We start from the raw sequence: 56,579 nt of genomic DNA on the forward strand, positions 1-56,579 counted from the left end.
CCCGGAACTGAATGCTTTCCCGCACGAATACGCCGCTTGACCAGGTGATCATCCGCATCTTCTGCTTCGACGATCAGATCTTCAAGGGTGGATGCGGAAATATCAAGCGCTGCAAAACGTGAGCTCGCAGCAAGAATTCTCGCCTGTGCATCAATCAGCGCGACATGCGTTGTGTCGTCGGCGAGGCCGGAAATAATATCGCCGGGCTTAACATCCTGCCGGTCGACAGACATCAGCAAGGCTTCAATGCCATCGGGCAGGACAATATTCGAAATCTTCAGGCGGGTCAGTTCGGCCCGCATTCCTCCGCCCAGACGAACGGCAACAATCCTGGGCGCGATGTCGGTCTCATCGGTGGAAGCTGTAATCTGTCGGCGCGTCGCGACCGGCAAATCAAGGGCGCCACCGATCAGGTCCTCGATACGATCATGGCCAAAGAGGCTTGCGCCAGCGCCATTTGCCCAAAGCACTGTCGATAAGTCGCGCGTCAGCACGAGCTGCGCGTCGCCCTTGGCAAAGCCTTCGCGGATTTGATCCAGCGCGGCAATATCGATGAAGGGGTATGATCCTGACATACCGGTCCTTTACCTGTTCTTCCGTCCACCCAAAAAACCTCTTAACGACCTGTTAATAAGCCTCTTGCGGGTTTGGGTCCATATTTGCATTCGATATGGACCTTACTTTCTGTTCCATTAGTTAATGCAGGTAAAGCAATTTTATGTGTCGGTGGATAATCCGCGTTTATGCACAACCATGCATAAAACATGGTAACCGGATTGCGTCGAATTTTAACGATTGCGGCTTTCGAGCTAACAAACGGGGAAATCTTCAAAAAAGATCATTATAATCACTTGCAATGTGGTTCGATTCTCCGTATGTGACCCCCTGTCGACGGACACCGAAGCGAGTTCGTTGAGATTTAGGTACGCGGTCGTAGCTCAGTTGGTTAGAGCGCAGGATTGTGGCTCCTGAGGTCGGTGGTTCGAATCCACCCGTCCGTACCATCTAATTTCCAACATATACTGTAGACAGTGCCTGAAACAGAGCAGCATGTTGTGTGACATGCTGAAGTCTCTGTATTTGAGCGGAACGTCGGCATCTTTTTGCAATTTAAAAGAAGCTTCCAGCAAGCCATTGAAATTTCGTGATTCTGGATATCGTTCTTCATGGAATCCCTTAATATTGCCGGGCAATTTTGGCTAGCTTCTTCCCTATGGAACAAAACCACTACCCAATCATTGGGCTATTGTAAGAGCGTCCAGAAAGGGAGGTGTTGTTTCATGAAACAGGTCAGCCCGCGTGAAGCGCGACAGGGTCGTGAGGGCAAACCCGTTCTTGTAATTTTGCTGGTTAGCATAGCTGCAGCTGCAGTTGTCTGGCTGCTTGTTGAGCTTTTCGGTAGCGCAATTGCACCTGAAGTGCCTTCCAATAGTGAAGGCTCGATGCCTCCCGCAAGCACCGAAAGTGTTCCGCCCGCGTCCGGCAACTAATCTTTCAAAACCAATATGAATTGCGGATACATATTGCGTTTCAAGCCGCCGGAACAAAAGCCGAGAATTTCCGTTGAAGGGCATGGATCAATTCTGGGCTGAATTCACACACGATAATATTCTGAGCCTGCCAGTCGTATTGGCAAGAATGCTGCTCGCAACTCTTCTTGGCGCGGTTATCGGTCTTGAAAGAGAATGGCGAAAGCGACCGGCAGGGTTGAAGACCCACATGATGGTCTGTCTCGCATCAGCAACCTTCACAATCGTATCGCTTGAGCTGGTGAATGTGCCGGTTTTCGACGATCAGAACATCCGCATGGACCCTTCGCGTCTTGTAGAAGCGATCACCAGCGGTGTGGCATTTCTTGCGGCTGGCTTTATCATCTTTGCCAAAGGACAGATTACCGGCATTACAACGGGTGCGGGCATGTGGCTTGCTGCAGCTATCGGTCTCGCAAGCGGCCTCGGATTGTGGCACATCGCGATTATGGCAACGGCCATCGCCGTTATCATGCTGATCGCGGTTGGAAAGATGGAAAGATCGGTAAGGCCAGACAGAGGCGACTAGAGCGCATCCCGAAAAATGTATGGCGGTTTTCGGACAAAGATACGCGTTAGAAATTATTCAGAGCGCCGCCGCTGCCGTGGCCAGCTCAGTTGTTATTGGGCTAATGCTTGCTCAATGGTGTCTTTCAGTGCAAGCCGCTGCTTGCGCAGGTTGGTTTCCTCTTCCTGACTGACAGGTGCTATCTTGCTTTCGGCCCGATGAATACGGTCATTGACCGAGTCATATTCCTCCAGAATGCGAGCGAAACGCGGGTCAGCGGCCTTCAGGGCATGAATGGCAACCAACTGACCGGGAAACTCTTCACCAAGCGTGTGAGGGGTGTTTGACATGGTTTTCTCCTTCCTTTGATAAGGGCAGATTGGCAGGTGAAAACCGAAGCCTCATTGATCCCAATCAATAGGGATAAATATCGTTATATGCAGTTTCTGCATAGCTCTTATGCAAAGGCAGCACTTCAAACAGAAGTTGTGAAACACCATCTCAAGGCTGCGGACCAATAAGGTGTCCGTGATGGAGATGAAAATGTTTGTCCGCTTTAATAATCGTTTCGGTCGTGCCTTTGCGCAATTCGGTAGTGCCGTTCGCGCATCTGCTGCCCTGCGTGTTGGCCATCAGCCAATGGCAAAAGACCTTGAGACGCTCGGCATCGACGTGGCTCAGTTCCGTAAGATCCACGACTAAGCTTGTAGTTGTTTATTGAAGTAAAGCCCCGGTTTCCCGGGGCTTTTTGTTTTTTGAGTACATTTCACTCTGGTCGGACTATGCTCTAGTCTTCGTCAGTTGCCATTTGTTTGAGCAATTCGCCCTTGCCGCGCTGGCGCATAATCATTGGCACGACGACTGCCGCGATTGCCAGTGCAATCAGCGTTATCGATACCCATGAATGAACCAGTGTCATCGGGTTTCCCTGGCTGATCTGCAGTGCCTGACGCAGACTTTTCTCTGCCATCGGTCCGAGGATCAGACCCACAACAACCGGTGCAATCGGGTATGAGAAGCGGCGCAGCACATAGCCAAGCAAACCGAAAGCCAGAAGCAGACCCAGTTCAAACGATACCGGAAGACCAAACAGCATTGATGTCGATGCGTTGGCACCAATAGTACCAAGTGTAGCGAAGACCAGAATGCCCGCATAAAGCCAGTGGCGAGGGATGGTGAGCATCTTCACCCAGAGGCCGATCAGCGGCAGGTTTAGCACCAGCAGCATCAGATTGGCGACCAGAAGGCTTGCAACCAGCCCCCAAACCAGCGGTGCATTGGTGACAAAGAGCAATGGTCCCGGCTGCAAGCCGAATTGCTGGAAACCAGCCAGCATGATTGCCGCCGTTGCAGTGGTTGGCAGACCGAGCGTCAGCAGTGGCACGAGAGTACCCGCAGCCGATGCATTGTTGGCGGCTTCCGGACCTGCAACGCCTTCAATGGCGCCTTTACCGAACTCTTCCGGATGTTTGGAGAATTGGCGTTCTGCCGAATAGGACAGAAAGCTTGAAACGTCCGCGCCGCCCGCTGGCATAGCGCCAATCGGAAAGCCGATTGCCGTTCCACGCAGCCATGGCATCCACGAGCGCTTCCAGTCATTCTTGGTCATCCAGACTGAGCCTTTGACGGCGATGACTTCATCGTCGGGGCTAAGCTTTTTGGAAACCACCGCCAAAGTCTCACCAATAGCAAACAGCGCCACCGCAAGTGTGGTAACATTGATGCCATCGAGCAGGTTCGGCGTACCCATGACCAGACGGGCCTGTCCGGTCAGCTGATCAATGCCGATAAGGCCAAGCGTCAGACCGATGAACAGCGAGGTTAGGCCGCGCAATGTGGAATCGCCAAATGCCGCCGAGACGGTCATGAAGGCAAGCAGCATGAGCGCGAAATATTCCGAAGGTCCGAAGGAGAGGGCGAATTTCACCACCCATGGGGCCACGAATGCCAAAGCCAGCGTTGCAATCAGGCCTGCAATGAACGAGCCGATTGCAGCGGTTGCAAGGGCTGGTCCGCCGCGCCCCGCTCGGGCCATTTTATTGCCCTCCAATGCCGTGACGATGGAGGCGCTTTCTCCGGGGGTATTCAGCAAGATCGAGGTGGTCGATCCGCCATACATGCCGCCGTAATAAATACCGGCAAACATGATGAGAGAACCGGCGGGGTCGAGTTTATAGGTAACGGGCAGGAGCAATGCCACTGTAAGTGCTGGGCCGATGCCCGGTAGCACGCCAACAGCCGTACCAAGTGTGACGCCAATCAGCGCGTAAATAAGGTTTGATGGCTCAAGGGCCACCAGTAGTCCGTTGGCGAGCAGAGTGATTGTATCCATGTTCTTTCGCCTTAAACGAATTGTTCAAGCCAGCCTGATGGCAGCGATAGCTGCAGGCCGCGTGCAAAAATGAACCAGATGACGAATGAGAAGACGATGCCGACCGGCACGCTTATCCAGAATTTGCGATAGCCAAATCCGCGCGCCGTTGCTGCAAACAGCAAGCCCGTTGCGATGGAAAAGCCCATGGTTTTCATGGTCAGCATCTGGACAACCAGACCGCCGACAATCCACGCCATAGGTGCAATTTCCTGATGTTCACGTTCGGGAAACTCGCCCTTCAATGCGCTGATTACGGTCCAGATAGACAGGATGAATAGCCCAGCTGCAATGATATAGGGCACGGTTTTAGGCCCAACGGGCGAGTAAGACAGCACATTGTTGCCATAGGCCGTTGACCAGGCAATTGCGATAGCAATTGCAGCAAGGATTAGGGCTATGACAAGAGCTGCGTAGTCTGGCGCCGTTCCAACGGAACGGCGCTCTCCATGCTGTTCAGATCCTGTCATTTGACGAGGCCGATTTCCTTGAGGATGGTTTCAGTGGACGCCACATCTTTCTTGAGCTGCTCTTTAAAAGCATCGCCTGCAAGATAGGTATCGGCCCAGCCCTTGTCGGCCAGTGCCTTCTGCCAGGATTCAGACTTCACCATCTTTTCGATATCCGCATTGACGGCCGCTTCCTGTTCGGCGGTGATGCCCGGAGCGGCGCCGACCATGCGCCAGTTCTGGATCGAAACGTCGACGCCACCTTCCTTGAAGGTTGGAGCGTCGATGCCTTCAACGCGTTCATCGCTGGAAATACCGATAATGCGAAGCGTACCAGCCTTGATCTGTGGGTCGAATTCGCCATAGCCGGAAATGCCGACTGTTACCTGATTGCCAAGAATTGCAGCGAGCGCTTCACCACCACCGGAAAAGGCAATGTAGTTGACTTTTGTTGGGTCAACGCCTGCGGCCTTGGCAAAAAGACCAGCTGTAATGTGGTCCGTACCACCTGCCGAGCCGCCGCCCCAGGAAACGGAGCCCGGATCGGCCTTGAGCTTGGCAACAAGATCGCCGAGGTTCTGAATGTCGGACGATGCCGGAACGACGATGGCTTCATATTCGCCGGTGAGACGGGCGATTGGCGTGATCGCGTCGAGATTGACGGGCGAATTGTTGGTCAGGATCGCACCGACCATGACATAGCCGCCAACGATGAGCTGGCTCGGGTCGCCCTTGTTCTGGTTGACGAACTGAGCCAGGCCAATCGTGCCACCTGCGCCCGGAACGTTAATGACCTGAACGCTGCCGGAAATCTTTTCATCCTGAAGCACGTTCTGCATGGTGCGTGCTGTCTGGTCCCAGCCGCCGCCCGGTGCTGCTGGCGCCAATACCTTGTAATCTTCTGCCGAAGCCGCGCCCGCCATTGCAAGTGCTGCCACCGACGAAATGGCCAGAATCCATTTACGCATAAATCCTCCCTGAATGCACTTTGCGTGCATTTTGTTGCTGTCTTTGCGACAGCCCTCCTCAAAAACCCCTGCTTCCCAAGCAGAGACTCCTGATCTGGAGACTACAGGAGAGAATTACAATATACCAGCAAGCAGCATCGCTTGTTTTTACTTGCAATATCGTATTAGCAAAAAGTCTTATATGGCGATTTTATAAGGCTGAATAAGCGACCCGGCTCGCTTGACGCTTATATCGGCGCGATGTAATACAGTTACGACGGTTCCCCGACCGAGAGTGAAGGGGATTAATAGGGAACACGGTGAGGACGACCCAAAAGGGACCGAGACCGTGGCTGCCCCCGCAACTGTAAGCGGATTGCCGTTCATCCTTGTGATGCCTCAAAGCGTCATGTCACTGAGACTGTTCCAAACAGCTCGGGAAGGCAGATGAACAGCGAATATCTGTGAGCCAGGAGACCTGCCGTCTAACGTAGTCCATTGTCACGGGCGGGGATGCCCGGTGCAGGAGAGTTGGTTATGACAGCTTTAAGCGTCGCAGGACGTTGCCTCCCATCGTCATTCATATCCCCGGATATGTCCGTCTTCTTTACGCGCCGGATCGCTTCCGCCGTTTGATGCGGCTTTTTCTCTTATCATTTCGGGGTTTTAAATGAACTTTATCGGCAAGACGTCGTTTCGCGTTGCCTTCTCAGCAGTTGCTATTCTTACGAGTGGCTTCGCTGCACAAGCTGCTGAAACTCAGTATCCGCTGACGCTGAAAAATTGCGGTCGCGATGTTACGTTCAAACAGGCACCAACCCGCGCTGTGGCCGTTGGTCAGAGCAGTACAGAAATTCTTTACAGCCTCGGTCTTGGCGACAAAGTTGTCGGTACTGCTGTCTGGTTTGGCCCTGTTCTGAAGGGTTTTGAAGAAGTTAATGCAAAGGTCAAGCGCCTTGCGGACAATGACCCAAGCTTTGAAAGTGTGCTGGCGGAAAAGCCTGAAATCGTCACTGCTGATTTTCAGTGGCACGTTGGCCCGATGGGCATCGTCGGCAAGCCTGAACAATTTGAAGAACTGGGTATTCCAACCTACACCTCACCCTCCGATTGTATAGGCAAGGATAATTCCGGCGGCGGCGATGGCGTCCGCACGGCACCTTTCAAGATGGAAATTGTCTATCAGGAAATCACTGAACTTGCCGAGATCTTCAACGTACAGGATCGCGGTGAAAAGCTCGTTGCGGACTTGAAGGCTCGTGAAGCTGCTGCGCGTGAGAAAATTGGCTCTACCAATGGCAAACTTTCTGCGATGGTCTGGTTCTCCAGCACGCAGATCGATGCCGATCCCTATGCTGCCGGTAAATTTGGTGCTCCTGCCTATATCCTTTCCGCGCTTGGCATCAAGAATGTGATCGAGAGCGAAGAAGAGTGGCCAACTGTTGGTTGGGAAACAATCGCGAAATCCAACCCGTCGATGATCGTTGCAGCGAAGCTTGATCGCCGTCGTTATCCTGCCGACGACATTGCTGTGAAGCACCAGTTCCTTGAAAGTGATGCTGTTACCAAGCTGATGCCAGCCGTCTCAGGCGGCCATGTCTTCGATATGGATGCGCAGTCGATGAGCACTTCGCTCCGCGTGATCGAAGGTATTGAAACGCTTGCTGCGGATATTGCCGCTTCGGATCTCAACAAGTGATAGCAAACGCAGCCACTTCTGGCATTCAACTTGGCAAGGGCATGAGCGGCAGATTGCTTTTCGTAGCGCTGGCGCTTGTCCTGCTTCTCGGTGCCTTGTGGCTGGGCGCTGCAATTGGTGAAACTGCGATACCTCTGGACGTGGTGGCGAAAACAATCGCCAACCGCGTCTGGAATGCGGGCTATCCGCTTGAGCCGATAGATGAAGGTATTGTCTGGAGTTATCGTCTCAGTCGTGCGGTGGTTGCCGCATGTTGTGGTGCAGCTCTTGCCCTTTCCGGTGTGGTGCTGCAATCGCTTCTACGTAACTCATTGGCTGACCCTTATATTCTGGGCATTTCCGCAGGTGCGTCCACAGGTGCGGTCAGCGTTGCCATTCTAGGCATTGGCGCTGGTGTTCTGTCGCTTTCGCTGGGTGCGTTCATAGGTGCGATCATAGCATTTCTTCTGGTCTCGCTGCTGGCGCTAAGAGCAGGGCGAGGAAACAGTGCAATCATTCTGGCAGGTATCGCGGGGTCTCAGCTCTTCAACGCATTGACTTCGTTTATCGTGACGAAGGCGGCAAATGCCGAGCAAGCTCGCGGCATCATGTTCTGGCTTCTCGGCAATCTGTCGGGTGTCCGCTGGCCTGACGCGGCACTTGCCTTTCCTGCATGTATCATTGGCCTTGCAATTTGCCTTTGGCACGCACGGGCGCTTGATGCCTTCACCTTCGGCTCTGAATCTGCCGCCTCGCTGGGTATTCCAGTGCGTCGCGTTTACGCGGTTCTGATTGGTGTCAGTGCAATGATGACTGCGGTCATGGTTTCCATTGTTGGCTCAATCGGATTTATCGGTCTGGTTATTCCGCATGCAGCCCGAATGGTCGTCGGTGTTCGCCATGGGCGATTGTTGCCAGCAGCCGCACTGATTGGTGCAATCTTCATGATCCTCGCCGATATCCTGTCACGAATAATCATTCCGGGTCAGGTTCTACCCATCGGGGTAATTACGGCTCTGGTCGGCGCACCGGCCTTTGCGCTCTTGCTCGGGCAGAGGAGGGATCAATCATGATGCTTTCGACGAAAAATGTTGGCTGGTCGGCAGGTGGCGCAGAAATTCTGCGGGATGTTTCGCTTGATGTGAAAGAAGGGGAATTCCTCGGCATTATTGGACCGAATGGGTCCGGTAAAACGAGTTTGCTTTCACTGCTTTCCGGTGTGCGTCGTAGTCGCGCTGGCGAAGTAAAATTGTGCGGAACGCCGATCCATAAGCTTAACCGTCGCGAGATCGCGCGCAAACTTGCGCTTGTCGAGCAGCAGGCAGGCACAACTGATCGCATCACTGCACGGCAAGCCGTTGAACTGGGGCGGACACCCTATCTGGGTGCTTTATCGCCATGGTCTGATGCGGATGATGTCATTGTCGAACGGGCTTTAGCCAATGTGGATATGGCGCATCTGGCCAATCGATATTGGCATACGCTTTCAGGTGGTGAACGTCAGCGCGTGCATATTGCGCGTGCGCTTGCGCAGGAGCCTCAGATTCTGCTTCTGGATGAGCCGACCAATCATCTCGATATTGGCCACCAGATTGGTTTGCTCGATCTTGTCAGGCGTCAAGAGCTAACAGTTGTTGCGGCACTTCATGACCTCAACCATGCGGCGATGTTCTGTGATCGTATCGCGGTGATGAACAAGGGGCAGATTGTGGCGCTGGGTACTCCGCGCGAGGTACTACGGGCCGAATGTATTCGCAGTGTTTTCGGTGTTGAAGTCGACGTCGAATACTATGGAGTACGCGGTTGCCATATTCGCTATCGCGCACCAGGTCATGAACAGCTGCATCTAAAGCAATCAGCATAAGCTAAATTAGAATATTTCCAGCAAAAATGGGAACCGGTTTTGCGTCGGATAATGCGATAAAACAAAGAGACAGAGCGGTTTCAATGATTCAGCGCTAGCAGAAACAACTCTTAATAAAAGTTGTTATTAAAGTAGAGTTACCTAATTTATATAATTTGTTGATGCTTATAAAACGATAATATGTTTCACTTTTTACTTAAGTTTGTCACGCTATTGTGACCCATTTTGTTGACAAACTGTTTCCGTTTCATTGACGGTTTGTTTATATGGGGCATCTCGTGTTTGGATAAGTGCCGTTTCAACCGCTTGAGTTGGGCAGCATCACCTGAATGTACGATGCAGTCATATTGCGAATGTATTGTTATTTCTGGTTCCAGATATGCGGGCCGAATTCGATTCGCATAAGCTATTCGTGAAGAGAAGACGGTTCAGTTTGAATAAAGAAAGAATATTTGCATTCCGCTCTGCTTAGGCAGTTTTAAAGATGGAATGTGAAAAAGGCTGTTTTAATATCAATTATTGTGAGCATTATTCAGCGGCGACTTGGCTTTTTGACAGGTCGCCGCTTTTTTAACTACGGATACTGCGCACCCGTGACGGTCAAGTAGACCGCGTAGAGCGATTTCGTTGCCGCAATGAAAAGCCGGTTGCGACGTGGGCCGCCAAAAGTGACATTTGCAACAGTTTGTGGCGTCTTGATCTTGCCGAGAAGCTGGCCTTCTGGCGAGAAACAATGAACGCCGTCGCCTGCGCTTGTCCAAAGATTGCCGTCCGTGTCGAAGCGAAAGCCATCTGGCAGGCCGTTATCAATCGTGCAGAAAATATTACCACCTGTGACACGCTTGCCGTCATCAACGACATCGAAAACCCGGATATGACGGGGCGCTTTTTCGTCGTGGCTATAGGCGCTGTCGGCAACAAACAGCTTTGTTTCATCGGGCGAAAATGCGAGGCCGTTTGGCTGCACAAAGTCTGTGATGACGGCAGTAAGCTCGCCGCTTTTAGGATCAAGTCGATAGACATTGCGTGTTGGCTGTTCGGGATCAGCTTTATAGCCTTCATAATCTGCCAAAATGCCGTAGGTCGGATCGGTAAACCAAATGGTGCCGTCAGAGCGTACGATAACATCATTTGGTGCGTTGAGCTTCTTGCCCTGATAGCTGTCCGCAAGCACGGTGATGCTACCGTCAACTTCCGTGCGGGTAACACGACGCCCGCCATGCTCACAGGAAACGAGCCGTCCTTCACGGTCGCGCGTATTGCCATTGGCAAAATTCGAAGGCTGGCGGAACACAGAAACACCGCCTTCCGGCACCCAACGCAAAATACGCTGGTTGGGAATGTCGCTCCATAGCAGGCAGTTCAGATCACTAAACCAGACCGGGCCTTCAGCCCAGCGACAATCGCTATAAAGTTCATCAAGACCAGCGCTCGAAACAAACATCTGTCTGAATCGTTCGTCGTGAATTTCGTAAATCGAATGATTTTGGGACAAGGAAATAGCTCCGGGGAATGTTGTTTAACGCTCAGGTCTGCGGCTGCTGGCAAGGAAAATCACCGCAATGATGGTGAGCCCTGTCAGGACCAGACGAACACCGGCACCAAAGCCGTAGGTGTTGAGCATTGAGACTATGAGGAACATGAAGAGTGCGGCACCCCAAATACCAGGGATGTTGGAATCGCCACCTGCTACGGCCGTGCCACCAATGATGACGACTGCAATCGACATCAGCAGATATTCAGCGCCCATATTGAGTGCTGCGCCACCAGAAAAACAGGCAAGCAGGAAGCCGCAGAGCGAAGCCAGAACTGCGCAGAGCAGATAGGTCACGAAGCGTGTGCCATCGACTGGAACACCTGCCATACGTGCTGCAAACGGATTTTGCCCGATGGCTGAAATCCAGCGGCCATAAATGCTTTTCTTGAGAAGCACCCAGCCTAAAACCGACAGGAGCAGGGCCACGATTGCAACATTGGGAATGCCAAAGACAGAGGAGGTGGTGAACTGTGCCAGAACTTCAGGCGGCTTTACGCGCAGACCGCGATTGCTCCAGATGGCGGTCGACTGGATAAGAAAGCTCATCGACAGGGTTGCGATGATTGGCGGGATGCGCAGCAGCTTGATCAGCGCATAATTGCAGATGCCAATACCAAGGCCGATCAGAAGTGCAACCGCAAGCCCTGCCAGCACCATGCTGTCTTGCGAGTCCATCAGCTTCAATGCCAATGTTGCGGCAAGCGTCATGGTTGCAGGAACCGAGAGGTCGATATTGCCGGGACCAAGCGTGATGACGAACATCTGCCCGAGGCCGACAATCACCGAGAACGATGCGAAGGTGAAAGCCGCGTGAGAAAGCCCTGCGGCACCCGCGCCACCCGTAAACAATACGGTGATAATCCAGACCGCAATGGTTGCGATGAACGACCATATCCATGGACGACTTGTGAGAACGGAGACAGCGCTCATTGCTTTTTCTCCCGGCGGTCGAGGCGATTGAGGAAGAGGCGAAGCGCAAGCACGACGATGAGGATTCCTCCCTGCGCGCCAATCTGCCAGTCAGGTGAGATACGCATGAAGGAGAGGAATGAACCCGCAAGGGTTAGTGTCAGCGCTCCGATGACTGCGCCAACGGGAGAAATGCGGCCGCCAACAAATTCACCACCACCAAGTATGACACCGGCAATGGAGAGCAGCGTATAACGCAGCGCGATATTGGCATCTGCCGAGGTGGTCAGCCCCACAAGCGCGATACCGGCAAGCACCGCAAAAAAGGCAGCAAGGGCATAGGTTCCGGCGCGGATTGCGGTGATTGACCAGCCCGCACGCTCAATGGAACGCCCATTGCCACCTGCACCACGCATCAGCACACCGAATGTTGTGCGCATGACGATGAAATGCGTGACAATAGCAATCAGAATGCTTGCAACGATTGCCATCGGCACAAATGGCGGCTTGGTTGTCATAATCCAGCGTGCCCAGTCAGGTGCCTGACCGCCGGGTGAGGGCAGGAGCAGAACTGCCAAGCCACCCCACACGAACGACATTCCGAGTGTGACGACGATAGATGGCAGATTGCGCAGATGGATGATGGCACCCAGTGCTGCATAGGCTGCAATCGCTGCTGCAAGGATCAGAACACCGATCAGGGGCGCCGTGTTGAGATAGGTCGCGGCTACACAGACCACGAAGCTCACGAAGGTTCCCATCGAGAGATCAAGGTCATTGACCGCCATGATAAGCATCTGCGCGATTGTTGCGAGTGCAATCGGTACTGCGAGATTGAACAGCAGGTTAAGGCCGGTATAGCTCATGGCACGCGGCTGCATATAGAAAACAGCGGCCAGCAGTAAAGCGAGCGAGAAAACCGGCGTAAGCAGGCGGAGGGATGAAGCGGAGAGACGCATTATTCGTGTCCTCCCTCAAAGGATGCAGCAAGCACGTTCTTTTCCGTGATTTCGTCGCCGACCAGTTCTGTCACGATTGCACCGTCACGGAAGACATAGACACGATCACATAGTTCGATCTCGTCCATTTCGGTGGAATACCAGACAAAGGTACGGCCATTTTCTGCTTCATGGCGCAGGATTTCATAGACTTCCTGCTTGGTGCCAACATCCACGCCGCGCATGGGATCGTCCATCAGGATGGCGTCGGCAGTGGTGGCAAGGGCGCGGGCAAAAAGAACTTTTTGCTGATTGCCGCCGGAAAGCGAAAGGATGCGATTGTCCATATCGGGTGTGCGGATCTGGATCTTGTCTTTCCATTGTGAGCCGAGCTGATCTTCGCGTGACTGATCGACAAGCTTCAACGATGAAAGGCGATCAAGCGAACCTATGGTGAGATTGTGCAGGATGCTCCAGAGCGGAAACGTGCCGTTAAGGCTGCGATCACCTGCCACGAAGGCGATTTCGCAATTGCGTGCAGGCAACCAGTTTGGCCGACGTGCATAATAAAGATCGAGCAGCATCTTGGTTTGACCGTGACCGGCAAGTCCAGCGAGGCCGATAACTTCGCCCTTGAAAGCCTGAAACGGCTTGCTGTCATGGGGGCGTTTTTTTGCAGAGAGAACAGCTGTGCCCGTTGTGTCGGTTTTTGCTGCGCGGCGTGCCGCTTTTTCACGTTCGACACTGCCCATGGCTTCGACAAGGCTGCGGTTTGTGAAATCGCCTGCTGTGCGATTGGCGACAACCTTACCGTCTTTCATCACGACGATGCGGTCGGATGTTGAGAGGATTTCACCAAGCATATGCGAAATGAGGATCACCGAACCACCTGTGCCGACAAAGCGACGCACATAGGCCATCAGCTGTGCAGCAATGCCTGCATCGAGCGATGAGGTCGGCTCATCGAGAATAACGAGCTTTGGCGGTGTGCCGGGAGCGGTGAAATTGATGGCGATTTCAACCATCTGCCGTTCAGCAATAGACAACTCATCAACGGTTGCCGCGCAATCGATCTTGTGACCGGGGAAAATCTCACTGAGCTTTTTTGCAATGAGATCAACAGCCTTGCCGCGCCAGTTCGCGCCCGTAAGGTCGCGCTGCATGATGCGGACATTTTCGGCAATTGTCAGATTGGGGAAAAGCGACAGCTCCTGAAAGACGCAGCGGATGCCGTGCTTGCGGGCAGTCGCCACGCCATGGCCTGCCTCACCGTGATAGGAGAGGCTGCCTTCATGCGGGGTGAGGCCGCCATTGATGACATTGACGATAGTGGATTTGCCCGCGCCATTATGGCCGACAAGTCCGACACATTCGCCTTCATGGATAACAAGTTCAGCGCCATCCAGTGCCTTAACCGCACCGAACTGCACGCGAATATTGCGTGCGGCGACGACCTCGCCTTTGTCGATTGAATGAGACATGCATCCGAACTGTATTGGAGATAAGGGAGGGGCAGGCATGAGACACGCCCACCCCCTGGGAGAAAAGGTTTACTTCGCTTCTGCGATGACCTTCTGTGCGTCTTCCAGCGAATATTCGACATTCGCAACGCCACCCTTCTGGGTATTGCCGAGATCCTTATCGAGCGATTCCTGGCTGACGCTCAGAAACGGAACAACGAGGTCTTTCTTGACTTCTTTGCCATCAAGAATTTGCTGTGCGACCCAGAAAGCGAGTGTTGAAACGCCCGGCGCGATGGAAACCGACATGGTTTCATAGCCGTTCGCATCTTTCTGCTGCTTCCACCACTGCAGTTCGTCTTCACGGTTGCCCATGATGATGATCGGCGTTTCGCGCTTTGCAGCAGCAAAGGCCTGTGCAGCACCATAACCGTCGCCGCCCTGCGTTACCACGGCGTCAATCTTCGGCAGACTTGGCAGAACACCTGCGACTGCGCGCTGTGCAACATCTGCAGCCCAGTCACCATGCACAGAGCCTACGATTTTGAAGTTCGGATGCTTCTTCACGCCTTCCTGAATACCTGCGTGCATTTCGTCATCAACGGAAACGCCTGCAAGGCCGCGAATTTCAAGCAGATTTCCGCCTTCTGGCAGACGCTTTGCGAGATATTCAACCTGGCCTTCGCCCATGGCCTTGAAGTCAACCGCAATACGCCATGCGCAAGGCTCGGTGACAATGCCGTCGAACGAAACGACTGTGATGCCCGCATCGCAGGCTTCTTTCACTGCGCCGTTAAGAGCGGTTGGCGATGCGGCATTGATAACGATGGCATCATAGCCTTGCAAAATCATGTTCTGGATTTGCGCTGCCTGTTCGGTGGCCTGATTTTCAGCGGTTGTGAAAGCATCTGCTGCAGAAACTGCACCTGCGCTGACGGCTTCCTTCGTCACCTTGTCCCAACTCTGTAGCATGGCCTGACGCCATGAGTTACCGGCGTAATTGTTGGAGAAGGCGATCTTTTTCGATGATGTGTCGGCAAATGCGCTACCGCTTGCCATCAATGTGGCGAGTGCGGCGGATGCCAAAAGAATTTTCCCAAGCTTCATATCATTCCTCCCAGTTACAAATATCCGCCCCGCAGTGCGCAATAACACTTCGGATTGTTCGAATTTGAATGTGGCGCGAAACCTCCCGCACCGCCGCTCCTCAACGGCACCAACTTGCCCGTGACATTTCCTGTTGTCTTGCGGGCAATTTTCTGGTGAAGCGAGGATGAAATAAATGCGTTGCGCTGTGAAGGCTGATCGAAGCAACCATGCTGCGGGTTTGCGCAGCAAAATTGCGGGAACCCGCAAGACGCGCCAGTAGAGAAGCGGCGTATTATAAGAGCAAAGCAATCTGTCTTTGGGAGGAGAGTCGCTTGCTGGAACTAGCACCTGCGCGCCTGCTTGACCGCTATCTGAATATTTCCAGATTGCTGGCAGGCCAGCTCGATTTCGATTCCATCATTCAGGCCGTTGCTGCCGAGATCAATCATATTCTGCCCTATGACCATCTCGATGTCTGTATCAAGATGATCGATGGCAAGTTTCACATTGCCTATGAAAGCGGGATTGAGACAGCATGGAGCCGCAACCCGCCCGCGCTTTTGTCAGGAAGTCCAATCCGCACGCTACTGTCTGGCGAGGTCGCCTATTTGCTGACGGACGACGCGCGCACCGATCCGCGCTTTCATTTTGAGGGTGCGTTTTCGACACCGATCATCGAACATGATCTAAAAGCTCGCCTGCATGTACCGCTGAAAGCGCAGGGAAATATCATTGGCGCGTTGAGCTGTTCGAGTTTGCAAACGGGCAGTTATTCGACGCGTGACGTGGAAAATGCGCAATCGATTGCCGATCTTCTGGCGCCATATTTCTTTGCCATCCGTGCTGCTGAGCAGGCCAAGCGCTCGGCGATTGTGGAGACGGAAGCCCGGGCGCGAGAAGAAGGTTTGCGCTTTGGCGCGCTCAAACTCACCGAGGCTTTGGAGATAGAACGCCATCGTATCGGCATGGATTTGCACGATCAAACCTTGGCCGATCTCACGCGTCTCGCCCGTCATGTGGAGCGGCTGACGCGCGCGCCTGACCTTTCCGGCGAACAGCTTGAGCCGCTGTTCCGCGGTTTGCAGCACTGTATGCAGGATCTTCGTCAAATCATTGAAGAAGCAAAACCTTCCGTGCTTCAGCTGTTTGGCTTTGCGCAGGCAACGGAGAACCATCTTGACCGCTCGATCCGCGAAAGCGGCGCTGCGATTGAATGGTTTCTGGAAGACCAGAGCGACGGCATGACCGACAGGCTTGAAGAGACGGTCGCGACTTCGCTTTTCCGCATTGTGCAGGAAGCAATCAACAATGCGATCCGTCATGCTCTGGCTGGAGAAATCCGCGTTCGTCTCCGCGATAAGGGTGGTCGGCTTCTCGTTGAAGTTATGGATGACGGCATTGGTATGGATCGTCAGGCGCAGCGTATTGGTCATGGCATCGATAATATGCGCACAAGAGCACGGCTCATTTCTGCGAGCTTTGCCATCAGGAAGAACACGGACGGCAGTGGCACATGCGTAACGATCCACCTGCCGCCGGAAATGTATGAACCAATTGGAGGGTAAGATGCAGGTTCTGATCGTGGAGGATGATCCGTTGCATCGCACCTATCTGGGCGAAGCGATCCGCGCAGCACTGCCCGAATGCAGTGATGTGCTGGAAGCGGATAATGGCTCGACCGGTGAAAAGCTGGCCCGAATGCATCGTTCAGCGCATATTGTGATGGACCTGCAGATGAGTGGGCGTAACGGTATTGAAGCCGCACGTACCATCTGGAAGGAAAATCCGGAAACCCGCATTCTGTTCTGGTCGAATTATGCCGATGAAGCCTATGTGCGAGGTGTCTCGCGTATCGTGCCGGAAGGTGCGGCCTATGGCTATGTGCTGAAATCGGCTTCCGACGACAAGCTGCGCTTGGCACTCCGCAGCATTTTTGTCGAAGCACAATGCGTGATCGACCGTGAAGTGCGCGGCTTACAGCAAAAAAGCCTCGGTCACGCCAGCGGGTTCAGTGAAAGCGAATATGAAATTCTGATCGATATAGCACTTGGGCTGACGGATCGTGTCATCGCGCGTCGGCGTAACCTGTCGCTCAGAAGCGTTCAGAACAGATTACAGCAACTCTATGAAAAGCTTGGTGTCTATCAGGAAAAAGGTGAGCCGGAGGAGGGGCGTTTCAACCTCCGTGCTCGTGCTGTGACGGTTGCGCTTTTGCGTAAGCTGTTAAATTACAGCGCGTTGGAGCGCGCCGAAATTGAGCTGAATGACTGGATTAGCCGACAGCCGCCTTCAGGCGACGCTGCTCCAGATCGAGGCCGAGTTCCTTCGCGCGAGCAATGATGGGTAAAAAGCGGCGCTGTTTCTTTTCTGCGTGATTTGAAGCGATGTCTGCAATGCGGTGCTTGAGGAACGGGTTGAGGAAGCGCTCGCGAACGGTAATAACATAGACTTCAGCCTGTTCGCCCAGACCATCAGCGGCAAAAACCGGCAGAACTTCTTCACGCCAAAGCGATTCAAGTTCATTGCGAATCGTTTGATCGTTCATTGCTTCCAGCACGATTTCGTCCTTCGGACGATTACCGTTCAGCCATTGCTCCGCAATGAAAGTGTGACCGAGATTAAGCAGATAGAGCTTTAGACGCTCATAAAGCGCAAGATTGTCCGTCACGACGATGTCGGGATGCGTGCAGGGAAGCGTGAGTCCGTCTGTCTGTTCAATGGCCCAGATCGCATAGGGTTCGGCAATTGCACCGACCGGATCGATCGGTTCTGATACGATGCGATCAACGAGGCTGTTGGCAAAAACACAATTGCTTTCAATCCATTGGGCGAAAGCTTTCGGCAGGCTCCAGCTTTCTGCGAGACCAAGCACGATCGAGCGCAGCTTGTCGCCATTGCGCGAGATCAGCTCGCACGGGAAAATCGACAGCGGCGCATCTGGATTGATCTGCCAGCGATGATGCAGCAGCACAAGCAGTTTGGCGGGAAAGCTTTTAGGAAGGCGGTCGGTTTCGCTCAGCAGGGAAACATCGTCAGCAGCATCCAGCTCAAAACCTTTGTCGCCAGTATTGGACAGTATCACCTGAACCTGTGCGCTCAGGGCGCGTATGACTTGCCAGTCGGTGTGAGCGGAATAGGCGGCACTCACGCTTTTTGCCTGATGTTTTTCATCAACGGGCTTGCCGTCACGCAATCCGCGAATAATGACCGGATAGCCTTCTCCACTGTTCAACGCTGCGATGCGGCGTGCGCTTTCAGGGTTGGATGTGGTCTGAACAATGGCAATTGTGCCGATCGCGTCACCTTTATTCAGTGCTTCCGAAATGAAGAAATCCGCATGTCCGAGCAGAAAACGGCTCGTTCCAAACTGTAGAATCGATGGCTGCGCGGTCATGTATTCCTCCCTTGAATTGTTCTGAAATAGCTATGCCAGTGGGTAAAATTGGTCAAGCCACTCTTTAAAAGTCATCTAAAACAAGGTGCGACAAAACTGACGAATTAGCCAATATGTAATAATAACAATAGAATAGGCCGTATTGCACTTTTTGCGGCTTCAAAATATGGTAAGGCCAATTTGGGAGAGAGCATGAGCGAGCATATTGGCTCCGTGGAACCACGGAGGCTTTACCAACAGATTGCCGACCGGGTCAGACTGCTGATCCGCGAAGGCCATTTTCCGGCCGGAAGCAGGCTTCCCGCCGAGCGCGAACTTGCGCATCAGCTGGGCGTGTCGCGCCCTTCCTTACGTGAAGCACTGATTGCGCTTGAAATTGCAGGCAATGTCGAAATCCGCATGGGATCTGGCATTTATGTTGCAGCTGAGGAAACACGGCTCCCAGCACAAGGCGGTTCGATTGGCGAAAGCCCGCTCGAAATCATGCAGGCGCGCTCGCTGATCGAAGGCAGTGCCGTCATCATGGCTTGCAGCCAGATCAACACGGAAGCGCTGGAACGCCTGCGCGGCAATCTCGATGCGATGCGGCTGCAGATTGAAGCGGAACGCAAGCCGATTGAACTGGATCGCCAGTTTCATCTGATCATTGCCGAGCAATCGGGCAATTCGGTTGTTGCCCGTATCGTGCGTGATTTGTTTGACGAGCGGCATAGCCCGCTGACCGCGCAAATGCGTACCCGATATGAAAATGCCGAAACATGGACATATGCTTTGGCAGAGCATGAGAAGATTTATGCTGCACTGGAGGCGAGGGATCCGCTTCTGGCGCAGGCAGCGATGCGAACGCATCTGGATACATCAAAGCAGCGATGGATGGAGAACGAGCCCAGATAGTTGGGCTCATATTTAACGCTGTTGCGATCTTGGGAGTGAGGTCAGAAAAATGAACGATAAGGCTGTTTCGGCTGTGACGCCGGTAATCCTTTTGCATCCGTCCGATGACGTGGCGGTTGCGCGTATTTCGGTTCGCGCAGGCGATCCTATCGGACTTGGTGACATTATCGCGCGAGATCTGATCGGGCGCGGTCACAAGGTGGCTCTGCGCGATATCGCGGCCGGTAAAGAAGTCCATAAATATGGGCAGGTGATTGGTGTTGCCATTCAGGATATTGCGGTGGGTGAGCATGTGCATCTGCACAATCTCGCAATGCTGCCATCCGAGCATGAACATCAGTTTTCGGTCGATATTGAAGAACGCGGTATGCTGCCGGAAGCGGAGCGCCGCCAGTTCATGGGCTATGATCGCGGTTTCGGTGGCGTCGGTACACGCAACTATATCGGTGTCATTTCATCGGTAAACTGCTCTGCTACCGTGTCTCGCTACATTGCGGATTACTTCAACCGCATGGGTGGTCTGGATGGTTTTGAAAACGTCGATGGCGTGGTGGCACTCACGCATGGCAGCGGCTGTGCGCTGAACACCAAGTCGGAAGGTTATCGTCTGCTGACCCGCACCATTCAAGGCTATGCTAAGCACCCGAATTTCGGTGGCATTCTGCTGATCGGCCTTGGCTGCGAAACCAACCAGATCGCGCCGATCATGGAACATTATCGCATGGAAGAGGGTTCACGCCTGCGCACCATGACGATCCAGCAGCATGGCGGTACGCGCAAGACAATCGATCATGCGATTGCCGAGATCAAGGAAATGCTGCCGCTGGTGAATTCCGCCAAGCGCACACCACAGCCTTTGTCGAAGCTCAAGGTGGCACTCGAATGCGGTGGTTCTGACGGCTATTCCGGTATTTCAGCAAACCCGGCTCTGGGCTATGCATCCGATCTTATCGTGCGCAATGGCGGAACGACCGTTCTTTCGGAAACGCCGGAAATTTATGGCGCGGAACATCTTCTGACACGCCGCGCAATCACGCCTGCTGTTGCGGAAAAGCTGCTTCAGCGCATCGATTGGTGGCGCGATTATACGGCCCGCAACGGCGACGAGCTGAACAACAATCCATCGCATGGAAACAAGCTCGGTGGCCTGACCACTATTCTTGAAAAGTCGCTGGGTGCTGTTGCCAAGGGCGGCTCCATGCCGCTCAAGGCTGTCTATGAATTTGCTGAAACCGTAACCGAACAGGGTTTCACTTTCATGGATACGCCGGGCTACGACCCGGTTGCCGTGACGGGACAGGTGGCGGGTGGTTGTAACGTGATCTGCTTCACTACAGGACGCGGATCAGTGTCGGGCTTCAAGCCTGCGCCCTGCATCAAGATCGCGACCAATTCCGAAATGTATGAACACATGAAGGAAGACATGGACTTCAATTGCGGTGGCATCGTCACCGGCGATGAAACCATTGAAGAGTCTGGCACGCGTATTTTCGAGCACATTATCGCGGTGGCTTCCGGTGAGCAGACGCTGAGTGAAATCTACGACTATGGCGATAACGAATTCGTACCGTGGCAGGTCGGCGCCGTAACCTGATCTGCCTCATGCAATAAAAATGACAGGAATATTCTGATGGTCAAAGCTCTGCGTATCGAGAGCGAGAACGTAACTCGTTTTGCTGAAATTACGGAAGCGCCACTGTTGCCTGGCCATGTTCGGGTGAGCGTGAAGCATGTCGGGCTTTGCGGCAGCGATCTGAATACGTTCAAGGGGCTTAACCCGCTGGTGGAACTGCCACGCATTCCCGGTCATGAAATCGGCGGCGAAATCGTTGAAGCGGGTGAGGGCGTGAGCGCGGCCTATGCCAAAGGCAAACGCGTTATCGTGCTGCCTTACACCAATTGCGGCCAGTGTTCGTCTTGCCGCAAGGGGCGTCTGAACGCCTGTCGTTACAACAAGACGCTCGGTGTGCAACAGAATGGCGGACTGGCAGAACAGATTGTGCTGCCAGCCGAAAAGCTGATCCTGAATGATACGCTTGCACCACGTCATCTCGCATTGGTCGAACCGCTTTCGGTTGGTTTTCATGCGGTCGAACGTGGCCGCGTTCAGGCTGGCGATACGGTCGCGGTGCTTGGATGTGGCATGATCGGCATGGGTGTGCTGATTGGTGCGGTTGCGCGTGGTGCCAAGGTTATCGCCATTGATCCGAGTGCTGAAAAGCGCGAACTGGCGCTGAAGTTTGGCGCTACGCACGCTCTGCCGGGAGGTGAAGGCGTGGTGGCGTCCGTGCAGGAACTCACCAATGACGACGGTGTTGATATCGCCTTTGAAGCCGTCGGTCTGCCGATTACTTTCACACAGGCGGTTGACCTCGCAGGCTTTGCTGGTCGTGTGGTCTATGTCGGCTATTCCAAGTCGCCAGTGACCTATCAGACCCAGTTCTTCAATCTCAAAGAACTCGACATCATGGGTTCGCGCAATGCGACGCTCACCGATTTTGAGGCTGTCATCGCGCATCTCGAAAAGCTCGGAAGCGATGCAGACCTGCTTATCTCGAAAGTGTTTCCTTTTGAGGAAGCAGAACAGGCGCTGCCCTATTGGGATGGCGACCGCAACGTTCTGAAAATCATCATTGAACGCAACTGAATCGAAGCAAATGCGCTGCGTCAGGAAGGATGACGTAGTGCGTTAGTGGAGGAAACCGGCCTCGTGGCCAGCTGTAAGGACCCTAAAGGGAGGAATATCATGAAGAAACTCGTTACCGGCATGATCGCCGCCAGCATGTTGCTGGCAGGGAGCATGGCAGCCCATGCCGCCAATGTGTCGATCAAAGTTGCTTACGAAAACAACCCGGGCGAGCCTTTTGATGAGGTGATGCATTACTGGAAAGATGATCTTGCCAAGCGCAGCAATGGCGAAATCACGCTGGAGCTTTATCCAAGCTCACAGCTCGGCTCCAAGAAGGATGTGACGGAGCAGGCCATGATGGGCCTCAATGTCGTGACGATTTCCGACGTTGGCTTTCTGGCCGAATATGACCCGGATCTCGGCGTGCTTTATGGCCCGTTCCTGACCGATGATCCGGCACAGCTTTTCAAAGTTTATGACGGCGATTGGTTCAAAGGAAAGAGCGAAGAGCTGAAGAAGAAGGGCATTCACATCGTAATGCCAAACTACCTCTACGGTATTCGCCAGATCATTTCCAAGAAGCCAATCCGCACGCCGGAAGACCTTAAGGGCATGAAGATCCGCGTGCCGAACAACGTCATGCAGATCAAGACCTTTGAAGCCATGGGTGCAACACCGACCCCAATGCCACTGGGTGAAACCTTCCCGGCGCTTGCGCAGGGTGTGATCGATGGTGTCGAAAATCCGATTTCGGTTCTCTATGGCCAGAAGTTTCAGGAAGAAGCCAAGTATCTGAGCAAAGTCGGTTATCTGACCAACGTGGCTCTGATCGTCGGTGGTGAAGCCTTCTTCTCGACGCTGCCTGAAGAGCAGCTCAAGATGATCCATGAGTCCGCATATGATGCCGGTCTCTACAGCCAGAAGTTGACGATCGAAAAAGACAACGAGATGATCGAGAAGATGAAGGAAGCTGGCGTCGAAGTGATCGAAGTCGACCGCGCTCCGTTCAAGGCTATGGCCGAGAAAGTCTACTCGCAGTTCCCGGAATGGTCTGACGGTCTTTATGAACAGATCCAGGCTGAATTGAACTAATCCCCTTCAATCCGGATATTGCCATGCTGCAGATTGGGTCGTGACCCTCGCTGTGGCATGGCTCCGTCATGGAATTATTCCGATGAAATATTTTGAAAAACTGATCGACTGGCTGGCCGCAGCGCCGCTGTTCGTGCTGCTGGCGATGTTCAATGCAGCTGTTGTCATGCGCTACTGGATGCATCAGCCGCTGCAATGGACTGAAGAAATGGCCGGTCTGTTGATGATCTGGATTGTCATGCTCGGCAGCGTCGCGGCTGAGCGTACCAACCAGCACCTCGCAATCCCGATGCTGGTGGACATGTTCTCGGACAAGGTCCGCGACGTCGTAAATGCGATCATCGGAATCTTCTCCGGCCTGTTTCTGCTCTATGTGTCCTATGCCGGTTATAAGCTGTCGGTTGCAGCACAGTTCAAAGTGACTGATGTGCTTCGTGTTTCCTATTTCTGGATCGATATCGCGGTGCCAGTTGGCTTCGTGATTATCGCCCTTTACATGTTCGCTGGCGCTTTCAAAACCTTGCGCGCCGCTTTTGCGGGAGGCAAGGCATGAACCTGACCACCATCGTTCTCATCATGCTGGCGCTGATCGCGCTCAACATGCGCCTTTATGTGGCCATTCTGATTGCGGTCTTCACCTATTTTATCTTCTTCAACCAGATGCCGATTGCAATCGCCGTACAGCGTTTCATCAGCCCGGCACAGAATACGTCGCTTTTGGCGATTCCATTCTTCATCATGCTTGGCACAGTGATGGCGCACACAGGTATCGCCGAGCGTCTGATCAAGGTTGCCGACATTCTGGTTGGTCGTATGCGCGGTGGTATGGCGCTGACTAACATCATGGTTTCGACCCTAATGGGTGGTGTGAGCGCTTCCAACCTGGCCGATAGCGCCATGCTCACTCGCATGATGGTGCCGGAAATGGTCAAGCGTGGTTATGACAAGGCATTTTCCTGTGCCGTCACAGCAGCTGGCTCGCTGATCACTCCGATTATTCCTCCGGGCATCGCACTCATCATCTACGGTCTGATTGCTGACGTATCCATCGGCAAGATGTTCATGGCTGGTGTGATCCCGGGCCTGCTCGGTGCGGTTATTCTGATGATCGCGGCCTACATCACGTCTGTAAAGCGTGGTTATAAGCCAAGCCGTGAAACGCGTATGACCCGTTCGGAAGTCGCTTCGACGCTTGCATCGGCATGGCCAGCGGTGTTCCTGCTGTTCGCTATCATCGGTGGTATCCGCATGAACATCTTCACGCCGACGGAAGCCGGTGCGGTTGCGGTTACGCTTGTTCTGATCATCGGTTTCGTCATCTATCGCGAAATGCGCGTTTCGCATGTGGTGGATTCGCTTATCGAAACCGCCAAGTCGACGGCTTCCGTCATGCTCGTGATCATGGCGTCGTCTGCACTTGCATGGGTATTCTCGCTGGAACAGGCGGGTCAGTCGCTGATGCAGCTGATTTCCTCCTTCACCAGCAATCCTTATGCGTTCCTGCTTGCGGTCAATGTGATCCTGCTGCTGCTGGGTGCGCTGATTGAAGGCACGGCACTGATGATTGTTCTTGTGCCGTTGTTGATGCCAACCGTGAAGGCTCTGGGCATTGATCCGGTACATTTTGGGATCGTCGTCATCGTCAACCTCTCGATTGGAACGCTGACACCGCCAGTCGGCACGGTGATGCTGATGGTCTGTAATATTGCCAAGGTCAGAGTGGGTGACTTCACCCGTCAGGCATTCAGCATGTATCTGGCGCTGTTCATCCTGCTAGCACTGGTGACTTATGTGCCATTCATCTCTACGTTTCTGGCACATTGATTAGAGCACTTCCAGCGAAAGTGCGAAGCGTCTACGCAGGGAAATCAGTCCACTGGACTGATTTCCAACCCTGCTGTGATGCGACGGATAATGCAAAGAAACAAAAAAGCGCGGGAAATTCCCGCGCTTTGCTTTTTTCACCATGGGTTTTCGACCCGCGGCCAAATTGGCCGTGTCATTTTCTGGTAGTCGGTCACACGCGGATTGACCGGGTAGGAACTCGGCGCATCGACATAGATAATTTCTGCGGCAATCGGCGCGAAGCCTGCATGAAAATGATTGGTCGATTTCACAACCAGAACGTCTTTTTGCATCGGGTCTATGCCGCAATTTGAAAAGATATCCGGCTCAAATGTCTGCGTGCGATTGGTGTTGAGAATGATGTCGATCTCAGTTCCCACGATGCGGACGACTGCCGAAGGACCGAGTGTTACGCGGCTGAGTCCAAAACTCTGCCACCCTTCCTGCAACACTTTCATCACAGTGACGCGTGCATCAATGGGTTCGCCGGCCTGCGGGCCGGATTTGCCACCAATGCGCAGATTGATGACGGCGCCTTCGCCAGCAGCATGGCAGAACGTGACCGCCAACGTATCCCAGATTGTTGCAACGGCGGCTTTCTGAATGCCGCGTTCGATCAAGCGTCGCAGAATATAGGTGCCGTCTCCCGCAACACCACCGCCGGGATTATCCCACACATCAGCGATGACAGCAGGCTTCGATGGCTGAGCTGCATGGGCAGCGATTGCGCGATCAATGCCTTCGTCAACGTGATACATGGTCATCGGCGTTTGCTCGCGCATGGCGATGAGTTCCCGGCCAAGTTTCTCGGCCAATGCTTGCCCTTTGGCTGCATCATTGTCGGTGACGACGAGTATCCGTGTCCCCATTTCGGGGACGTCGGCTGCCATAAATCCATGAATAACTGAGACGGATAGAATGCCGTCCTTGCCATGCAAGTCTTTGATACGATCTATAAAGCTCCGCATCGGCTCCTTGCTGGTCGGGAAAACGCCGATCATCCGGCAATCAAATGTCGAAATGACAGGGTTGATCTTGCCCTTGAGGGTATCCAGCGCCAGAGATACGACGTGCTCGCCGCGCTCATAAAAATCCGTGTGCGGAAATTCGAGGAATGCTGCGTAAATATTGAGGTTTTCGACCCGCTTTTGCGTCAGATGGCTATGCGGATCAAACTCGCTGGCAACAAGAATATCCGGTCCGACGATTGCTCGGATGCGTTCAAGCAGGTCACCTTCGCAGTCATCGTAGCCTTGCGCAACCATAGCGCCATGAAGACCAAGGACCACTGCATTGACAGGCATCGCCGCTTTGAGCTGATCCAGAATCTCATCGCGCAGTTCTTCAAAAGCTTGCTTCTGAAGCAAGCCGCCTGGTTCGGCCCATGTGGCAGTACCTTCAATGACAGTTAAGCCTTCAGCTGCTGCCCGTTTGCGCAGAGCGACGATAGGCGATGAACACAGCGTCGGCGTGTCCGGATGTTTTCCGGGTGCAGCATAAAAAGCCATTTCAAACGACGCGCGGTCGGTTGGTACGGGCGAAAATGTGTTGGTTTCAGTTGCAAGCGACGCTGTGAAAATGCGCATATGGTTTGCCCGGGCTATTTTTGCGGTGCGTAGGCGATGGCTTCAATCTCGATCTTGATGTCGATCATCAGACGGGATTCGACCGTGGTGCGTGCCGGTGGATCTTTCGGGAAGTAAGTCGCGTAAACCGCATTCATACGTCCAAAATCGCGCGCATCTTCAAGCCAGATCGTCGTTTTGACGACGTCTTCCATGCTTGCTCCGGCGAGGGCCAGTGCTGCCTTGATGTTCTCAAGAACTTGCTTGGTCTGGGCTTCGATATTGCCTTCTACGATCTTGCCGTCAGCGCCCATTGGCACCTGACCGGAAATATAGACTGTGTCGCCAGCGCGCACAGCAGGGGAGAGCGGTACGTGGGACGCACCGAAAGCCTGTTTCTTTGACATGATGACTCCGTTTATTTTACAGCTCCGAGCGCCAGACCTTTGATCAGGTAACGCTGCAGCCATATGAAGAGGATTGCGACCGGCAGAGTGGCTACGAGAGTAGCGGCCATGACGTAGTGCCATTCAACCGTGTAGCGGCCTGCAACCAGCGAGAAGACCTGGATAGGGAGAGTGTAACTTCCCTGACTGCGCAGCATGGTGAGTGCGACGACGAACTCGTTCCAAGCATTGATGAAGGTGAAAATCGCTGTAACGGCGATAGCAGGCAGACAGAGCGGCAAGAACACTTTGACCAGCGTCTTGAAGCGGCCAGCCCCTTCCATCCATGAGGCTTCTTCGAGATCTTTCGGGATCGTGTCGAAATAACTCTGCAGCATCCACACTGTGAAGGCGATATTGAAGGCCATATAAATGGCGCCAACGGCTGTAACGCTTTCAATCAATCCATAAGCTGCAAGCAACCGGAAAAGTCCGAGCACCAGCACGATTGGCGAAATCATCTGCGAAACAAGCAGGAACTGGCGGAATGCGCCATGCCCCGCAAAATGGAAGCGCGACATGGCATAAGCTGCTGGGATCGACACAATGATTGCACCGATGGAAGCAATGACCGAGACGTAGAAAGAGTTGAGAAGAGCCGTGCCGAAGCCGGTTCGCACCCACATTTCGGAGAAGTTTGCCCAGCGGAATTCACTTGGCCACCACGTTGGAGACAGAACCTCTTGCGGCGGTTTCACTGCTGTCAGGAACATGACCGCAAAAGGAAACAGTGTCAGCACGATTAAAGGTGCTAAGATGATCCAGGCGATGAATGTACGTTTTATTTTTGATGCGGTCATGCGCGTTCGCTCCGCATGGATAGCCGGATATAGATGGCCGTGAAAACAAGCAGGATGGCGAGCATGATCAGCGATACCGCCGATGCTTCACCGAGTTTTCCGAGCCGGAAAGCCAGCTTATAAAGGTGAGTTACGAGAATATCGGTGGAGTTCGCCGGTCCGCCCTGTGTCATCACCCAGATGATCGGGAAGGAGTTGAACACATAGATCGTGTTGAGCACGATTGCGATATTCACGAATGGCTTGAGCAGTGGCAGCGTGATTTCACGAAACTGTTGCCAGAGGCTTGCACCTTCAAGCGACGAAGCTTCGTAAAGGTCTTCCGGGATAGAAGACAGGCCGCCAAGGAAGATCGTGGTTGTAAACGGCACAGTTACCAGAATGCCGACGAGAATTTGCATCGGAAATGCGGTTGCAGCACTGGCGAGCCACTGGATGTTACTGTCGATCAGTCCCAGATTGCGCAAAGCCGAATTGAGCATTCCGCTTTCGCCGTTCAGCGCCCAGCGCCAGACGATTGCTGTCATCGTGAGCGAAACCGCCCACGGCAACATGACTATAACGCGCGCAACGGAACGACCGTAAAAATCCATATTGAGGATGATCGCAACCGGTATGGACACAACAAGTGCGCCACCGACCACAGCCACGGTCCAGACGGCAGTTCGCCACAATGCATTGAGAAAATCGGGTGATGCGATCAGGGCCGTAAAGTTTGCGCCATCGTTGAAATCGCGCAATTGGCCAAAACGGTTCACATCATGGGTGGCGATCTCAAAGAGATGCACAACCGGCCAGAAGATCACCACCGCAGCCAGCAGCAGGCTTGGCAGGATCAGAAAATAGGGCAGGGTGCGATTTTGCATCGGCCAAAAATTCCACGGAAGAAAAAGGAACCCGGCAGCAAAACAGCGCAAACTGTCTTGAGCTGACCTGCCGCCGGGTTGATGGGATTACTTCTTCAGGATTGCATCTGCCTTGGCAGCAGCTTCCTTCAGAACGGCTTCCGGTTCGCCTTGACCCAGATAGATGCTCTGCATCGCATTGGATGTGATGTCGGCGATTTCTTCCCAGCCCGGAATGATCGGTGCAAAACGCGCATCAGGAAGCAGAGCTGTGAATGCAGCGAGATCGGCATTATTGACGTAATAATCCATCTTCGCTTCTTCCTTGTTTACAGGAAGGAAGCCTTCGCCCTGCGTGAACTTAGCACGCCATTCGGTCTGGAACAGGAAGTCGAGAACCTTCCAGGCCTCTTCCTTGTTCTTGGAGTTCTGGAACATGATGACAGAGTCAGTCACGCCATAGGTGCCGCGAGCGCCCGTTGGGCCAGCAGGAATTGCGGTGACACCATATTTCAGGTTTGGCGCTTCTTCCTTGATCTGGTTGGACAGGAATGGCGCAGTGATCATCATGCCGACCTTGCCCTGCTTGAAGAGGTTCTGAACATCTTCACGCGCATAGGACGTAACGCCCGGCTGGGTGAGGCCACCGTCGATCATCGATTTGTAAAGCTTTGCAGCTTCCAATGCGCCCGGAGTGCTCAGGCCAGAAGTGCCATCCTTGTTGAGGATTTCTGCACCCTGCGACCACATCGCATAATAATAATAAACGTCTGTTTCGATTTCCTTGCCCTGAAGGCCGAAACCGTAGTTTTCACCGCCAAGCGCCTTGATCTTTTCTGCAGCAGCTTTGACTTCATCCCAGTTTGCAGGAGGATTGGCGACACCTGCTTTTTCAAGCAATTCCTTGTTGTAATACATAGCGCGTGCAGATGCTGCGATCGGCAGGCCGTATGTCTTGCCTTCCAATACCGAAGGCGACAGGAATGTTTCGATGAAACGACCCTTGAATGAATCGTCCATATAGCCGTCAAGCGGCTCGGCGATGCCCTGCTGAACGAAGTCGATCAGCCAGCGGGTGCCGATGATCGAAAGATCAGCATTGGTGCCTGCCGAGATGTCGGTGGTCAGTTTCTGCAGAAGAACATCCCACGGCACGACCTCGAAATTGAGTGTGATGCCAGGATTTGCGGCTTCAAAAGCCTTCTTCACTTCTTCAAAATATGGGCCGGTCTTGGAGCTGTACTCCGCGACCGTCATACGCACTTCGCCAGCCTGCGCGGCTGAACCAATTGCCAGAATGCTTAATCCAGCCAAAAGGCCGGCCTTCCATTTATTGATAGACATTTTCCCGTTCCCTTGTTTGCCCATGCTTCATGTGAAGACGTCATAATTTTTGTTATTTTCTTACATTATCGGCAAATTTTGCGCTTTCAAGTAAAAAGTTTTGTTGCAAACTTACATTTTCACTTTTAGGCTGACCAGAATAAGCAGGCGCGAAAAGTGCTGTATAAAGGGGAATAGAGTGGAGCATTCAGGCGAATTTGCCGGAAAATCCGTATTGATTACCGGCGCAGGCGGCGGCGTCGGCACAGCGCTCGTGCAGCTATTTTCATCGCGTGGGGCGAGAATCATTGGCTGCGATACAAGCATTGATGTGATGCAGGCTGATGGTTTTGACAGCCGTCATGCATTTGATCTTCTGGACCGTAATGCGCTAGAAAATGCAGCAAATGATATTATGGCAAGTGATGGCGTGCCTGATATCGTCATCAATAATGCTGGCTGGACGCGCTCCGAATCATTCGAGGAGCTTGATCAGGCCGCGATCAACCGCGAAATCGATCTCAATCTGACCGGCGTCAGCGCAGTTTCCACTGCAATCGCCAAGAAAATGGCGGCGCGGGGGCATGGCACATTCGTGTTCATTTCATCCGTCAATGCGCTTTCACATTTCGGCAATCCTGCCTACGCAGCTGCAAAAGCAGGAATCAACGCTTTTGCGCGGGCGCTGGCTGTTGAATATGGACAGAACGGCTTACGGGCCAATGTGGTTTGCCCCGGTTCAATTCATACGTCAGCCTGGGATCATCGCATCGCGAAAGACCCCGCCGTTTTCGACAAGCTCAAGCGACTTTATCCGCTTGGACGAATTGTCAAAGTTAATGAGGTGGCCGAAGCGGTTGCCTTCCTCGCATCCGACAGGGCATCGGGCATCACCGGCACAATATTGCCGGTCGATGCCGGACTTATGGCCGGCTGTCGTCCATTTATCGATGATATTCTAAACGGGAACTGAGTGATGAAAAATGTTTCCCTGCGTGGCATTACCAAATCTTTCGGACAGATGAACGTTCTTGATCGGGTTGATCTCGATATTGAGGATGGCGAGTTTCTAGTGCTCGTCGGCCCGTCTGGTTGTGGTAAATCCACGCTTCTGCGCATGGTCGCGGGGCTTGAGCCGATTTCGGGCGGAGATCTAATTATTGGCGGCCAACGCGCCAATGATCTGCCGCCGCAAAAGCGCAACATCGCAATGGTGTTTCAGTCCTATGCGCTTTTTCCGCATATGACGGCACGCGAAAACATCGGCTTTGGTCCGCGTATTCGCGGCGAAGATGGTTCAACCACTGCAGCCAAAGTGGATAAGGCCGCGTCGATCCTCAATCTGCATTCCTATCTTGATCGTTATCCGCGCCAGCTTTCCGGTGGTCAGCGTCAGCGAGTCGCCATGGGACGTGCTATTGTGCGTGAGCCGTCGGTCTTCCTTTTCGATGAGCCGCTGTCCAATCTTGATGCACAGCTGCGTGTTCAGATGCGTACCGAGATTAAGGCGCTCCACCATCGTCTGAAATCGACGGTCATCTATGTCACGCACGATCAGATCGAAGCCATGACCATGGCGGACCGTATCGTTGTGATGAATCAAGGCAAGATTCAGCAAATTGGTGCGCCGCTCGATCTCTATGATCGTCCCGCTAATAAGTTTGTCGCGGGCTTTATCGGTTCTCCTTCCATGAGCTTCATTCCGGGTGAACTGATCGAAGGTGGAAAATTCCGCACAAATGAGGGTGAAGAAATCGCCATACCCGGAAAGTCTGCTGCCGGGCGCAGCGTTGAATTGGGTGTGCGGCCTGAAAATTTCGTCATTGCGAAAGAGGGTGGCGGGCTGACGCTCGCTATTGAAGTGGTCGAGCCAACGGGACCGGAAACCCATGTTTATGGGAAAATTGCTGGCGAAGCTGTGCGAGCCGTATTCCGCGAACGTATTCACCTTGCACCGGGAGAGCGAGTCCCTGTAACGGCAAAGCCCGAACATATTCATCTCTTTGATAAGGAAAGCGGTTTGCCGCTGTAAATCCCGTATGAGCAAGGTTGCAGACATCATCACAAGGCTTCATGCCGCAGCACAGGACGGGTCCAAATCCGACCGCCGACTGGCTGCATTGGTGCTGTCTGATCCTGACTATGCATCAAAGGCAGCAATCTCAGAAATAGCGGCGCGTGCAGGGGTGAGTGAGCCGACGGTAACGCGCTTCTGCCGTGCTTTGGGTTGCGATGGTGTTCGTGATTTCAAGTTTTTTCTCGCGCAGGCGTTGGCGATTGGTGGCCAATATCTGACGGCAGAAGTGCCTGCTCGTGATATCCGCGAGGCCCGCATTGCTTCTGCGGTTGCTGACGCCGCGGTCGCCGCAATTCATCGCGCAAGCGATAATCTTGATATGTCGGTCGTCATGAAGATCGCCGAACGGATAATCAGCTCTGGTTCTGTTCTTTGCATAGGCTCTGGTGGCATTTCATCAATGATGGCGACGGAATTGCAAAACCGGCTTTTTCGGCTTGGAATTCCGGTGTTGGCGCAGGTGGATGGCCAATTGCAGCGCATGTATGCGGCTGTTGCGACGCGTGAAACAACAGTCATCGCGTTTTCAGTTTCGGGCTACGCCCGGTCCGTTGTCGAGGCGATACTGGTGGCGCGGCAATATGGTGCCGAAACCGTCGCGATCACCGCACCGGGGTCTGATTTGGCGAAGGCTGCCAACACGGTCATTCCGTTTCAGCCCAATGAAGATGGAAATCTCTATAAGCCGACCTCTTCCCGTTTTGCACTTATGGCAATTCTCGACATGATTGCGACTGCCACCGCTGAAATTCATGGACCGAAAGTGCTTGAGAGCCTGAGACGCATCAAGCACAGTTTGAACACACTCAAGATTGATGATCCGCGCTTGCCGCTGGGAGATTGACGAATGACAAGGCCTACAAACGTCCGTGAGATTGATACGCCTGCAATTCTGATTGATGTTAATCGCGTTCAGGCCAATATTGCCAAGGCGCAAGCCCATGCTGATGCGATCGGCGTGAAACTCCGCCCACATATCAAAACGCATAAACTGCCATTCTTCGCGCGGCGGCAGCTCGAAGCAGGTGCAACCGGTATTACCTGTCAGAAAATCGGCGAAGCGGAAGTTATGGCCGATGCGGGCATTGTCGATATCTTTCTGCCTTATAATATTCTGGGCAAGGAAAAGCTCGACCGGCTTTATGCCCTTCATCAGCGCATAACGATCTCGGTCACAATCGATAATGCGACGAGCCTTGAAGGTTTGGCAAAGCGCTTTACCAATGAGGGGCGGCCGCTCAAAGTGCTGGTCGAATGCGACACGGGCATGGGGCGCTGTGGTGTGCAAACACCTGAAGAGGCGCTGGAACTTGCGCGTCAGATTGAGCAGAGCAAGGGTCTCAAATTCGGTGGCCTTATGACTTACCCAGCTGCAGGCAAGGCTGAACAGACTGAACAATGGCTTCTGACAGCACGCAATCTACTCGCAGAAAATGGCATTCAGTGCGAGACGATATCAAGTGGTGGCACGCCCGATATGTGGCGCTCGCCAACGCAAAGCGTCGTTACAGAATACCGGCCGGGCACCTATATCTATTTTGACCGGTATCAGGTGGCAAAGGGTGCTGCGACGTTGGACGACTGTGCGCTGACCGTACTTTCGACGATCGTCAGCCATCCAACTGCAGATCGCGCAATTATCGATGCCGGCTCCAAGTCACTTTCAAGCGATACGCTCGGGCTGGCGGATTTTGGCGAGTTGGCCGGAAAGCCTGAAGCCCGGTTAACAGGCCTCAGCGAAGAGCACGGCACGCTAAAAGGCGATCTGGCCGGTTTGAAAATCGGCGACAAGGTTCGGGTCATTCCCGATCACGTCTGTGTCGTATCCAATCTTTTCGACGAAGTGCATCTCATTTCCGGTGACGATGTCATTGATATTCTGCCGGTCGCTGCGCGCGGAAAACTAAAGTAATCAGGAGGGGTATGTGAAAGAAGCCGTCAATCCATTTGCTGGCGATAGAGATCGCGAGCAAATATGGGAAATGCTTGTGCGCCGCGATATCGAGGCATTCGTGACCGAAAACTGGTCTCTGGTTGCCGATGATTTTGATGAACCGCGCTTTCTGGGCATTCATGCTCATGGTGAATCCGATCCCGATAAATGGAACGCAGCATTCCCGACACTTACCGCCTATCGCGATGAATGGCTGCGTCAGGCAGCGGAAAGCGCTGCAACGGAATATGCCGAATCTCTTGCAGACGGCGTTTTCCGTGCCACGCGACTCAACGTGATTGATATCAATGGCGATGTCGCTATTGCGCGTAAAAAGTTTGATGGGACCATCGCAAAAGCAGATGGAACACACGACAGGTTAAACTGGCAAACGCTTTATTTTTGCCGTCGCCACGGTGATCGCTGGCGTATCACCGGCTTCGTTGGATATATGGTTAATCGCTAATCCAGGCCGCTTCATTCACGTTGAAATTTTGGGCGCGGATCGCTTGATCTGTGCCCGTTTTTCTGGCAAATGACGCCAGATAAGGCATAAGTATAATCATACAAATTTACTGCAATTAAGCGAAATTATATTCTGCGAATACTAAATTGCCTCATGTCGCAGCTAATTGCATATTTGTCGCAGCTCGCTCGTGTGCAAGCCTTCCCCCGGATTACTATTAATGCCAGACTGGTTGATTAGTCCTCACAATTGGACCTGTCGATCAGCTCGCATATTTCGTCGTGCAACCCATCAAAAATAATCATGGGAACGGGTTGCGCCAAGATGAATCCGTCACTGTGGGTGGACATGTCGGGAAATGGCCTATATAAATACATCACACCAATCGCTAATCATTCTCAGCGGGTCAATCAACGCCTGCAAGTTGCGCATGTCCAATTCGCGCATGAATGAAGAAATAATGATGTTACAAAGGAGATTAAACCCGCCAGCACAGCGGGGTTAAACATAATGCATGGTATTTTATACAAGGAAGAAAGTATGAAGTCGCCTGCTAAGACCAAGATAAGCTTGAATGGCGTTTTTAAAGTCTTTGGCGACGATCCGGAGCGCGCAATGCAGGAATTGCGTGCAGGCAAATCAAAAGCCCAGATTCACAGTGATCTTGGTGCTACAATCGGCGTAGATGATGCGACCTTCGATATTAAAGAAGGCGAAGTATTCGTCATCATGGGCCTTTCTGGCTCAGGTAAATCGACGCTTCTGCGACTGCTCAATCGTCTGATAGAGCCAACGGCAGGTTCCATCGAAGTCGATGGCCGTGATATCGTTAAAATGTCGAAGCGCGAGCTGATTGATCTTCGCCGCCGCGACATGAGCATGGTGTTTCAGTCCTTTGCTCTGCTCCCCAACCGTACAGTCTTGAACAACGCTTCATTCGGTCTCGAAGTGGCGGGAATGGGCGAGGCCGAACGCCACGAGAAAGCACTCAAAGCATTAGCGGCTGTTGGGCTCGAACCCTACGCCAACTCTATGCCTGATCAGCTATCCGGTGGCATGAAGCAGCGTGTTGGACTTGCGAGAGCACTTGCGAGCGAACCGACCATTCTGCTGATGGATGAGGCTTTCTCTGCACTTGATCCGCTGATCCGCACGGAAATGCAGGATGAGCTGAAGCGTCTTCAGGCAGAACACAGCCGCACGATCATCTTCGTGAGCCATGATCTCGATGAAGCCATGCGTATTGGCGATCGTATCTGCATCATGCAGCACGGCAAGGTCGTACAGGTTGGAACGCCGAACGAAATCGTTTCTGCGCCCGCTAATGATTATGTGCGCTCGTTCTTCCGTAATGTTGATGTCTCTCGCGTCTTCAAAGCGGCAGATGTTGCGCGCGAGGATGAGTTGATCGTCTTCGATCCAGCGCAATTGTCTTCGGCACTTGAGCGTCTTGATGCCAGCGGCAAGTCTTACGGTGTTTTGCTTGATGGAGATCGCATTTATCGTGGCGTTGTCACACGGGATGCGCTCGCAAGCGGAAGCTTTAAGGCGGAGAGCGATCAGCTGGACGGTGCGGCCGCGATACAGGCCGATGCTCCACTTTCCGGTCTTTTGGTGCGTGTCGCTGAAAGCCCTTGGCCTGTGCCTGTCACCGACCGGCATAACCGTTATCTCGGCGCTATCAGTAAATCGGCTTTGCTTGAGACTCTCGGCCGCGCGGGTTGATCCGCGCGCTCATATTTTCTCAGGCATTCGGGTTTGATCCCGTATTGGACACCCGTATTGGACAATGTCCAGCCATAGGTAACTCGATCTGAAATGGACGGTAAACCATGGATCTGAATTTTAGTATCGGCGGATGGGCGGATGTAGTGGTGAACTACATTCTTGATCACTTTACGCCTGCGCTCGATATGATCGCAGCCACAATCGGTTTTGTGACCGATGGCATTCAAAATGCTCTTCTTGCAATTCCGCCTTTCGGTGGCATTGCTATTCTCACGCTGCTTGCGCTTTGGCGTGTGGGTTGGAAATTCGCAGTTTTCACAGTTTTTGCACTTGCTCTTATTATCCATATGGGATTGTGGAGCGGCACGATGGAGAGCCTGTCACTTGTGCTTGCCTCCACGATTATCGCAGTGGTGATTGGCATACCACTCGGTATCGCTATGGCGCGCAGCGATGCTGTCGCATCGGTGGTTCGTCCGGTGCTTGACTTGATGCAGACGATGCCTGCCTTCGTTTATCTCATTCCGGCAGCAATGTTTTTTGGCCTTGGCGCAGTGCCAGGCACGATTGCTACTGTCATCTTCGCCATGCCGCCTGTGGTGCGTCTCACCAATCTCGGCATCCGTCAGGTTCATGCTGAATTTGTTGAAGCGGGCCTCGCTTTTGGCTGCACCTCGCGCCAGCTGCTGTTCAAGGTACAGCTTCCGAACGCCATGCCTTCCATAATGGCGGGTATGAACCAGACGATCATGCTTTCGCTTTCGATGGTCGTTATTGCGTCGATGATTGGAGCGGGCGGCCTCGGCAACACGGTGTTGACCGGTATTCAGCGTCTTGATGTCGGTAAGGGATTTGAAGGCGGTCTCGCGGTGGTCATTCTGGCCGTTATCCTCGACCGTATCACACAGAGCTTTGGCAAAAGAAATTCCGGGGGCTTGTTGGGCTTCTTCAAAAGGCTGTCCTTTATGAAAAAGACAGCAGATGAGCCATCCTCATCTGCGTTCCGCAAGCAGGAAGCATAAATAATAATAACGGGAACGACAGTTAATCACAAAGGAGAAGCCATGTTAGGAAAGCTAACAAAATTCGGTCTTGCAGCAGTGGTAGCAGGTAGCTTGTCTGCCGGAGCAGCCTTCGCGCAAGACGGCAAAACGGTGAAAATCGGCTGGGCTCCCTGGTCTGACGCAGAATTCGTCACCAAGCTCGCAGCCAAGCTGATCGAAGACAAGCTTGGTCAGAAGGTTGAGCTGGTTCAGACCGACGTAGCGCCGCTTTATCAGGGCGTAAGCCGTGGCGATATCGATGCTATGATGATGGCCTGGTTGCCGGAAACCCATGCTGATTATTACAAGCGTGTGGAAGACAAGGTCGAAAATCTCGGCCCGCTTTACGAAGGTGCAAAGCTTGGCTGGATTGTTCCAGACTATATCCCGGAAAGCGAAATCAGTTCGATTGAAGATCTGAAGAAGCCAGAAGTTCGTGAGAAGCTAAAAGGTGAAATTCAGGGCATCGATCCGGGTGCAGGTCTGACCCGTCTTTCGGACGAAGCAATCAAGAAATACGGCCTTGATTACAAGCTCAATATTTCCAGTGAAGCTGCAATGTTGACGACAGTTGATCGCGCTATGCGCTCGGACGGCTGGTTCGTTGCCACCTCTTGGAGCCCGCATTGGATGTTCGGCAAGTATAAGCTGCGCTACATTGCCGACCCTGAAGGTGCGCTTGGCGGTGCAGAACATATCGATGCTCTGGCTCGTAAGGGCTTCAAGGAAGAAAATCCAAAGGTTGCGTCTCTCCTTGAGAAGATGAGCATTCCAATCAATGAGCTGGAAGCTGCAATGTTCGATGCGCAGGAAACTTCTTACGAGAAGGCTGTCGACAAGTACATTGCCGATAATCCGGATCGGGTTAAAGAATGGCTTTCTGAATAAGCTCTTTCTAACTTCTAGTTTTGATGCGCGTCCCGGAAATCGTTTCACATTTTTTGGGACGCGCTCTAAGACGCAGAAAAGCCCCGGCCTTTGCCGGGGCTTTTCTGTTTCTTTTCCATAAGATAGGTCTAAATTTGCCTTAAAATTGAAAAGGAGCAGGCTCCTCCCCAAGAACCTGCTCCTTAATGCATCGCCCCCCGCCAAAGGGATGGTCGATGCTTGTTCTAAAAACTTGGAGCGACTTGTGCGCGCTCAAGAGGGCACATGGCGCTCTAATAGTATTTCGATTAGGATGAACTTATAGAGTTCCCAAAAACTTACAGCAACTTTAACGCACGTTACTTTAGGGATGCAACTGGAATCTGTCATCCGATATGTCATTTTTGACATTTTTAGTCTTAAATCGAAAAGCTGGTAGTTTTAACGGGGTCTCAGTCCAGCCCGCAGGCACGCAAAAACAGCGTCGAGACTTCTTTTTCGATGCGATCAAGGTCCAGTGGCTCGTCTTTGCTGAGCGACATCATGCTGCGAACCTGTGCTTCAAAATCCGCATAGTGCTGAGTAACTGCCCAGATATGCATCTGAAACAGCAGAGGGTCCAAAGGCTTGATACGACCGTCATCGACCCATGACTGAATGAGCTTCACCGCATTGTGCGTTGCCGAGACGTGCTTCTTCCAGTGACGGCTCAGATAGGGCGCGCCATTGGCAATCTCGGTGGTAAAAAGACGAGAGGCCTTGGGGTTTTTCTGGCTATATTCGAGCTTGGCACGGATATATTGCCTGATCACCTTGGCCGGGTCTTCCTCGGTGCTGGCACCAAGGAAAATATCCTCCCACTCGTCGAGGATGAAGATGATAATATCCTCGTAGAGCTCTTCCTTGCTGGAAATATAGTAATGAAGTTGCGGCTTGGTGAGACCAGCACGCTGGGCGATGCCTTGCGTTGAAGCGCCCACAAGTCCTTTTTCCGCAAACTCATCAATGGCGGCTGTGCGAATAGCGCTCTGAATGCGACGCCTGCGGTCGAGAACCTTGTCCCGCCCTGTCAGATCGTCATCGTCATTCTGTTGGTTTGTCGTCATGCGCTCCAGCCAGCGTTGGCACGGAAGCCGCAGAGCGGCTTCCAGATTTTTAAAAGGCGCTTATTGGCCCAGTTGCTTCTTGATGTCGAGACCTGCGCCTTTGTTTACGAAGGCGTCGGTGGCAACCTTGGTCATATCCAGCTCATCACCGCTCACGATACCGGACTTACGAGCCAGTTCGTAGAATTCCTTGACGCGGTTCATATCGATGGCGCCGATACCCTTTTCCAGCGTGTCGCCACTGTCGATGAGCTTGAGGTCCTTAAGACGTGCAAGCTCTGCATCGAGCGTTTCCTTGCTCATATCAGCATTATCTTTGAGGATCAGCTCATAGGCCTTGCTGTTGTCGCCATAGAGGAAATTGGTCCAGCCTTCGATGGAAGCGGTTACAAAACGCTGTACGAGATCAGGGTTCTTTTCGATCAGATCCTGACGCGTTTCGATGGTGTTTGCATAGGTGCTATAACCCTGATCTGCGAGCAGGAAGGTTGTGACTTTCGCGCCTTCTTTCTCAGCATAAATCGGTTCTGCTGTGGCATAGGCCTGCTGCACGGTCTTCTTGTCGCCGAGGAACTGCGCAAGGCTATAGCCATAAGGGCGGAGCTGTTCGTCCTTGAAGCCAAAATCTTTCACCAGCCATGGCCAGAACGAGAACTGACCATCCTTGGAAATCAGGATTGTCTGTGCATTGACGAGGTCTTTGAAGTCCTTGTATTCGCCTTCATGTGCCATCAATGCCTGCGGGTCTTTCTGATAGAAAGCCGCGACAACCGTTGTTGGCACGCCATTGGCAACATTGTTGAACGACAAAAGCAGATTGCCGGTCAGCAGAAAGTCGAGACGACCAGCGGCCAGCATTGGGCGATTGTTGACCTGAGGTCCACCCATTTCGATCTTCACATCGAGGCCGTATTTCTCATAGGTGCCATCGGCAACAGCCTGATAGAAGCCGCCGTGACCGGCCTGTGCCAGCCAGTTGGTGCCGAGCGTCACCTTGTCGAGTGCATAGGCCATCTGTGCGGATAGGCCGAGCGAGAAAGCGGCGACTGCCGCAAAGAGTGCTTTTTTCATTTTGGTTCCCCTTGATTAGTCTTTTGCTACCATGTCAGCTGTCCAGCCGCGGGTTTTGCCCGGATTAAGCAGACCATAAGGATCGGCCTGCTTCTTGAATTCGATCTGCATGCTGTCGATTTCCTTCATGCCGCCGTCTTCGATTGTATAGGCATGGGGATCGTAGATGTCGCAGCCGTCAACCTGTTCCAGCTCTTCGATCAGGCGATACATCTCATCACGGCCTTCAAAGCGTACAAGCGGCAAGGCAAAAATCTGAACTTCGCCTTCCAGACGCGCCATTTCGTGATGCATATATTGCGTTTCACCGTAGCGTTCGATCTGGCGTGTCACCACATCGATGTCGAACGGACGCGGATAGGCAACCTGCAAATAGGTCCAGCCCGGCTCTGCCTTCAGCGCCTGAAGGGTGGTGTGGTTCCAGCCGCATTCGTATGCAGGCTGAAGACCGGCTCTGTGCAGCTCATCCAACGTCATCGAGAAGGAAACATTGCCGCCGAACTCTGTGGCCAATTGCTCGAAACGAGCCAGTTCTTCCGGTGCAATCATCGCAAAGACCGCATCCTTGTCGGATGGGAACAATTCGCCAAACTTGGTGTAAAAACGTGCAAAGCGGCGATCTACCGTCGTCAGCAGATAGCAATCGAGGTTTTCTTCGAGTGCTTTGAGACAGAATTTTAGTGTTGCCTCGTAGCTGTCGAAAAGCGCCGCAGTATGCACCCATTCGGTTGCTTTGGTGAGGCCGATTTCGAGCTCTAGAATAATACCATTGGTGCCATAGGCATGCTGCACCTTATGGATGTCGCGGCCTGTCAACTCGATGATTTTCGGTTCTGGCTCAACGGTCAGAACCTTGACCGAATAGACATTGCCATCGTCACGCAACATGCCGTGGCGCAGCGAACCGATGCCACCCGAACCGCCTGAGAAAAAGCCGCCAATCGTGGCGATGCGGCGGGTCGACGGATACATCAACAGTTCCTGGCCTGTTTCGCGCACAGCATCGTCGAGGCGCGAAATACGTGCGCCACCTTCAACGCGAACCTTGCCCGGTTCGATTGCGATGATGCGGTCGATCTTTGTCATATCGAGAATGACACCGCCTTCAAGCGGAACGCACTGACCATAATTGCCGGTGCCGCCACCGCGAACGGTGATCGGAATGCGAAGCTTTGCTGCAGCTGCTGCCACGCGGCGTACTTCATCCTGATCTTTTGGGATAACGACGAGATCGCCCAAATAATGGCCAATGTCTTCCGTCAGGATCGGGCTATACCAGAAATAATCGCGGGACCGCAGTTCGACCTGCTTGGGGTCGTCATAAATGCGGATACCTTCGATTTCGGCGCGAAACGCGGCCCAGTCATAGATGCGCTGTGGTGCGGCAGAATTCATGGGGTTCTCCGATTAAATTTTTGTACCATCGCGCCAGATGACGCGACGCGCTTGCGGACGGCTGATGAGGTCATTGATGTCTGTGGCGTCATGCCAGATAAAATTCGCAGTCCTGCCTTCGTTCAGCGCCTGTACGCGGTCGCTTCCGATGAAACGCGCGGGCAGGGTGGTGATGCTGTCGAGCCATTCATCCGGCTCAAGGTGGCAGACCGGGGCTGCGAGGCGCAGAACCGAAAGCGGATCGTAATCGCCATAAGGATAGAAGGCGTCGCGCACATTGTCGGAGCCAAGCATGGCGTCCATGCCCGCACGACGTGCTTCTTTAAGCGGTGCCACACCGCGAAGACGCGGCGATTTTCCGCCAATCCTGTCTTGCAGATAAAGATTGGATGTTGGCAGCGATACAAGCGCCGTTCCCGCATCCGCAGCGGCATCAAGAATGCGGCTTAGTTCCTCGGGTGAACGCAGCGAAAGTGAACAGGCATGACCGCAAAGAACGCGGCCTCCCATATTGTGACGCTTGGTTGCAGCAACAATCAGCGAGAAGCCATCAGCTTCCAATTCAAGCCCTTCATCGACGTGAAAGTCCAGCTTGAGATCATGCTTCACCGCAAGACGAAACATCTCTTCGATTTTGGCTTCAAGATCAGCATTGCGATAGAAGAAAGCGCCAAGGACGCCGCCGTCTTTTGCCACGCGCTGGGCAATTGCAGCACCGCTATCAAGCACGATATCGCCATGGATAAGCGCTGATAGCTCAAGGTCGATGCGGTCTTTCCATTCCTGACGCAGCTCGTTCAGCACCGGCCAGGCTGTTGGTACAGCAGGTGTGGTCCAATCGACATGAGTTCGCATGGCACCAACGCCCTGCGCATAGGCTGTTTCCAGACCGCGTGTGGCGCGTGCGCGGATATCGTCGGCGTTCCAGCTCTCACGGTCGATATTCATCAGATCAATCGCATCAAACAGGCAATCAACTTTGGCGCTGCCACGCTCGGCTATGCGACCGATGGTGAATGTCTTGTCGAGATGCACATGCACATCAGCGAGAAGCGGTGTGATAAAGCCGCCGCCTGTTGCTTGCGAAGGCGTCAGCAAGGCAATGCGTCCGCCATCGATGCCGATATCATAGTGCCCGCTGCGACCCGCAACCGCGACGCCTTTGAGTAAATCAGCCTTGCCAATCTTATCTTTCACGACGGATCTCGCTTTCATGCCAGCGTCCCAGCACAAGGCGCGACAGCCAGCTTGTGATCAGGAAAATCACAATGCCAAGCAGCGAAACGAGGAAAAGTGCAGCAAACATGCGCGGGATTTCATTGCGGAAGCTCGATTCCAGAATACGCGAGGCCAGGCCAGTGCTTTGGCCGGCGCTGCCGGCAACGAATTCTGCCACCACAGCACCGATCAGCGAGAGCCCGCCAGCGATCTTGAGCGCAGCCATGAAGTAAGGCAGGGCGCTTGGAGCAAGCAGATAGCGCAGACGCTGCCATGGCGAGGCACGATAGAGCTTGAACAGATCGCGCAGATTATGATCGGCGCTACGCAGGCCGATAACCGTGTTTGACAGGATCGGGAAGAAGGCCACGATCCATGCGCAGATCAGCAGGGCTGAAAACGTATCGCGCACATAGATCAGGATCAGCGGTGCAATGGCAATGACCGGCGTTACCTGAAGAATGACGGCAAATGGAAAGAAAGCCATTTCAATCGGTCGCGACAGCGCGAAGATCATGCCAAGCAGTACGCCGCCGACAATTGCGCAGAGCAGAGAAATCAGTGTGAGCTTGACCGTGAACCACATCGACGTCATCAGCGATGGCCCGTCTTTAATCAGCGTTTTGCCGATGAGCGACGGAGCTGGGATCAGATAATGCGGCACATTATAATAGCGCACCAGACCTTCCCAAATGCCAAGTGCGATGATGATCGCAAGCGTTGGCATGATGATCCGCAAGTTGCGGTCTCTGCGGGCGAGGCGATGTTGTTCGGAATTCAGAACAGGCGTTTGGTTTTGCATGATCCCTGTCCTTAGTGGTCGATGTCTTGCGACGAAAGCGTTGCGGTGAGTGCATCGGAAACCGTCGCGCAATCCTTTGCGTAAGCTTCCGTGGTGCGGAAGCTTTCAGCGCGTGGATAGCTGCCTTCAATAGCGATATCGGCAACGACCCGTCCGGGACGTGCGGCCATAACGATGACGCGGTTTGAGAGATAGACCGACTCATAAACGCTGTGCGTGACGAAGACCACGGTGAGGCCGTGTTCCTGCCAGAGCCGCAACACATCATTGTTGAGCTTGAAGCGCGTCATTTCATCGAGCGCTGCAAAAGGCTCATCCATCAAAAGAAGGCGCGGACGCGTGACCAGTGCGCGGGCAATCGAAACGCGCATTTTCATGCCGCCCGAAAGTTCGCGTGGATAGGCGTTGGCAAAGCGAGACAGGCCAACCTGCGTCAGCACTTCTTCCACGCGTGGCGTGGCTTCCTTGCGCGACATGCCGGAAAGACGGAGCGGCAAATAGACATTGTCGAAAACGCTGGCCCACGGCATCAGGGTAGGTTCCTGAAACACAAAGCCGATGTCCTGCGCACCAATGGGGCCTTTGCCCGGTGCATGGCCATTGACGTGGATGTCGCCTGCCGAAATGGATTCAAGGCCTGCAATCATGCGAAGTGCTGTACTCTTGCCGCAGCCTGATGGGCCGAGGAAGCTTACGAACTGACCTTGTTCGATCTTGAGCGACATATCGCTGACCGCAATGACGCCTGTTCCATATTGCTTATAGACGCCGTTGATATCGATCAGGGAAGATGGGGTTTGCGAGTTGGGGGCCACGCTCATCGTCCTTACCAGGCAGGTTGGTTATCGAGCCACGAGAGCGGCGCTCGTTCGATCTCAGCCAGCACCTCGACCAGCCGCTCGGCAGCAAAGTCGATGGTCTTGCGGCCTTTTTCAGCGGTGGCAATCGATGCGTCGCCAGCAGCGCCATGAGCGTTGATGTCCTGCACCTGCCATGCTGGCTTTGCACCACCGCTCAGCGAAAGATGCTTGTAATCAGAAGCCAAGGTTTCGGTCAGTGTGCGGAAATTTTGCGCTTTCGACATATCCACCAGGTCCGGGTGGAATTCGAGCATGACAGAGGTTTCCATGTCGCCGGCATGAATGCCGTGCTTGAGATCGTGCTCGCTATAAACGCCTTCAGGCATTCCGAGGCCAAACCAATTGACGCTGAACACCATCATATTGTGTTTGATACGCAATTCGCGCGCCACAATGTCCATGACTGTGATCTGGCCGCCATGGCTGTTCAGCAGCGCCATTTTGCGAACGCCGCTTGCGGCAACGCAGGCGCCAATTTCACACCACATGCGAATGAGCGTTTCTGCCGAGAATGTCAGTGTGCCGGGATAAAGGCTGTGCTCATTGCTTTTGCCGATAGCTTGCGTGGGCAGAAACAGCGCTTTGCTTTCATCGGGAAGGCGGGCGATGGTTTCTTTCACCATGCCGTCCACAATCGCTGCATCCACTGCCAGAGGTAGATGTGGTCCGTGCTGTTCTGTCGCGCCAACGGGCAGAACTGCCACGATTTTATCGCGCTCCAGGCGGGAGAATGCCTCGCTCGTATATTCTGACCAATATCGTTTCAAGTGGAGGCTCCTGGCTGGCTGCTGGGGGTAGGCTGCGTGCTGAAGCAAAGAACTTACTAAACAATCTGACCGATCGGTCAAACTAAATGTTTAAAAAAATAGGGAGGCGTGCAATTAAGGTGTGAATCCGTGACGAATTCGCCACGCGACCGCCTGTCTCATGATTATGATGCGCGGGAAAATTCCGGAGGTCCTATGGACAACAGATGCATTATTATTGGCGCGGGCCATGCAGGTTCGCAGGCAGCAATCAGTCTGAGACAAGAAGGCTATGCGGGCGAGATCGTCCTGATCAATGATGAGCAGGAGATTCCCTATCATAAGCCGCCGCTTTCCAAATCTTATCTGAAGGCACCCGAAAGCGGGATTCTGGTACTGCGTCCGGAAAGTACCTATCGCGATAATAGTATTGAGATGCTTTTCGGGCACAGCGTTGAGCATGTGTCTCTGACTGACAAGACAGTCACGCTTGATGACGGCAAGGTGCTAAGCTGGTCGGAGCTGGTTTTTGCGACCGGTGCCCGCGCACGCATTCCTGACATGCCGGGTGTTGGTCTCGACGGCGTTGTCACATTGCGCCGTTTGGGTGATGCGCGCCGCATTGCCGATATGATGCCGCGTGTTGAAAATGTGGTGATTATCGGTGGCGGCTTTATCGGTCTTGAAATGGCGCATAGTGCTGTAGCTCTTGGCAAGAAGACCGTTCTGATTGAAGCAGCCCCTCGTGTGCTGGGTCGTTCGGTTGCAACACATATTTCGGCGCATGTCGAAACACGCAGCCGTGCGTCGGATATTACGCTTCTGACGGGCGTTGGCGTTGACGCGATTGAGGGTAAAGACGGCCGCGTTACAGGTGTGAAAGCGGCCAATGGCACGCTTTTTCCAGCTGATATGGTGGTGCTGGGGACGGGGGCTGTCCCAAATGTTGAGCTTGCGACCGAAGCCGGACTTGTTGTCGATAATGGCATCGTGGTGGATGAGCATATGCGTGCGTCGAGTGAGCATGTTTATGCGATTGGCGATTGCGTGAGCTATGACCATTTCCATGCAGGTCGTCGCGTACGACTGGAATCGGTGCAGAATGCAACCGATCAGGCCAAACATGTTGCGCGCTCGATTGTCGGGCGCGGTACGCCGTTTCGTGATGTGGCTTGGTTCTGGTCGGATCAGGGTGACATGAAATTGCAGACCGCTGGGCTTTCGTTCGATGCCGACCGTCATATTCTGTCAGGCAACCTCGAAGATAATGCATTCTCGGTGTTTCATTTTGCGGGCGAAAAGTTGGTTGCGGTCGATTCCATCAACCGTCCGGCTGACCACATGATTGCTCGGCGGCTGCTTGCAGCGGGTATAAATCCTTCCGAAGACGATATTGCAGCGGGTGCTGCACGGCTCAAAGAATTGCTGGCATCTGCACCAAGAACCTGAGGACATAAAATGGCTGTTTTGAAACATTTGCTGCCAGCCGATATGGCTGCTCCCTTTGCCGCCTATAGTCATGGCGTGAAGGTGAGTGCAGGTGCCGAGCTGGTACTCTGCTCTGGCCAGCTTGGCATTGCGCCAGATGGTTCGGTGCCGGAAGATGCAGGCGCGCAGGCAGAGCTTTGCTTTGAAAACATCGGACGTATTTTGCGCGATGGCGGCATGGAACTTTCCGATGTCGTGCGTATCAACGCCTATGTGACGGATCGCGCTTATATGCGTCCCTATATGGATGTGCGTGATCGCCTGTTTCCGCAGCCCGCACCGGCTTCAACGCTGATGATCGTTTCCGGCTTTACACGGGAAGAATTCAAGGTCGAAATCGAGGTTGTGGCGGCTACAGCATAATTCCTTAAACCTGAAGCAGTTTAAGGTAAAATTATGCTGTAAATATAAACTGTTAGAGCGAAATTTGTGCGCCAAAAAGAGCGCACGGCGCTCTAAGTAAGCAGCGATTTTCCATGCGCTTATCACGATAAAGCGTATCGCCTTTGCCTGAAAGGAGTGGTAGGGTTGTCCGACATCCTCCATTCCCTTCAGGCACATTCATGTCAAAAATTCAAACTTCGGCTTCGTTGCCGGAAACTTCGTCACGTTCGCCTGCGCGACTGGCGGAACTAGCACTCGCTATTGGCGGCTTCGGTATCGGCACCGGCGAATTCGCGATCATGGCACTTTTGCCGGATATCGCACGCGATCTTCAGGTCGATATGCCTTCAGCGGGTCATCTCATAAGTTCATATGCATTGGGCGTGTTGATCGGTGCGCCGGTGCTTGCAGTTATTGGTGCAAAGCTTGATCGCCGCAAACTGCTCTTTCTTTTCATGGGACTGTTTGCACTCGGCAATCTGGCCAGTGCATTCATGCAGGACTATACCGGTCTTTATATCATGCGTTTTGTTGCGGGCTTTCCGCATGGCGCTTATTTTGGGGTTGCTTCTTTGGTGGCTGCTTCCATGGCGGCGCCCGGAAAGCGTGCGAAAGCCGTTGGCCGCGTGATGATGGGGCTGACCGTTGCAACATTGTGCGGAACGCCTTTGGCGACATGGCTCGGACAAGTGGCTGGTTGGCGTGCAATGTTTGCAGCTGTTGGCCTGATCGCTATCCTCACGATGGTATTGGTTACGATATATGTGCCCAAGCAGCCTGCAGACGAAGGTGCTTCGCCGCTGCGTGAGCTTGGTGCCTTCCGTCGCAAGCAGGTTTGGCTGACCCTTGGAATAGGCGCGATTGGCACCGGCGGATTGTTCTCCGTCTTCACCTATGTGGCTGCTACCGTGACTGAAGTTTCGCATGTCGATGTGAAATGGATGCCACTGGTCTTTGCTACATTCGGGCTTGGTATGGTGCTTGGCAATATCGTCGGTTCAAAGCTGACTGACCGCACTGTGATGGGCACTGTTGGAATGGTGCTGCTCTACGACATGGCTGTCATGCTGGCATTTCCATTTTTGATGCAGCATCCGGCCACAGCATTCTTAAACATATTGCTGGTTGGCGGTGGCTTTGCGCTTGTTCCAGCATTGCAGACGCGCCTTATGGATGTTGCGGCAGATGCGCAGACATTGGCAGCAGCGCTTAATCATTCAGCACTCAATCTTGCCAATGCGATTGGCGCGTCACTGGGTGGTTTGGCGGTTGCATGGGGATTTGGCTGGACTTCAACCGGAACGGTCGGTGCGCTTCTGGCAGTTGCCGGTCTTGTCGTGTTTGCAATCTCTATTGCACTGGATCGGATGGGTCGCGAAAAGTCGGCGCTTGCGATACAGGAGGCTGCATAAAGCATTTCCAGCAAAAGTGCGAAACGGTTTTGCGTAGGATAATGCGTAAAAACAAGTACTTACAGAGGTTCCGACGATTCAGTCTTAACAGGAGCCGTTGTTAAAAAACAACACCCGCCGCGGGAGGAGCGGCGGGTGTCATTTAGGGTAAGACCGGCTTGGGAGGAGGAGTTCCGGTCTTGCGGTCACCGGGGGAATGGGAGGAAAACGCCCCGGCAAAAACCTTGGAAACTGTGAGGACCGCGCGGTTTAAAGGGTCGCGGTCCAGAAAAAGGCGGGTGCCTTTCGAGGCGCTATTAGCGAGCAGCTGCCTTGCGTGCAACGAACGGGATTTCCGAAGCAAGAATGCCAAGGTCGTTCAGTTCGCGTGGGCTCAGGCGGCTCAGTTCATTTACCGTGTTACGGTAGCGGCGCCAGTTGTTGTACGAGCGGATCAGGTTCATTTCTCTCACCTAGTAAAATCTTATCTCTCTGTGTTGCGAACAGCATATAGGCTCGATGATTTCGGAAGTGGAGAGACAGATTTGCATAGCTGCTGTGCAATTTAGCCTGTCGATTGCATGGCTTTTGCGCAGCTTGGTCATTTTATAATCACAATCATCATGCCGACTGCCCAAATCACCAATTTGAGCGCCCTTTATGGCCTCAATCCTTAATGGATTGTAAATTTCCAGCAATATTCACTAATGTAAGGGACTTTGTTAGAGGGTTCTTTTGCGCTTTCGGGAAAGATCGATTTTTGTCGCAAAATCCCCGGGAATTGTCGTCTCGTGACAATAATTATACATGACACCAGAAACGGTTTAAGCTAAGTGACTTATGTCGTGTGATGGAGCTTTGCGTTTTACGAGAATGTTCTGTCACTGTTTGTCTGCGGGAGAGAGCTGACGCAAGTTGGCCACCGAAGGGGAAATCGCCCGAAATCTCTCAGGTACAAGGAACCGCAGACGGGTAAGGCAACTCTGGAAAGTCGGGGGAAACCCCGCGCCGAAGGTGTAAGTATAGCTTTATAGCTATGCGAGTCTCTCAGGCTTGAGACAGAGGGGCACGAAGCAACCGCATTTCGCGGAGGCATACGTGCGACTCTGGAGTTGTTATGGGCGATACCGCACACTTGAATACCCTGCCTTTGCAGGATCTGCATGAGGAAGCTGGCGCACGCTTTGGCGGTTTTGCTGGCTGGAACATGCCGATCACCTATCCGCTTGGCGTGATGAAGGAACATCTTCATACGCGTGAGCATGTCGGTCTTTTCGATATTTCTCATATGAAGCTGATTGAAGTTTCGGGCGCAGATGCAATCGCGCTTTTGAGCGAAACCTGTCCGCTTGATCCTTCGGTTCTGAAAACCGGTCAGTCGAAATATACTTTCTTTCTCAATGACCAAGGCGGCGTTCTTGATGATCTTATCGTCACGCGCCTTGGCGAAGACCGTTTCATGGTCGTTGCCAATGCGGGCAACGCTGATGCCGATATTGAGCATCTCAATGAAGCAGCATCTGGCAAGGATGTAACGGTCAATCCACTGGATCGCGTTTTCCTGGCCATTCAGGGTCCGGAAGCCGAAAGCGTCATTACCGATGCCGGTCTTAAAGGTGCAGAGCTCGGCTTTATGAGCGGCTTTGAACCTAATCCTAACTGGTTCATGACCCGTTCGGGCTATACCGGCGAAGATGGTTTTGAAATTGGCTTGCCTGCCGATGAGGCGCGCGCGCTTGCAACCAAGCTTCTGGCTGACGAACGCGTCGAATGGATCGGTCTTGCTGCCCGCGATTCCTTACGCCTTGAAGCGGGTCTTTGCCTGCACGGTCAGGATATTACGCCGGAAACCGATCCGGTCTCTGCTGGTCTTACATGGGCAATCACCAAGTCAGTGCGTGAAAAGGCTGCCTTCAATGGCGCCAAAGCAGTTCTGGATGCGATTGCCAAGGGTGCAACCGCCAAGCGTGTTGGCCTTAAGCCGGAAGGCCGCCAGCCAGTGCGTGGCGGCGCAGAACTTTTCGACGAATCCGGTTTTCAGATCGGCACCGTCACATCGGGTGGCTTCGGTCCATCCGCAGGGTTCCCTGTTGCCATGGGTTATGTCGAGGCAAGCCTCGCAGTCCCAGGTACCCGCATTTTCGCAGACGTCCGCGGTAACAAGGTTCCCGTTGATGTTCATGCACTTCCCTTCACACCGCATCGCTATCGCAAAGGATGATTTCCATGGCCAATATCCTGTTCACCGAAGATCATGAGTGGATCAGCGTCGAAGGTGGCGTTGCCACTGTCGGCATCACGATCCACGCACAGGAACAGCTGGGCGACCTCGTATTCGTAGATCTGCCGGAAGTCGGTCGTACCGTTTCCAAGGGCGAAGGCATCGTCGTTGTTGAATCGGTCAAGGCCGCTTCCGACGTTTATGCTCCGGTCGATGGCGAAGTGGTTGAAGTTAACGACGCCGTTTCCAGCGATCCGGCTCTCATCAATCAGGCTGCAGAAGGCGAAGGCTGGCTGTTCAAGCTCAAGCTTTCCGATGAAGGCCAGCTTTCGGGACTTCTCGACAAGGCTGGTTACGACAAACTTGTAGGATAAAAAGATGACGCAACAGGTTCTCCCCTTTGTTGCCCGTCATATCGGGCCACGCGTAGAAGACGAGCGCGCAATGCTTGCAGCGCTCGGTCTTCCTTCCATGGAAACACTGATCACGCAGGCTGTTCCGGCATCCATCCGCTTGAACCGCGCGCTTGATCTACCAGCGGCTTTGAGCGAACACGCAGCACTTGCCGAGCTCAATGAAATCATGGGCCGCAATGTGGTGAAGAAGAGCTTCATCGGTGCGGGCTATCATGGTGTGCAGACGCCACCTGTCATTCAGCGCAACCTGTTTGAAAATCCGGCCTGGTACACGGCTTACACGCCTTACCAGTCGGAAATCAGCCAGGGCCGTCTGGAGCTTCTGTTCCACTTCCAGACGCTCGTTGCCGAGCTTTCCGGCCTGCCGGTTGCCTGTGCATCGCTGCTGGATGAAGCAACTGCCGTTGCTGAAGCTGTGGGCGTTGCTGTTCGCCATCACCGCGACAAGCGCTCGCGCATTCTGCTTGCAGGCGATCTGCACCCGCAGAGCGTGGATGTGATTAACACCCGTGCAGAGCCGCTTGGCTGGCAGGTTGAAGCCGGAAGTGCTGTTGACGACAACACCGCTGCCGTCATCGTTCCATGGCCGGATACGCGTGGCGTTTATGGCGACTTCACCGCTGTCATCGCCGATGCAAAGGCCAAGGGCGCTTTGGTTATCGCTGTTGCCGATCCGCTGGCGCTGACCATTCTGGAAGCGCCTGCCAAGTGGGGCGCTGACATGGCTGTCGGCTCTATGCAGCGCTATGGCGTTCCAATGGGCTTTGGTGGTCCACATGCTGCATATCTCGCAGTATCCGAGCCACTGACGCGCATCATTCCGGGCCGTATCGTTGGTCAGTCGGTCGATGCACATGGTCGTGCCGCTTATCGTCTGGCTCTTCAGACGCGTGAGCAGCATATCCGCCGCGACAAGGCGACTTCCAACATCTGCACCGCCCAGGCATTGCTTGCCAATATGGCTGCATCCTTTGCCATCTGGCATGGTCCAGCTGGCCTTCAGGCTATTGCAACGCGTGTTGCCGGTCTTGCGTCTCGCTTCGCAACGGGCCTCAAGGCTGCTGGCGTCGAAATCGCGGGCGATAGCCTGTTCGATACCGTAAGCGTCAAGGTTTCCGGCAAGGCGCAGGCCATTGCTGATGAGGCTGACAAGGGTGGTCGTCTGCTTCGTATCATTGATACGGATACGGTTGGCGTCACCTTTGACGAAACCTCGACGGAAGACGATCTTGCAGCACTCGCCGTTCTGTTTGGCGCAAAGCCAGTCGGTAACGATGATCTGCTGACGCCGTCCAAAGGACGTGGTGAAGGCTTCCTAACACAGGATGTGTTCCATTCGCACCGTTCGGAAACCGAGATGATGCGCTTCCTGCGTCGTCTGGCGGACAAGGATCTGGCGCTTGATCGTGCGATGATCCCGCTTGGCTCCTGCACAATGAAGCTCAATGCGGCAGCAGAAATGATGCCGGTCAGCTGGAACACGGTTGCCAATCTGCATCCGTTCGCGCCTGCTGCACAGACAACCGGCTATGCCAAGATGACCTCGGACGTCGAAGCATGGCTTTGCGAAATCACCGGCTTTGCAGGCGTATCGCTGCAGCCAAATGCTGGTAGTCAGGGCGAATATGCGGGTCTTCTCGCAATCCGCCACTATCACCAGTCACGCGGCGAAGGTCATCGCAACATCTGCCTTATTCCATCGTCTGCACATGGCACCAATCCTGCCAGCGCATCGATGGCTGGCATGAGCGTTGTGGTCGTCAATTGCCGTCCGGATGGCGATATCGACATTGATGATCTGAAAGCCAAGGCTGAGAAGCATCGCGATAATCTTGCGGCGTTCATGATTACCTATCCGTCGACCTATGGCGTGTTCGAAGAAGGCATCAAGGCTTTCTGCGAGATCGTCCATGACAATGGCGGTCAGGTCTATTTCGACGGCGCAAACCTCAATGCACTCGTCGGCCTCGCGCGTCCTTGCGATATTGGTGCTGACGTTTGCCACATGAATCTGCACAAGACCTTCTGCATTCCGCATGGCGGCGGCGGTCCGGGTGTTGGTCCGATTGGTGTGGCCAAGCATCTGGTGCCTTACCTGCCGGGTCATGTTGATCTTGGTTCCAAGCACGCTGTTTCCGCAGCACCGTTTGGCAGTGCATCCATTCTGGTCATTACGTGGATGTATATCCGCATGATGGGCGGCGCGGGTCTCAAGAAGGCAACCGAGGCTGCAATCCTCAACGCCAACTACATCGCGCATCGTCTGAAGGACGCTTATCCGATCCTTTACACCGGCGCGCATGATCGTGTGGCGCATGAGTGCATCGTGGATACGCGTGTTCTGAAAGATAGCGCAGGCATCACCGTGGAAGACGTGGCAAAGCGCCTCATCGACTATGGTTTCCATGCACCGACCATGTCGTGGCCGGTCGCCGGAACGCTGATGATTGAGCCAACCGAGTCTGAGCCGAAGTCGGAAATCGATCGTCTTTGCGATGCAATGATTGCCATTGCAGGCGAAGCAAAGAAGGTTGCCGATGGTGTCTGGCCTGCGGATGACAATCCACTTGCCAATGCACCGCACACCGCAGGCGACACGCTGGCAACGGAATGGACACATCCTTACACCCGTGAGGAAGCAGTGTTTCCGGGAAGCGCGTTAAGTGGTGATTTTGACACGACGGCGAAATATTGGCCGCCTGTCAGCCGCATCGACAATGTGGGCGGCGACAGAAATCTAATCTGTTCTTGCCCACCGGTTGCATCTTACGGCTGATACAACTCATCGGTCGCATATTAACGCTTTGTAAAGTGACAGGTCGGAGCGGTACTCTATCGCTCCGACAGAAATAAAATTACCACGTTCGGACGCAGATTTTGTTTGTCGGCGAAAGAACTTGGAATGCGTTTTTATGGCCGGAAAGATGATGAGAACCATGTTCTTTGACAGTCATTTCCGGCCTGAAAACAGGCATTGCTTTTGAAAGCGCTGCGGTAACGCGGCGCTTTTTATTTTAGTTATAACTTACTGAAATTTAGGCAAAAAAAGAGCCGGACTAAAAAGTCCGGCTAAGTTATGAAGGTGCCATAAAGGCAAACCTCCAGAGGGGAACACTTACCGCGCGCAATGGGAGGAGGCGCAAGCGGTAAGCACCTGTCATATGGACCGGTTGCAACCATTCTTCAACCCCTGAAACGCGAAATTTTTGACCATTTCGGAAAATTCTGAAACTTTTCAGAATTTTGACTGTTTAGGGAAGCTTATTGGTCAATATTTGTTTCCGTCCGGGCTTTCAGAGTGCTCCAAATCGAAACAATCTCCTGTTGCAGTGCCGCGTCAGGTGCGACTCGTAAATCGGTCCCCCAAAGTTTTGGGATGTATTCGCGCTGGCTGATGGCTAGGATGTTTGTGGGAACATACTGGCATCGCTGCGAACGGGAGAGTTCATGGATTTGCGGCTGCTTCTACTTATGGTTATCGCCGGGATAGGTTTTGGCGTATTGGCAATTCATTTTCTGGGTGGAGGTCTAAAGCGCAGCATTCTTGCGAATGACGAAATCGTCAAAGCGCGCTTTCATGTCGACTATCCGGAAATCGCAATCAGTGAGATTTGTTATACGGAAGATCGTCGCACAGCGTTTTTCCCGTTGAGGGAGGCCGAAACGGGGATAGTTCACGGTGTTGGCGATCGGTTTCTTACGCGATGTGTGGCAGCATCAGATGTGCTTGCCCTTGAGGAGAAGGGTGGCGCCGAACTGATATTGCACATGAAGGATTTTACCTGGCCCAAGGCAAGGCTTCTTTTCAGTGATGCTGCAGATCGGCAAAGAGTGATAGACTGGCTTTCAGGCTCAGATGGGGAGAGGGGCCGAAATGGATAGCAATCCGGTATTCTTCGATGTGACGCGTGTTGCAATCCCTCTTTATGTGCTGGGAATTTTGATTGAACTGGTGGCAATCCGCTACTGGCAGCGCAAAGGCGAATTTGAAACGCGCGATGCTTTCACAAGTCTGCTGATGGGAGCAGGCAATGTCGCGGCGGGGCTGCTGCTCGGCTTCGTTTCAGTGACGGCGCTGCTTTGGGTTTGGCAATTCCGTTTTTTCGATCTTGGGCTGCATTGGTGGGTGTTTGTAATAGCCTTCATCTTCGATGATCTGCGCTATTATTGGTATCACCGGATTGCGCATCGCGTTCGCTGGGTTTGGGCGGAGCACGTCAACCATCATTCCAGCCAGCATTATAACCTCACAACCGCCTTGCGGCAGTCGTGGACCGGCCAGATGACCGGCATGTTCGTGCTGCAGGTGCCGTTGGTTTTGCTCGGATTTCATCCGGCGGTGATTGCCTTCGTTTATGGCTTCAATCTGATTTATCAGTTCTGGATTCACACCGAAGCGATCGACAAACTGCCGAAGCCTATCGAGTTTATCTTCAATACGCCTTCGCATCACCGTGTCCATCACGCAACCAATCCGCGTTATCTCGATGCCAATTATGCAGGCACGCTGATTATCTGGGATCGCATGTTCGGCACTTTTGTTGAAGAATTGCCCGAAGATATGCCGCGATACGGCATTGTGAAGAATGTCGGCACATTCAATCCTGTGCGCGTGGCGTTCCATGAATGGGTTGGCATGTTCAAGGACGTGTTCTCATCCGGTCTCAGTCTTCGTCAGCGGCTGATGTATATGATTGCGCCGCCCGGCTGGAGCCATGATGGAAGCCGCAAAACCTCTGAAGATTTAAAGGCTGACTATGTGAGGCTAAACCCGTCGGAAGCAGGCAAAGCGGGATTGCCCGGAAATATTGAACGGTAATTCGATAGCATTTCGGACGGCAGCCGAGGCTTGATAGCCGCAATTCAATACGTGAAAAGGCTTCACTATGAAGCCTTTTCAAAGGCTTACTGCACCTCCATAAAACTTGCATCCTCATCAGGACTAGCTAACTTACATCGCTGTAAGCTTCTGAAATAGTTAGAATAATTCTAAAACATTCCCATGGTAGTCAACTTCATTTGGCTTGCAGTGATGCGCGCGTAGATATAGAAAGATGACTAGAGCATCGGCCCAAAAAATCGGAATCGATTTTTGGAAAGCACGATGCGCGTGTTCAATAGTTTAGAGCGTCTTTTGTGCGCCCAAGAGGGCGCATGGCGCTCTAATAGACGAAGGCTTGTGCCGGTTGTGAAGAGTGTCAATCAAGGGGCGGATTGATCACTCCGCCTTTTGGATGAAATCGAATGCTCGTACC

Annotated in this window: 54 protein-coding genes, 1 tRNA gene, 1 pseudogene and 2 riboswitches (1 of these 58 running past the window's edge); of the genes and pseudogenes, 32 read left to right on the forward strand and 24 right to left on the reverse strand. The window is 53.3% G+C overall.

Features of this window, described 5'->3' with window-relative positions; all coding sequences use genetic code 11:
* Positions 1-575 (reverse strand): annotated as a pseudogene (locus CEV34_RS23345) (PAS domain-containing sensor histidine kinase); the annotation flags it as partial.
* A 352-nt stretch (positions 576-927) separates the two neighbouring features.
* Here CEV34_RS23345 and CEV34_RS23350 point away from each other — a divergent pair.
* From CEV34_RS23350 to CEV34_RS23360, 3 genes are all read left to right on the forward strand, one after another.
* Positions 928-1,004: transfer RNA gene (locus CEV34_RS23350), tRNA-His, on the forward strand.
* A gap of 276 nt (positions 1,005-1,280) precedes the next feature.
* On the forward strand, positions 1,281-1,490 hold the full coding sequence (locus CEV34_RS23355; RefSeq protein ID WP_007879657.1) for a hypothetical protein: 210 nt from the start codon (positions 1,281-1,283) through the stop codon (positions 1,488-1,490).
* An 82-nt stretch (positions 1,491-1,572) separates the two neighbouring features.
* Positions 1,573-2,058 carry an MgtC/SapB family protein gene (locus CEV34_RS23360; protein ID WP_094544704.1) on the forward strand — a complete coding sequence of 162 codons (486 nt, stop codon included), beginning with the start codon at positions 1,573-1,575 and terminating at the stop codon, positions 2,056-2,058.
* A gap of 92 nt (positions 2,059-2,150) precedes the next feature.
* Here the strand turns inward: CEV34_RS23360 and CEV34_RS23365 are convergent, their stop codons facing one another.
* A complete protein-coding gene (locus CEV34_RS23365; RefSeq protein ID WP_007879653.1) occupies positions 2,151-2,387 on the reverse strand; it encodes a YdcH family protein in 237 nt (78 codons plus the stop codon).
* A gap of 193 nt (positions 2,388-2,580) precedes the next feature.
* Here CEV34_RS23365 and CEV34_RS27175 point away from each other — a divergent pair, with 193 nt between their 5' ends.
* The gene (locus CEV34_RS27175; RefSeq protein ID WP_171379497.1) at positions 2,581-2,739 is read left to right on the forward strand and encodes a hypothetical protein; all 159 of its coding nucleotides are present in this window, start codon (positions 2,581-2,583) and stop codon (positions 2,737-2,739) included.
* 85 nt (positions 2,740-2,824) lie between these two features.
* Here the strand turns inward: CEV34_RS27175 and CEV34_RS23375 are convergent, their stop codons facing one another.
* Genes CEV34_RS23375 through CEV34_RS23385 form a run of 3 tightly spaced genes read right to left on the reverse strand, consistent with a single transcriptional unit; the run spans position 2,825 to position 5,825 of the window.
* Positions 2,825-4,369 (reverse strand): tripartite tricarboxylate transporter permease, encoded by a 1,545-nt coding sequence (locus tag CEV34_RS23375; protein ID WP_007879650.1) that lies wholly within the window; start codon positions 4,367-4,369, stop codon positions 2,825-2,827.
* Positions 4,370-4,380: 11 nt separating this feature from the next.
* Positions 4,381-4,878: a tripartite tricarboxylate transporter TctB family protein gene (locus CEV34_RS23380; protein WP_007879647.1), complete on the reverse strand. Its 498-nt coding sequence runs from the start codon at positions 4,876-4,878 to the stop codon at positions 4,381-4,383.
* Positions 4,875-5,825, reverse strand: a complete 951-nt coding sequence (locus tag CEV34_RS23385) for a Bug family tripartite tricarboxylate transporter substrate binding protein (protein ID WP_007879642.1) — start codon at positions 5,823-5,825, stop codon at positions 4,875-4,877. Before CEV34_RS23385 ends, CEV34_RS23380 begins: the two co-directional genes overlap by 4 nt.
* Positions 5,826-6,065: 240 nt before the next feature.
* Positions 6,066-6,304, forward strand: a riboswitch (cobalamin riboswitch).
* 170 nt (positions 6,305-6,474) lie between these two features.
* Between CEV34_RS23385 and CEV34_RS23390 the strand changes: the two genes are divergently transcribed.
* From CEV34_RS23390 to CEV34_RS23400, 3 genes are read left to right on the forward strand one after another with little or no spacing between them, the layout of a single operon-like run.
* Entirely contained in the window at positions 6,475-7,503 is a 1,029-nt protein-coding gene (locus CEV34_RS23390) for an ABC transporter substrate-binding protein (RefSeq protein WP_007879638.1), read from the forward strand.
* 41 nt (positions 7,504-7,544) lie between these two features.
* Positions 7,545-8,555 (forward strand): FecCD family ABC transporter permease, encoded by a 1,011-nt coding sequence (locus CEV34_RS23395; RefSeq protein ID WP_039860886.1) that lies wholly within the window; start codon positions 7,545-7,547, stop codon positions 8,553-8,555.
* Positions 8,552-9,346: an ABC transporter ATP-binding protein gene (locus CEV34_RS23400; RefSeq protein WP_007879632.1), complete on the forward strand. Its 795-nt coding sequence runs from the start codon at positions 8,552-8,554 to the stop codon at positions 9,344-9,346. Before CEV34_RS23395 ends, CEV34_RS23400 begins: the two co-directional genes overlap by 4 nt.
* A 574-nt stretch (positions 9,347-9,920) precedes the next feature.
* Here the strand turns inward: CEV34_RS23400 and CEV34_RS23405 are convergent.
* The 5 genes from CEV34_RS23405 to CEV34_RS23425 all read right to left on the reverse strand — a co-directional run bounded on the left by CEV34_RS23405 (position 9,921) and on the right by CEV34_RS23425 (position 15,297).
* The gene (locus CEV34_RS23405; protein ID WP_094544705.1) at positions 9,921-10,790 is read right to left on the reverse strand and encodes an SMP-30/gluconolactonase/LRE family protein; all 870 of its coding nucleotides are present in this window, start codon (positions 10,788-10,790) and stop codon (positions 9,921-9,923) included.
* Positions 10,791-10,865: 75 nt separating this feature from the next.
* Complete coding sequence (locus CEV34_RS23410; RefSeq protein WP_007879630.1) at positions 10,866-11,813, reverse strand: ABC transporter permease; 948 nt, start codon at positions 11,811-11,813, stop codon at positions 10,866-10,868.
* Entirely contained in the window at positions 11,810-12,751 is a 942-nt protein-coding gene (locus CEV34_RS23415; protein WP_007879629.1) for an ABC transporter permease, read from the reverse strand. Before CEV34_RS23415 ends, CEV34_RS23410 begins: the two co-directional genes overlap by 4 nt.
* Positions 12,751-14,211 carry a sugar ABC transporter ATP-binding protein gene (locus CEV34_RS23420; protein WP_007879628.1) on the reverse strand — a complete coding sequence of 487 codons (1,461 nt, stop codon included), beginning with the start codon at positions 14,209-14,211 and terminating at the stop codon, positions 12,751-12,753. Before CEV34_RS23420 ends, CEV34_RS23415 begins: the two co-directional genes overlap by 1 nt.
* Positions 14,212-14,280: 69 nt before the next feature.
* Positions 14,281-15,297, reverse strand: coding sequence for an ABC transporter substrate-binding protein (locus CEV34_RS23425; protein ID WP_007879627.1), 1,017 nt, complete (start codon positions 15,295-15,297; stop codon positions 14,281-14,283).
* A 314-nt stretch (positions 15,298-15,611) separates the two neighbouring features.
* On the opposite strand from CEV34_RS23425, the gene CEV34_RS23430 reads away from it, so the two are divergent.
* On the forward strand, positions 15,612-16,844 hold the full coding sequence (locus tag CEV34_RS23430; protein ID WP_007879625.1) for a GAF domain-containing sensor histidine kinase: 1,233 nt from the start codon (positions 15,612-15,614) through the stop codon (positions 16,842-16,844).
* A 1-nt stretch (position 16,845) separates the two neighbouring features.
* On the forward strand, positions 16,846-17,619 hold the full coding sequence (locus CEV34_RS23435) for a response regulator transcription factor (RefSeq protein WP_007879622.1): 774 nt from the start codon (positions 16,846-16,848) through the stop codon (positions 17,617-17,619).
* On the opposite strand, the gene CEV34_RS23440 is transcribed toward CEV34_RS23435, so the two are convergent.
* Positions 17,552-18,673, reverse strand: a complete 1,122-nt coding sequence (locus CEV34_RS23440) for a mannitol dehydrogenase family protein (RefSeq protein WP_007879620.1) — start codon at positions 18,671-18,673, stop codon at positions 17,552-17,554. The genes CEV34_RS23435 and CEV34_RS23440 overlap by 68 nt on opposite strands.
* Positions 18,674-18,865: 192 nt before the next feature.
* Here CEV34_RS23440 and CEV34_RS23445 point away from each other — a divergent pair, with 192 nt between their 5' ends.
* The 6 genes from CEV34_RS23445 (at position 18,866) to CEV34_RS23470 (ending at position 25,112) form a co-directional block, all read left to right on the forward strand.
* Positions 18,866-19,567 carry a FadR/GntR family transcriptional regulator gene (locus CEV34_RS23445; RefSeq protein WP_007879618.1) on the forward strand — a complete coding sequence of 234 codons (702 nt, stop codon included), beginning with the start codon at positions 18,866-18,868 and terminating at the stop codon, positions 19,565-19,567.
* 49 nt (positions 19,568-19,616) lie between these two features.
* Complete coding sequence (locus CEV34_RS23450; RefSeq protein WP_007879617.1) at positions 19,617-21,161, forward strand: UxaA family hydrolase; 1,545 nt, start codon at positions 19,617-19,619, stop codon at positions 21,159-21,161.
* A 36-nt stretch (positions 21,162-21,197) separates the two neighbouring features.
* Positions 21,198-22,214 (forward strand): zinc-binding alcohol dehydrogenase family protein, encoded by a 1,017-nt coding sequence (locus tag CEV34_RS23455; protein WP_007879614.1) that lies wholly within the window; start codon positions 21,198-21,200, stop codon positions 22,212-22,214.
* Between the two features lie 99 nt (positions 22,215-22,313).
* Positions 22,314-23,288, forward strand: coding sequence for a C4-dicarboxylate TRAP transporter substrate-binding protein (locus CEV34_RS23460; protein WP_007879612.1), 975 nt, complete (start codon positions 22,314-22,316; stop codon positions 23,286-23,288).
* 82 nt (positions 23,289-23,370) lie between these two features.
* Positions 23,371-23,841 (forward strand): TRAP transporter small permease, encoded by a 471-nt coding sequence (locus tag CEV34_RS23465; protein WP_007879611.1) that lies wholly within the window; start codon positions 23,371-23,373, stop codon positions 23,839-23,841.
* Entirely contained in the window at positions 23,838-25,112 is a 1,275-nt protein-coding gene (locus CEV34_RS23470) for a TRAP transporter large permease (RefSeq protein WP_007879606.1), read from the forward strand. The genes CEV34_RS23465 and CEV34_RS23470 overlap by 4 nt, the downstream gene beginning before the upstream one ends.
* A gap of 137 nt (positions 25,113-25,249) precedes the next feature.
* On the opposite strand, the gene CEV34_RS23475 is transcribed toward CEV34_RS23470, so the two are convergent.
* The 5 genes from CEV34_RS23475 to CEV34_RS23495 form a co-directional block, all read right to left on the reverse strand.
* Positions 25,250-26,719: a M81 family metallopeptidase gene (locus CEV34_RS23475; protein WP_007879594.1), complete on the reverse strand. Its 1,470-nt coding sequence runs from the start codon at positions 26,717-26,719 to the stop codon at positions 25,250-25,252.
* A 14-nt stretch (positions 26,720-26,733) separates the two neighbouring features.
* Entirely contained in the window at positions 26,734-27,105 is a 372-nt protein-coding gene (locus CEV34_RS23480) for a RidA family protein (protein ID WP_007879591.1), read from the reverse strand.
* 11 nt (positions 27,106-27,116) lie between these two features.
* Positions 27,117-27,944, reverse strand: coding sequence for a carbohydrate ABC transporter permease (locus CEV34_RS23485; RefSeq protein ID WP_007879589.1), 828 nt, complete (start codon positions 27,942-27,944; stop codon positions 27,117-27,119).
* On the reverse strand, positions 27,941-28,810 hold the full coding sequence (locus CEV34_RS23490) for a carbohydrate ABC transporter permease (RefSeq protein ID WP_007879587.1): 870 nt from the start codon (positions 28,808-28,810) through the stop codon (positions 27,941-27,943). Before CEV34_RS23490 ends, CEV34_RS23485 begins: the two co-directional genes overlap by 4 nt.
* An 87-nt stretch (positions 28,811-28,897) precedes the next feature.
* Positions 28,898-30,133 (reverse strand): ABC transporter substrate-binding protein, encoded by a 1,236-nt coding sequence (locus CEV34_RS23495; RefSeq protein WP_007879585.1) that lies wholly within the window; start codon positions 30,131-30,133, stop codon positions 28,898-28,900.
* A 178-nt stretch (positions 30,134-30,311) separates the two neighbouring features.
* Between CEV34_RS23495 and CEV34_RS23500 the strand changes: the two genes are divergently transcribed.
* The 8 genes from CEV34_RS23500 (at position 30,312) to CEV34_RS23535 (ending at position 38,247) form a co-directional block, all read left to right on the forward strand.
* Complete coding sequence (locus CEV34_RS23500; RefSeq protein ID WP_007879583.1) at positions 30,312-31,085, forward strand: SDR family oxidoreductase; 774 nt, start codon at positions 30,312-30,314, stop codon at positions 31,083-31,085.
* 3 nt (positions 31,086-31,088) lie between these two features.
* On the forward strand, positions 31,089-32,144 hold the full coding sequence (locus CEV34_RS23505) for an ABC transporter ATP-binding protein (protein WP_007879582.1): 1,056 nt from the start codon (positions 31,089-31,091) through the stop codon (positions 32,142-32,144).
* A gap of 7 nt (positions 32,145-32,151) precedes the next feature.
* On the forward strand, positions 32,152-33,033 hold the full coding sequence (locus CEV34_RS23510; protein WP_007879573.1) for a MurR/RpiR family transcriptional regulator: 882 nt from the start codon (positions 32,152-32,154) through the stop codon (positions 33,031-33,033).
* A 3-nt stretch (positions 33,034-33,036) separates the two neighbouring features.
* Complete coding sequence (locus CEV34_RS23515; RefSeq protein WP_007879572.1) at positions 33,037-34,101, forward strand: D-TA family PLP-dependent enzyme; 1,065 nt, start codon at positions 33,037-33,039, stop codon at positions 34,099-34,101.
* A 13-nt stretch (positions 34,102-34,114) separates the two neighbouring features.
* On the forward strand, positions 34,115-34,588 hold the full coding sequence (locus CEV34_RS23520; RefSeq protein WP_007879571.1) for a hypothetical protein: 474 nt from the start codon (positions 34,115-34,117) through the stop codon (positions 34,586-34,588).
* Between the two features lie 540 nt (positions 34,589-35,128).
* Complete coding sequence (proV, locus tag CEV34_RS23525) at positions 35,129-36,313, forward strand: glycine betaine/L-proline ABC transporter ATP-binding protein ProV (RefSeq protein ID WP_007879568.1); 1,185 nt, start codon at positions 35,129-35,131, stop codon at positions 36,311-36,313.
* 107 nt (positions 36,314-36,420) lie between these two features.
* Positions 36,421-37,338 carry an ABC transporter permease gene (locus CEV34_RS23530; protein WP_007879566.1) on the forward strand — a complete coding sequence of 306 codons (918 nt, stop codon included), beginning with the start codon at positions 36,421-36,423 and terminating at the stop codon, positions 37,336-37,338.
* A gap of 42 nt (positions 37,339-37,380) precedes the next feature.
* Complete coding sequence (locus CEV34_RS23535) at positions 37,381-38,247, forward strand: glycine betaine ABC transporter substrate-binding protein (RefSeq protein ID WP_007879565.1); 867 nt, start codon at positions 37,381-37,383, stop codon at positions 38,245-38,247.
* A gap of 431 nt (positions 38,248-38,678) precedes the next feature.
* Here CEV34_RS23535 and CEV34_RS23540 read toward each other — a convergent pair whose 3' ends face one another.
* Genes CEV34_RS23540 through CEV34_RS23570 form a run of 7 tightly spaced genes read right to left on the reverse strand, consistent with a single transcriptional unit; the run spans position 38,679 to position 45,445 of the window.
* Complete coding sequence (locus CEV34_RS23540) at positions 38,679-39,332, reverse strand: TetR family transcriptional regulator C-terminal domain-containing protein (RefSeq protein ID WP_007879563.1); 654 nt, start codon at positions 39,330-39,332, stop codon at positions 38,679-38,681.
* Positions 39,333-39,392: 60 nt separating this feature from the next.
* A complete protein-coding gene (locus CEV34_RS23545) occupies positions 39,393-40,403 on the reverse strand; it encodes an ABC transporter substrate-binding protein (RefSeq protein ID WP_007879561.1) in 1,011 nt (336 codons plus the stop codon).
* Between the two features lie 15 nt (positions 40,404-40,418).
* Positions 40,419-41,798: an FAD-binding oxidoreductase gene (locus CEV34_RS23550; RefSeq protein ID WP_007879559.1), complete on the reverse strand. Its 1,380-nt coding sequence runs from the start codon at positions 41,796-41,798 to the stop codon at positions 40,419-40,421.
* Positions 41,799-41,810: 12 nt separating this feature from the next.
* Positions 41,811-43,013, reverse strand: a complete 1,203-nt coding sequence (locus tag CEV34_RS23555) for an amidohydrolase family protein (RefSeq protein ID WP_051064000.1) — start codon at positions 43,011-43,013, stop codon at positions 41,811-41,813.
* Entirely contained in the window at positions 42,985-43,818 is an 834-nt protein-coding gene (locus CEV34_RS23560; protein WP_007879555.1) for an ABC transporter permease, read from the reverse strand. The genes CEV34_RS23555 and CEV34_RS23560 overlap by 29 nt, the downstream gene beginning before the upstream one ends.
* Before the next feature lie 11 nt (positions 43,819-43,829).
* Entirely contained in the window at positions 43,830-44,639 is an 810-nt protein-coding gene (locus CEV34_RS23565; RefSeq protein WP_007879553.1) for an ABC transporter ATP-binding protein, read from the reverse strand.
* A 5-nt stretch (positions 44,640-44,644) separates the two neighbouring features.
* Entirely contained in the window at positions 44,645-45,445 is an 801-nt protein-coding gene (locus CEV34_RS23570) for a creatininase family protein (RefSeq protein WP_007879552.1), read from the reverse strand.
* Positions 45,446-45,640: 195 nt separating this feature from the next.
* On the opposite strand from CEV34_RS23570, the gene CEV34_RS23575 reads away from it, so the two are divergent.
* The 3 genes from CEV34_RS23575 to CEV34_RS23585 all read left to right on the forward strand — a co-directional run bounded on the left by CEV34_RS23575 (position 45,641) and on the right by CEV34_RS23585 (position 48,708).
* Entirely contained in the window at positions 45,641-46,873 is a 1,233-nt protein-coding gene (locus CEV34_RS23575; RefSeq protein ID WP_007879551.1) for an NAD(P)/FAD-dependent oxidoreductase, read from the forward strand.
* A 9-nt stretch (positions 46,874-46,882) separates the two neighbouring features.
* A complete protein-coding gene (locus CEV34_RS23580) occupies positions 46,883-47,275 on the forward strand; it encodes a RidA family protein (RefSeq protein ID WP_094544706.1) in 393 nt (130 codons plus the stop codon).
* Positions 47,276-47,475: 200 nt separating this feature from the next.
* Positions 47,476-48,708 (forward strand): MFS transporter, encoded by a 1,233-nt coding sequence (locus CEV34_RS23585; protein ID WP_007879541.1) that lies wholly within the window; start codon positions 47,476-47,478, stop codon positions 48,706-48,708.
* A gap of 296 nt (positions 48,709-49,004) precedes the next feature.
* Here CEV34_RS23585 and CEV34_RS23590 read toward each other — a convergent pair whose 3' ends face one another.
* Positions 49,005-49,151, reverse strand: a complete 147-nt coding sequence (locus CEV34_RS23590; RefSeq protein ID WP_007879540.1) for a DUF1127 domain-containing protein — start codon at positions 49,149-49,151, stop codon at positions 49,005-49,007.
* A 421-nt stretch (positions 49,152-49,572) separates the two neighbouring features.
* A riboswitch (glycine riboswitch) is annotated at positions 49,573-49,662 on the forward strand.
* 142 nt (positions 49,663-49,804) lie between these two features.
* On the opposite strand from CEV34_RS23590, the gene gcvT reads away from it, so the two are divergent.
* The 6 genes from gcvT to efeU all read left to right on the forward strand — a co-directional run.
* Complete coding sequence (gcvT, locus tag CEV34_RS23595) at positions 49,805-50,908, forward strand: glycine cleavage system aminomethyltransferase GcvT (protein WP_007879539.1); 1,104 nt, start codon at positions 49,805-49,807, stop codon at positions 50,906-50,908.
* A gap of 5 nt (positions 50,909-50,913) precedes the next feature.
* Entirely contained in the window at positions 50,914-51,282 is a 369-nt protein-coding gene (gene gcvH, locus CEV34_RS23600) for a glycine cleavage system protein GcvH (protein ID WP_007879538.1), read from the forward strand.
* A 4-nt stretch (positions 51,283-51,286) separates the two neighbouring features.
* Positions 51,287-54,100 (forward strand): aminomethyl-transferring glycine dehydrogenase, encoded by a 2,814-nt coding sequence (gene gcvP, locus CEV34_RS23605; RefSeq protein ID WP_007879537.1) that lies wholly within the window; start codon positions 51,287-51,289, stop codon positions 54,098-54,100.
* 671 nt (positions 54,101-54,771) lie between these two features.
* On the forward strand, positions 54,772-55,206 hold the full coding sequence (locus tag CEV34_RS23610) for a hypothetical protein (protein WP_007879533.1): 435 nt from the start codon (positions 54,772-54,774) through the stop codon (positions 55,204-55,206).
* Positions 55,199-56,143 carry a sterol desaturase family protein gene (locus CEV34_RS23615; RefSeq protein ID WP_007879531.1) on the forward strand — a complete coding sequence of 315 codons (945 nt, stop codon included), beginning with the start codon at positions 55,199-55,201 and terminating at the stop codon, positions 56,141-56,143. The genes CEV34_RS23610 and CEV34_RS23615 overlap by 8 nt, the downstream gene beginning before the upstream one ends.
* 425 nt (positions 56,144-56,568) lie before the next feature.
* On the forward strand, positions 56,569-56,579 hold the start of the coding sequence (efeU, locus tag CEV34_RS23620) for an iron uptake transporter permease EfeU (protein WP_007879530.1). Its footprint extends 829 nt past the window's final position; the window shows 11 of its 840 coding nt (coding positions 1-11); the start codon lies at positions 56,569-56,571; its stop codon lies beyond the right edge, outside the window.

It is taken from the genome of Brucella pseudogrignonensis, assembly GCF_002252525.1.
Classification (GTDB): Bacteria; Pseudomonadota; Alphaproteobacteria; order Rhizobiales; family Rhizobiaceae; genus Brucella; species Brucella pseudogrignonensis.

What these genes read in the sequence shown, in the direction of transcription:
- CEV34_RS23355 (WP_007879657.1), top strand. Translation starts at nt 1,281, where the DNA reads ATGAAACAGGTCAGCCCGCGTGAAGCGCGACAGGGTCGTGAGGGCAAA.
- CEV34_RS23360 (WP_094544704.1), top strand. Translation starts at nt 1,573, where the DNA reads ATGGATCAATTCTGGGCTGAATTCACACACGATAATATTCTGAGCCTG.
- CEV34_RS23365 (WP_007879653.1), bottom strand. Translation starts at nt 2,387, where the DNA reads ATGTCAAACACCCCTCACACGCTTGGTGAAGAGTTTCCCGGTCAGTTG.
- CEV34_RS27175 (WP_171379497.1), top strand. Translation starts at nt 2,581, where the DNA reads ATGTTTGTCCGCTTTAATAATCGTTTCGGTCGTGCCTTTGCGCAATTC.
- CEV34_RS23375 (WP_007879650.1), bottom strand. Translation starts at nt 4,369, where the DNA reads ATGGATACAATCACTCTGCTCGCCAACGGACTACTGGTGGCCCTTGAG.
- CEV34_RS23380 (WP_007879647.1), bottom strand. Translation starts at nt 4,878, where the DNA reads ATGACAGGATCTGAACAGCATGGAGAGCGCCGTTCCGTTGGAACGGCG.
- CEV34_RS23385 (WP_007879642.1), bottom strand. Translation starts at nt 5,825, where the DNA reads ATGCGTAAATGGATTCTGGCCATTTCGTCGGTGGCAGCACTTGCAATG.
- CEV34_RS23390 (WP_007879638.1), top strand. Translation starts at nt 6,475, where the DNA reads ATGAACTTTATCGGCAAGACGTCGTTTCGCGTTGCCTTCTCAGCAGTT.
- CEV34_RS23395 (WP_039860886.1), top strand. Translation starts at nt 7,545, where the DNA reads ATGAGCGGCAGATTGCTTTTCGTAGCGCTGGCGCTTGTCCTGCTTCTC.
- CEV34_RS23400 (WP_007879632.1), top strand. Translation starts at nt 8,552, where the DNA reads ATGATGCTTTCGACGAAAAATGTTGGCTGGTCGGCAGGTGGCGCAGAA.
- CEV34_RS23405 (WP_094544705.1), bottom strand. Translation starts at nt 10,790, where the DNA reads ATGTTTGTTTCGAGCGCTGGTCTTGATGAACTTTATAGCGATTGTCGC.
- CEV34_RS23410 (WP_007879630.1), bottom strand. Translation starts at nt 11,813, where the DNA reads ATGAGCGCTGTCTCCGTTCTCACAAGTCGTCCATGGATATGGTCGTTC.
- CEV34_RS23415 (WP_007879629.1), bottom strand. Translation starts at nt 12,751, where the DNA reads ATGCGTCTCTCCGCTTCATCCCTCCGCCTGCTTACGCCGGTTTTCTCG.
- CEV34_RS23420 (WP_007879628.1), bottom strand. Translation starts at nt 14,211, where the DNA reads ATGTCTCATTCAATCGACAAAGGCGAGGTCGTCGCCGCACGCAATATT.
- CEV34_RS23425 (WP_007879627.1), bottom strand. Translation starts at nt 15,297, where the DNA reads ATGAAGCTTGGGAAAATTCTTTTGGCATCCGCCGCACTCGCCACATTG.
- CEV34_RS23435 (WP_007879622.1), top strand. Translation starts at nt 16,846, where the DNA reads ATGCAGGTTCTGATCGTGGAGGATGATCCGTTGCATCGCACCTATCTG.
- CEV34_RS23440 (WP_007879620.1), bottom strand. Translation starts at nt 18,673, where the DNA reads ATGACCGCGCAGCCATCGATTCTACAGTTTGGAACGAGCCGTTTTCTG.
- CEV34_RS23445 (WP_007879618.1), top strand. Translation starts at nt 18,866, where the DNA reads ATGAGCGAGCATATTGGCTCCGTGGAACCACGGAGGCTTTACCAACAG.
- CEV34_RS23450 (WP_007879617.1), top strand. Translation starts at nt 19,617, where the DNA reads ATGAACGATAAGGCTGTTTCGGCTGTGACGCCGGTAATCCTTTTGCAT.
- CEV34_RS23455 (WP_007879614.1), top strand. Translation starts at nt 21,198, where the DNA reads ATGGTCAAAGCTCTGCGTATCGAGAGCGAGAACGTAACTCGTTTTGCT.
- CEV34_RS23460 (WP_007879612.1), top strand. Translation starts at nt 22,314, where the DNA reads ATGAAGAAACTCGTTACCGGCATGATCGCCGCCAGCATGTTGCTGGCA.
- CEV34_RS23465 (WP_007879611.1), top strand. Translation starts at nt 23,371, where the DNA reads ATGAAATATTTTGAAAAACTGATCGACTGGCTGGCCGCAGCGCCGCTG.
- CEV34_RS23470 (WP_007879606.1), top strand. Translation starts at nt 23,838, where the DNA reads ATGAACCTGACCACCATCGTTCTCATCATGCTGGCGCTGATCGCGCTC.
- CEV34_RS23475 (WP_007879594.1), bottom strand. Translation starts at nt 26,719, where the DNA reads ATGCGCATTTTCACAGCGTCGCTTGCAACTGAAACCAACACATTTTCG.
- CEV34_RS23480 (WP_007879591.1), bottom strand. Translation starts at nt 27,105, where the DNA reads ATGTCAAAGAAACAGGCTTTCGGTGCGTCCCACGTACCGCTCTCCCCT.
- CEV34_RS23485 (WP_007879589.1), bottom strand. Translation starts at nt 27,944, where the DNA reads ATGACCGCATCAAAAATAAAACGTACATTCATCGCCTGGATCATCTTA.
- CEV34_RS23490 (WP_007879587.1), bottom strand. Translation starts at nt 28,810, where the DNA reads ATGCAAAATCGCACCCTGCCCTATTTTCTGATCCTGCCAAGCCTGCTG.
- CEV34_RS23495 (WP_007879585.1), bottom strand. Translation starts at nt 30,133, where the DNA reads ATGTCTATCAATAAATGGAAGGCCGGCCTTTTGGCTGGATTAAGCATT.
- CEV34_RS23505 (WP_007879582.1), top strand. Translation starts at nt 31,089, where the DNA reads ATGAAAAATGTTTCCCTGCGTGGCATTACCAAATCTTTCGGACAGATG.
- CEV34_RS23510 (WP_007879573.1), top strand. Translation starts at nt 32,152, where the DNA reads ATGAGCAAGGTTGCAGACATCATCACAAGGCTTCATGCCGCAGCACAG.
- CEV34_RS23515 (WP_007879572.1), top strand. Translation starts at nt 33,037, where the DNA reads ATGACAAGGCCTACAAACGTCCGTGAGATTGATACGCCTGCAATTCTG.
- proV (WP_007879568.1), top strand. Translation starts at nt 35,129, where the DNA reads ATGAAGTCGCCTGCTAAGACCAAGATAAGCTTGAATGGCGTTTTTAAA.
- CEV34_RS23530 (WP_007879566.1), top strand. Translation starts at nt 36,421, where the DNA reads ATGGATCTGAATTTTAGTATCGGCGGATGGGCGGATGTAGTGGTGAAC.
- CEV34_RS23535 (WP_007879565.1), top strand. Translation starts at nt 37,381, where the DNA reads ATGTTAGGAAAGCTAACAAAATTCGGTCTTGCAGCAGTGGTAGCAGGT.
- CEV34_RS23540 (WP_007879563.1), bottom strand. Translation starts at nt 39,332, where the DNA reads ATGACGACAAACCAACAGAATGACGATGACGATCTGACAGGGCGGGAC.
- CEV34_RS23545 (WP_007879561.1), bottom strand. Translation starts at nt 40,403, where the DNA reads ATGAAAAAAGCACTCTTTGCGGCAGTCGCCGCTTTCTCGCTCGGCCTA.
- CEV34_RS23550 (WP_007879559.1), bottom strand. Translation starts at nt 41,798, where the DNA reads ATGAATTCTGCCGCACCACAGCGCATCTATGACTGGGCCGCGTTTCGC.
- CEV34_RS23555 (WP_051064000.1), bottom strand. Translation starts at nt 43,013, where the DNA reads ATGAAAGCGAGATCCGTCGTGAAAGATAAGATTGGCAAGGCTGATTTA.
- CEV34_RS23560 (WP_007879555.1), bottom strand. Translation starts at nt 43,818, where the DNA reads ATGCAAAACCAAACGCCTGTTCTGAATTCCGAACAACATCGCCTCGCC.
- CEV34_RS23565 (WP_007879553.1), bottom strand. Translation starts at nt 44,639, where the DNA reads ATGAGCGTGGCCCCCAACTCGCAAACCCCATCTTCCCTGATCGATATC.
- CEV34_RS23575 (WP_007879551.1), top strand. Translation starts at nt 45,641, where the DNA reads ATGGACAACAGATGCATTATTATTGGCGCGGGCCATGCAGGTTCGCAG.
- CEV34_RS23580 (WP_094544706.1), top strand. Translation starts at nt 46,883, where the DNA reads ATGGCTGTTTTGAAACATTTGCTGCCAGCCGATATGGCTGCTCCCTTT.
- CEV34_RS23585 (WP_007879541.1), top strand. Translation starts at nt 47,476, where the DNA reads ATGTCAAAAATTCAAACTTCGGCTTCGTTGCCGGAAACTTCGTCACGT.
- CEV34_RS23590 (WP_007879540.1), bottom strand. Translation starts at nt 49,151, where the DNA reads ATGAACCTGATCCGCTCGTACAACAACTGGCGCCGCTACCGTAACACG.
- gcvT (WP_007879539.1), top strand. Translation starts at nt 49,805, where the DNA reads ATGGGCGATACCGCACACTTGAATACCCTGCCTTTGCAGGATCTGCAT.
- gcvH (WP_007879538.1), top strand. Translation starts at nt 50,914, where the DNA reads ATGGCCAATATCCTGTTCACCGAAGATCATGAGTGGATCAGCGTCGAA.
- gcvP (WP_007879537.1), top strand. Translation starts at nt 51,287, where the DNA reads ATGACGCAACAGGTTCTCCCCTTTGTTGCCCGTCATATCGGGCCACGC.
- CEV34_RS23610 (WP_007879533.1), top strand. Translation starts at nt 54,772, where the DNA reads ATGGATTTGCGGCTGCTTCTACTTATGGTTATCGCCGGGATAGGTTTT.
- CEV34_RS23615 (WP_007879531.1), top strand. Translation starts at nt 55,199, where the DNA reads ATGGATAGCAATCCGGTATTCTTCGATGTGACGCGTGTTGCAATCCCT.